This is a genomic window from Streptomyces toyocaensis (assembly GCF_000725125.1).
GTDB lineage: Bacteria > Actinomycetota > Actinomycetes > Streptomycetales > Streptomycetaceae > Streptomyces > Streptomyces toyocaensis.
The window spans coordinates 1-57,040 of sequence record NZ_JFCB01000001.1 but is presented as its reverse complement, the minus strand read 5'-3'; the positions used below and the strand labels follow the sequence as shown (position 1 = coordinate 57,040).

The following is a 57,040-nucleotide window of genomic DNA, read 5'->3' as shown; positions in this document are numbered from 1 at the left end:
CGGTCGGCGGTCACCGCGGTCGTCACGGCCGTGGAGGGGACCGGTGAGGCCACGGACGTCACCTCGCCGTACGAGAGCGACACCATCTCCGGGGACGGGCGCAGCGCGCTGGTCCAGTTCGACATGCGCGGCGACTCCGACACCGCCGGGGAGCGGGTCGAGCCGGTGCTGAAGGCCGTGGCGGACGTCCAGAAGGAGCACGAGTCGCTGCGGATCGAGGAGATCGGCGGCGCCAGCATGATGAAGACGTTCGACGACGCGTTCGGCGACGACTTCAAGAAGGCCGAGTACTCGGCGGTGCCGGTGGCGCTCGGCATCCTGCTGATCGCGTTCGGCGCGCTGGTGGCGGCGCTGCTGCCGGTGGCTCTGGCGATCACCGCGATCATGGCGACGATGGGTCTGATGGGCCTGGTCAGTCATCTCCAGCCGATGAGCGAGACCGCGAACTCGGTGATGCTGCTGGTCGGCCTGGCCGTCGGTGTCGACTACTGCCTGTTCTATCTGCGCCGGGAGCGTGAGGAGCGGGCGGCCGGGCGGGACGCGCGGACGGCACTGCGGATCGCCGCCGCGACCAGTGGCCGGGCGATCGTCGTCTCCGGTGTGACCGTGTGCGTCGCCATGGCGGGCATGCTGTTCACCGGGCTCGCGGAGTTCGAGGCGATGGGTCTGGCCTCGCTGATGGTGGTGGCCGTCGCCATGGTCGGTTCGGTCACCGTCCTGCCGGCGCTCCTCTCGCTGCTGGGCGAGCGGGTCGAGAAGGGCCGCCTGCCGTTCCTGCGCCGGCGGCGCACGAGCGGCGGCACGGACAGCCGGTTCTGGACGGCCGTGCTGAAGCGGGTGCTCGCCAAGCCGGTGCTCGCCGGCGTGGTGGCGGCCGGCGCGCTGCTCGCCGTGGCCGCTCCCGCACTCGGGATGAAGACGCAGAACCTCACGCTGGACCAGGAGTTCGGCGACTCGCTGCCGATCGTGCAGACGTACGACCGGGTCAACGAGGCGTTCCCGGGCGGCACCGAGCCGGCCGAGGTGGTCGTCAGGGCGGACGACATCAACGCGCCCGAGGTGAAGGCCGCGCTCGCCGACTTCCGGGAGCAGGCGGTCAGTTCGGGTGCCTCGCGCGGCCCGGTCGAGATCAAGCTGCACGACCGGCAGAACGTCGCCTTCGTCTACGTTCCGCTGGTCGGCGGTTCCGACCAGGACAAGGCGGGCGAGAGTCTGGACACGCTCCGCGACGAGGTGCGGCCCGCCACGCTCGGCGACGTGGACGGGCTGGAGGCGCCGATCACCGGGCAGATCGCCGGCTCGAAGGACTTCAACGACCAGCTGGTCGGAGCCGTCGTCCCGGTGTTCGCCTTCGTGGTGGTCTTCGCCTTCCTGCTGATGCTGCTGTCGTTCCGCTCGCTGACGGTCGCCATCACCTCCATCGTGCTGAACCTGCTCTCGGTGGGTGCCGCGTACGGCATCCTCGTGGCGGTCTTCCAGCACGGCTGGGGGGCGTCCCTGGTGGGCGCGGAGGGGGTCGGCGCGATCATCACCTGGCTGCCGCTGTTCCTGTTCGTGATCCTGTTCGGCCTGTCGATGGACTACCACGTCTTCGTGGTCTCCCGGATCCGCGAGGCCCGGATGCGGGGCCGTACGACGCGGGAAGCGATCCAGCACGGTGTGGTCACCACGGCCGGTGTCGTCACCAGCGCCGCGGTCATCATGGTCGCCGTGTTCGCGATCTTCGGGACGCTGTCGATGCAGTCGATGAAGCAGATGGGCGTCGGCCTCGCGGCGGCGGTCCTCATCGACGCGACGATCATCCGGGGTGTGCTGCTCCCGGCGGTGATGACGCTGCTCGGTGAGCGCAACTGGTACCTGCCGAAGTGGCTGCACCGGATGCCCGACCTGACCCACGACGAGTCGCCGGAGGCCGTGGCGCCGCCGATGGCGCGGGACGACAAGGGCGAGCGCGTGCCGGTCTGATCCGGCGAACGCGCGGCGGCAAGGGGCCCGGCGGTCTTCCGCCGGGCCCCCGGCCTGCGGCTACCGCAGCTCCGCCTCGATCAGGTCGGCCGCCCGGCGCGTGCCGCCCTCCTCCGCCATCTCGGCCTGGATGCCCTTGAGCCGCCGGGCGACCTCGGGATCCTCGACGAGGGACGACGCCGCCGCCCTCAGCACCTCGGCGGTCGCCTCGCCTGCGGGCACGTGCCGGGCCACCCCGAGCCCCTGGAGCATGTCGGCGTTGCCGAACTGGTCCACCGCCTGCGGTACCGCGATCATCGGCGTGGCCGTGGCCAGTCCCTCCTGGCTGCCTCCGGCGCCGGCGTGGGTGACGAACAGGTCGGCCTGCCTGAGGACCGCGAGCTGCGGCACCCAGGAGCGCACCTCGACGTTCTCCGGTACGTCCCCCAGCTCGGCGGGGTTTACGTGCCCGCCGATCTGGAGGACCAGGTGCCAGCCGGGCAGACCGCCGAACGCCCTGACGCACTCCCGGTAGAACTCCGGCTGCTTGGTGAAGGACGAGCCGAGCGACACCAGGACGACCTTCTCCGCCCCGGCCGGCCGCTGCCAGTCGCCCTCCGCGCCCCGGTCGCCCTGGCAGGCCCCGACGAAGGAGTACACCCGCTCGTCGACCCGGTCGGCGTGCGGCTGGAGCACCCTGGGGATCAGGACGAGGGAACGGTCCGGGCGGCCCGCGAAGTCGTCCGGGTGCTGCGTGATCCCGTTCTCCTCCAGCCAGGCGCGGAAGCGGGCGTAGTAGGCCCGCCCCCGCTCGGTCCTCCTCGGTTCCTCCCACATCGGCTCGGCGATCTCCTTCTCGTACCCCTCCCAGGCGACGAGGTTCGGCGAGAGGGAGATGACGGGCACTCCCCAGCGGTGGCCGAGCACGCGTGCCGGGTAGGAGGTGATGTCGTGCAGGACGAGGTCGGGCGTGTCCCCCTCGTAGGCCTCGACGAGCTGCGGGAGTGCCTGGACGGCGTCGTTGAGGAACGGCTCCACGTTGTCCAGCAGCGTGGTGCCCCAGGCCTCCGGGTCGTCGTCGGGACCTGGCAGCGTGCTGTGCCACAGCTTGGGTTCGGCGCCCGTCCCGGCGACCTTGCCGGCGAAGAGCGGAGGGATCGCGTACGTGACCCGGTGGCCGCGTGCCACGAGCTCGCGGATCACCTCGAGGCTCGGGTTCACGTGCCCGTGGGCGGCGATGGAGAACATGGCGATGTGAGCGGGACCAGTCATGCCAGGACCCTAGACGAGACGATACGTCTCGTGCAACCGGAATACTGCGCATACGCACACCTGCACGAATGCGAGACTGGCCGATGGACGGCCGGATCACGGCGGCCGGACGCCGGTGGGAGCTGGAGGGGACGGATGGACGAGGCACGGGCGCGGGACGTGCTCACGGCGGCGGGAGTGCTGCCCGGCGCGGCACGGGACGCGCGGTTGCTCGCCCTCGGCGAGAACGCGGTGTTCGCCGCCGGTGACCTGGTCGTCAAGGTCGGCCGCGACGCCGAGCTGCTGGACCGGGCCCGCCGGGAGCTGGCCGTCGCCGGGTGGCTGGCGGCTCGGGGGGTGCCCGCGGTGCGGGCGGCCGAACCCGGGGCACTGCTGGTGGAGGGGCACCCGGTGACCGTGTGGCACCGACTGCCGGAGCCCGTGCGGCCCGCAGGACCTGCGGATCTGGCCGCACTGCTGCGGCTGGTCCACGCGCTGCCCGCTCCCCCCTTCGCGCTGCCGCCCCGCGAGCTGCTGGGCGGTGTGGAACGCTGGCTGCGGCTCGCGGGCGACGCGATCGACCCCGCCGACGCGGCGTACCTGCGCGAGCGGCGTGACGGTTTCGCGTCGGCCGCCGCGGCGCTGACGCCCCTGCTGCCGCCGGGGCCCATCCATGGCGACGCACTGCCCCGCAATGTGCACATCGGGCCGGACGGTCCGGTCCTGGTGGACCTGGAGACGTTCTCGGCGGATCTGCGTGAGCACGACCTGGTGGTGATGGCCCTCACCCACGACCGCTACGGGCTGCCGGACGAGGCGTACGCGTCCTTCACCGGCACCTACGGCTGGGACGTGCGCGCCTGGGAGGGCTGCTCGGTGCTGCGCGGTGCGCGGGAGACCGCCAGCTGCGCCTGGGTCGCCCAGCACGCGCCGGGCAACCCCAAGGCGCTGGCCGAGTTCGAACGCCGGGTGGCGTCGCTGCGGGACGGGGACGAGACCGTGCGCTGGTACCCCTTCTGACCCGGGGCCGCGGGGCGCGTCAGACCGGCTCGCCCGCCGGCTCCCGCAGCGGCCAGGTGCTGTCGACGACCGCCGTGGCGTCGCCCTTGCGGCGCAGGAAACTCTGGAAGTCCGCCGCCCATCGCGCGTACCACTCGATCTGCCGGCGGTGCAGTTCCGCCGGGCCGAGGGCCGCCACCTTGGGGTGGCGGACGGCTATCGCGCAGGCCAGCCGGGCGGCGGCCAGGGCGTCGGCGGTCGCGTCGTGCGCCGAGTCGAGGACGACGCCGTACTCCGCGCAGACCGCTTCGAGGTTGCGTTTGCCGCGCCGGTAGCGGTCGACGGAACGGTCGATGGTGTACGGGTCGATGACGGGGGCGGGGTCGATGCCGCCCAGGCGGTCGCGCAGGGACGGCAGTCCGTACCGCCGCAGTTCGGCGGAGAGCAGGCTCAGGTCGAAGGCGGCGTTGTAGGCGACGACCGGGACGCCGGTCTTCCAGTAGGAGGTGAGGACGCCGGCGATGGCGTCGGCCACCTGGTCGGCGGGGCGGCCCTCGGCGGCCGCCCGCTCGTTGCTCACGCCGTGCACCGCCACCGCGTCCGCGGGGATGGGCACGCCCGGGTCGGCCAGCCACTCGCGGCGGCCCATCGGCTCCCCCGCCCTGACCTCGATCACGGCCCCCGTGACGATCCGTGCCTCGCGCGGGTCCGTCCCCGTCGTCTCCAGGTCGAAGCCGATCAGCAGCTCCCGGTGCCAGCCCATGGGCTGCCCCCCTTCTGTGTGGTGCTCTCCCCCAGTGGTCTTCACCCTCCCACGCACCACTGACAATCAGAGGGCTCCGTTCCGCTTGCCGGCCGGGACGGCTCCCCACGAACGGCCCCGGCACGGGGCGTTCAGGACACCGGACGCGAATCCGCCCACATCTGCTCGAACTCCTCGCGGTAGGTGGGGAACAGCCCGCCTTCCTCGACCTCACCCGGCTTGACCACCTTGGTCCCGTTGCGCAGGACCAGCACCGGCGCCTCCATTCCCCGGGCCCGCCGCAGATGGTTCTGGACCACGGCGACGCCGTCGGCCCCGTCTCCGTCCACGAGGTAGGCCGTGCAGCGGGGGGTCTCGTCGTAGACCTGGATCCCGAAGGCGTCCGGGTCGCGCAGCCGTGAGCGGACGCGGCGCATGTGCAGGATGTTCATCTCGACGGCGCGGCCGAGCTCGCCGCGCTTGATGCCCAGTTCGCGCTCACGGCGCTTGACCGCACTGGAGGCCGGGTTCAGGAACAGCAGCCGCACCCGGCAGCCGGACTCGGCCAGCCGCACCAGACGGCGCCCGGAGAAGTTCTGCACCAGCAGGTTGAGCCCGATCCCGATGGCGTCGAGGCGGCGGGCCCCGCCGAAGATGTCCTCGGCGGGGAACCGGCGCAGCAGCCGCACCCGGTCGGGATGGACGGCGACGACGTCGGCGTACCGGTCGCCGACCAGGTCCTCGACCGCGTCGACGGGCAGCCGGCGCGCGGACGGCACGTCGCCTCCCGCGCCGAGCATCTCGAGGAGCCGCGCGGAGGCCCGCTCGGCCTGGGCGAGGACCGCTTCGGACAACGCCCGGTTGCGGGAGACCACGTTGCGGGTGACCTCCAGCTCGTCCAGGGCGAGTTCGACGTCCCGGCGGTCGTCGAAGTACGGCTCGAAGCAGGGCCAGTGCTGGACCATGAGCTCGCGCAGCTGCGGCAGGGTGAGGAAGGACAGCACGTTGTCGTCGGCCGGGTCGAGCAGGTAGCCCTTGCGGCGGCTGACCTCGCGCACCGCGACCGCGCGCTGCACCCACTCCTGTCCGGCGGGTCCGGCGGCGGCGACCACCCAGTCGTCGCCGTGCACGGGCTCGTAGACGGGGCGCAGGACGGCGGCCACCACCGCGCGCAGCCGCTGTTCCACCAGGTTCAGCCAGATGTAGGCACGGCCGGCCCGCTGGGCGCGGGTGCGCACCTCGCGCCAGGCGTCGGCGCCCCAGTCCAGCTCCGGCCCGATCGAGCCCGCGTCCGTCGGCCGCGCCAGGGACACCGCACCGGGCGGGACGTCCGTGGAGCCGCTCCCTTCGTGACCCTGGTCACCAGGGGGCAGTTCCAGCCCTCCCGAGCCCACCCGCGCACCGCCTTCCGCTCCCCCGAGCACTCCCCGTCCCGACGATCAAGGAGAGTACTCCGCAAGCGGCACGCGGTGCAGCCCGATGGACAGGGTCGTTCCTCAACTTCCTCCGTTCATGCGTCCGTTCCGCCCGCCCGGGCCCCGGGAGTGAGCTGATTCATAGCCGGACCCGCGGATGCGCGGGGCGTGGACCGAGAGGGCATGGGTAGAGAGGTGTGCCCCGCCCTTTCGGGGAGACACGGAAACACTCGGAGCCAAGGCGCCCCCACCGGCGCCGTACACCTGAAAGAGTCGTGTCCATGCAGGTCTGGCCTGGCGAGGCGTATCCGCTCGGTGCCACGTACGACGGCGCCGGAACGAACTTCGCGGTCTTCACGGAAGCCGCGGACCGAGTAGAGCTGTGTCTGCTGCACGACGACGGCTCCGAGACGGCGATCGAGCTGCGCGAGAGCGACGCGTTCGTGCGGCACGCGTACCTGCCCGGGGTGATGCCCGGGCAGCGGTACGGCTTCCGCGTGCACGGGCCGTACGCTCCCGAGCGGGGACTTCGCTGCAATTCGGCGAAGCTGCTGCTCGACCCGTACGCGCGTGCGATCAGCGGTTCGGTCGAGTGGGGCGAGGAGGTGTACGGCTACCACTTCGACGACCCCGACCGGCGCAACGATCTCGACTCGGCGCCCCACACGATGTCGTCGGTCGTGGTCAACCCGTACTTCGACTGGGGGGACGACCGGAGCCCTCGCACGGAGTACCACCACACGGTGATCTACGAGGCTCACGTCAAGGGCCTCACCATGCGCCATCCGGGACTGCCGGAGGAGCTGCGCGGCACCTACGCGGGCCTCGCGCACCCGGCGGTGATCGAGCACCTCACCGAGCTCGGGGTGACGGCGCTGGAGCTGATGCCGGTGCACCAGTTCGTCAACGACCACCGCCTGGTGGACATGGGCCTGAACAACTACTGGGGCTACAACACCATCGGGTTCTTCGCCCCGCACAACGCCTACGCGTCCTGGGGCGACCGGGGCCAGCAGGTGCTGGAGTTCAAGTCGGCGGTGAAGGCGCTGCACGAGGCGGGCATCGAGGTGATCCTCGACGTGGTCTACAACCACACCGCCGAGGGCAACCACCTGGGGCCGACCCTGTCCTTCAAGGGCCTGGACAACCCCTCGTACTACCGGCTGACCGACGACCCCCAGTACTACATGGACACGACGGGCACCGGGAACTCCCTGCTCATGCGGTCCCCGCACGTCCTGCAGATGATCATGGACTCGCTGCGGTACTGGGTCACCGAGATGCATGTCGACGGATTCCGCTTCGACCTCGCGGCGACCCTCGCGCGGCAGTTCCACGAGGTGGACCGGCTGTCGTCGTTCTTCGACCTGGTGCAGCAGGACCCGATCGTCTCCCAGGTCAAGCTGATCGCCGAACCCTGGGACGTCGGGGAGGGCGGCTACCAGGTGGGCAACTTCCCGCCGCTGTGGACCGAGTGGAACGGCAAGTACCGCGACACCGTGCGGGACCTGTGGCGGGGCGAGCCGCGCGCGCTCGCGGAGTTCGCCTCCCGGCTGACGGGCTCCTCCGACCTGTACCAGGACGACGGCCGGCGTCCGCTGGCCTCGATCAACTTCGTGACCTGCCACGACGGCTTCACGCTGCACGACCTGGTGGCGTACAACGACAAGCACAACGACGCCAACGGCGAGGACAACCGGGACGGCGAGAGCCACAACCGGTCCTGGAACTGCGGCGCCGAGGGCGAGACCGACGAGCCGGACGTCCTGCGGCTGCGGGACCGGCAGATGCGCAACTTCATCGCCACGCTGATGCTCTCCCAGGGCGTGCCGATGATCAGCCACGGCGACGAGGTGGCCCGCACCCAGGGCGGCAACAACAACGCCTACTGCCAGGACAACGAGCTGGCCTGGCTCGACTGGCCCGCGCCCGGGGAGGAGGGGGGCGGCGAGGAGGACCCGCGCCGCCGGCTGCTGGACTTCACCCGCGCGATGGTGTGGCTGCGCAAGGACCACCCGGTCTTCCGCCGGCGCCGTTTCTTCCACGGCCGGCCGGTGGAGGGCACCCACGACGACCTGTCCGACATCGCCTGGTTCACGCCCGAGGGCGCGGAGATGACCCAGCGCGACTGGGACTCCGCGCCGGCGTCGGCGCTGACGGTGTTCCTCAACGGCAACGCGATCTCCGAGCCCGGGCAGCGCGGGGAGCGCATCACCGACGACTCGTTCCTGCTGATGTTCAACGCCTCGCCCGAGCCGCTGGACTTCGTGGTGCCGGTCGATCACGGCCGGCAGTGGCAGGTGATCGTCGACACCGCCCGCCCGGACGGCGTCCCCCCGGGCACCGGCCCGGAGGTGTCGGCCGGCACCCGGCTGACCCTGACCGACCGGAGCCTGACGGTGCTGCGACGGCCGGTGTAGCGGCACGCCCCGCCGGTCGCCCGTTCGGGCGTCGGGTGACTCGGCGGGGTGCGCGATGACACGAAAGGCCGCCACGGGGGTACGTAGCTTCCCATGACCCCTGAGCGACCTGACCCGGCGGTGCCCACGGCCACCTACAGGCTGCAGCTGCAGCCCGGCTTCCCCTTCCCGGCGGCCGCGGAGGCCGTGCCGTACGTGGCCTCGCTCGGTGTGTCCCATCTGCATCTGTCGCCCGTCCTGGAGGCCGTGCCCGGCTCCCTGCACGGCTACGACGTGGTGGACCACGCCCGCGTGCGCGAGGAACTCGGCGGGGAGGAGGGGCTGCGGGAGCTGGCACGCACCGCCCGGGAGCACGGACTCGGGCTGATCGTGGACATCGTCCCGAACCACATGGCGATGTCCCCGCGCCACAACCGGGCCCTGTGGGAGGTGCTGCGCGACGGCCCCGACTCGCCCCGCGCACGCTGGTTCGACATCGACTGGGAGGCGCAGGGCGGGCAGGTGCTGTTGCCGGTGCTCGGAGGGCCGCTCGGCGCCGAGGCCGGCCACCTGAAGACGGACGGCGACGTGCTGCGCTACTACGACCACGTGTTCCCGTTGCGCGAGGGCACCGCGGGGCTGCCGCTGCCGCAACTGCTGGACGCGCAGTGGTACCGGCCCGTGTGGTGGCGCCTGGCCCGGACCGAGCTCAACTACCGGCGGTTCTTCAGCATCTCCGAGCTGATCGGGGTGCGGGTGGAGGACCCGGAGGTGTTCGAGGCGACCCACGCCAAGACGCTGGAGCTGCTCCGGGAGGGTGTGATCGACGGGCTGCGCGTGGACCACCCCGACGGGCTCGCCGACCCCGACGGCTATCTGCGGCGGCTGCACGAGGCCACGGGCGGCCGGTGGACGGTGGTGGAGAAGATCCTCGCCGACGGGGAGCGGCTGCCCGCCTCCTGGCCCGTCGCGGGCACCACCGGCTACGACGCCCTGCGCCACGTCGACGGGCTGTTCACCGATCCGGCGGGGTTCGGGGAGCTGCTCGGCCGGTACCGGCGCTTCGCGGCCCCGCAGACGGACCGGGGCGGCGACTGGGACGCCACGGTACGGCGGGCCGCGTACAAGGTGCTCACGCACGAGCTGGCCACCGAGATGGACCGGCTGACCCGGCTGACGAGCCGGCTGTGCGCGACCGCGCCGGAGTCCGCGCTGCGCGACCGCGCGCCCTGGGCGCTGCGCACGGCGCTGACGGAGCTGCTGGTCCGGATGGGGGTCTACCGCCCCTACGCCTCCGTGGACGCCGCCGCGGTGGTCACCGAGGAGGCCGCCGCCGAGGCCAGGCTCGCGTTCGCCGTCCCCGAGGAGGCGGGGGCGGTGGACGTCGTACGCGACCTGGTACTCGGGCGGTACGGGGACGGGCCGGCGCACGTGGAGTTCCGCACGCGGTTCGCGCAGACGGCGTCGGCGCTGCGGGCCAAGTCCGTCGAGGACACGGCGTTCTACCGGTACGTGCCGCTCCTGTCGGCGACGGAGGTGGGCGGCGACCCCGGCAGCCCGGCGGTGTCCCCGGAGCGGTTCCACGCCTACTGCGCGCGCGTGCAGCGCGACTGGCCGGCCACCGGAACGGTCCTCTCCACGCACGACGCCAAGCGCAGCGCCGACGTGCGGGCGGCGCTGCACGTGCTCACCGAGTGCCCCGTGCGCTGGGCGGACGTCGTCGCGGAGGTGACGCGCGACGGTGAGGGCGTGCCCGACGCGCAGCTGGCGTGGGCGGCCTGGCAGACGGTGTTCGGGCTGGGGCCGGCCGAGGAGGAGCGGGTGCGGGACGCCCTGCTGAAGCACGTGCGCGAGGCGGGTCTGCACACGAGCTGGACGGAGCAGGAGCCCTCGTACGAGGAGGCGGTGGCACGGTTCGTGGCGGCGGGGCCGTGCGGGGCACCGGGCGAGCGGGTGGCCGCGTTCCGCGCGTCGCTGGAGCCGCACATCCGGGCGAACGTGCTCGGCGCGGCCGTGGTGCACCTGACGATGCCGGGGGTGCCCGATCTCTACCAGGGCACGGAGCATGAGTACCGGGCGCTGGTCGACCCGGACAACCGGCGGACCGTGCGGTTCGCGGACGACGGCGGCGACAAGGAAGCGGTGACGCGGGCGGCGCTGCGGCTGCGGGCACGGCGGCCGGACGTCTTCGGCGACACGGCGTCGTACGACCCGCTGCCGGCGGAGGGCCCCGCCGCGGCGCACTGCACGGCGTTCGTCCGCTCCGGCGAGGTGCTGACCGCCGTGACCCGCCTGTCGCTGCGCCTGGCGGAGGAGGGCGGCTGGCGCGACACACGGCTGCCGCTGCCGGCGGGGCGGTGGGTGGATGTGCTGGAGCCGGGGCCGGGGCGGGAGTTCGAGGGGCGTGCGGGCCTGGCGGAGTTGTTCGGGCGACTGCCGGTGGCTCTGCTGGAGCGGATTGCGGACTGACTTCTCGTCGCCGCGCTCGTGGTGAGTGGGTGGGGCGGGGCCAGGGCGGAGGGGTGTCCGTCCTCGGACCGGCGCGTGGGGTTCGCCGGCGGGGCTGAGGACGCGGACGCGCCGGTCGCTGCGGGCGGGCACCCCCGCCCCGTCCCCTCCTCGCCGTCGGCGGGCTCACGCGAGGGGGGCCGTCCCGGGGGTCGGGTGGGGTGCGGTGCAGTCCGGGGAGGGGGGCGGAACGTGGCTGGGCGGGGTCTGGAGCACGGCTTTCAGTACGTCGACGAAGGTCTCGGCGGCGCCGGTCGGTGGTACGCGGGTGAAGACGGTCAGGGCGCGTATCCAGGGCGGGTCCGGGGAGAGGGTCACGCAGTCCTCGCCGACGGCGCCCCGCACGATGTGCGAGGGCGCGGTGGTCACGCCGACGCCGGCCACCGCCATGCGTACGGCGGTCGAGGTGTGCTCGGTGAAGACGGCGGTGCGGGGCGCGAACCCGGCCTGACCGCAGACCCAGTCGAGGAAGCGTTCGCCGTGCACGACCGGCTCCATGGCGCAGCGGACCCAGGGGCGGTCGGCGAGTTCGGGCAGCGTCACCGTGGTGCGGCCGGCGAAACGGTCGTCGAAGGGGACGACGAGAACGATCTCCTCCTCGCCGACGGGCACCACGGTGCCCGGCCAGCCGCTGGGCGCCGGGCCCACGGCGAGGTCGGCGGTGCCGCGCTGCACCTCCTCCTCCAGGGCCTCGGTCGTGGCGTACTCGTGCAGACGGAGCACGACACCGGGATGGGCGGCGTGCCACCGCGCGAAGACGTCCGGCAGGATGCCGACGGCCACCGAGTGGACGGCGGCGACGTGCAGTTCGCCGCCCTCCGCCCCGGCGGCGGCACGCGCCGCGCGGCGGGCCTGGGCGGCGCTGCGGACGGCGACCTCGGCGTGCGGCAGGAATGCGCGCCCCATGGGCGTGAGCCGCGCCCCGCGCGGCATGCGTTCCAGGAGCGGACCGCCGGTCGCCCGTTCGAGCGCCTTGATCTGGTGGGACAGCGCGGGCTGGGAGACGTGCAGCACCTCCGCCGCACGGGTGAACGACGCCTCCTGGACGACGGTCAGGAAGTACTCCATCTGCCGCAGACTCATTCCGGCCCCCCGCCATAAAGGTCCTGCATCGATGCCACAAGAACATTGCCTTGGACTCATGGCAAGGGCCGGACGGACGCTGAGGGGCATGAACGCAACGGACGTCATCGTCATCGGCGGCGGTACGGGCGGCTACAGCACCGCCCTGCGCGCCGCGGCTCTCGGCCTGGAAGTCGCGCTGGTGGAGCGGGACAAGGTCGGCGGCACGTGTCTGCATCGCGGCTGCATCCCCAGCAAGGCGATGCTGCACGCGGCCGAACTCGTCGACGGCATCGCCGAGGCACGCGAACGCTGGGGGGTGAAGGCGACCCTGGACGCCGTCGACTGGTCCGCGCTCGTCGCCACGCGGGACGACATCGTGGCGCGCAACCACCGCGGCGTGGAGGCCCATCTCGCCCATGCGGGCGTGCGGGTGCTGCGAGGGCATGCGCGACTGACGGGACCGCGGTCCGTACGGGTCGAGGGAACGGCTGAAGGTGCCCACCGCCTCACCGCGCGTCGTGGCATCGTGCTCGCGACCGGCTCACGACCGCGTACGCTCCCGGGGCTCGAGCCGGACGGACGGCGCGTGGTGACGAGCGACGACGCGTTGTTCGCGCCCGGCCTGCCGGGGTCGGTCCTGGTGCTGGGCGGGGGCGCGATCGGCGTGGAGTACGCCTCCTTCCACCGTTCCATGGGAGCCGAGGTCACCCTGGTCGAGGCCGCCGACCGGATCGTGCCGTCGGAGGACAGCGAGGTGAGCCGGCATCTGACACGGGGGCTGCGGAAGCGGGGCATCGACGTGCTGCCGGACGCCCGGCTGCTGGACACCGAGGTGTCCGGCGACGGCATGCGTGCGCGGGTGCGCACCGCGCGGGGCGAGGTCCGTACGGTCACGGCCGATCGCCTCCTGGTGGCCGTCGGACGGGTTCCGGTGACCGACGGGCTGGACCTGGCCGCCGCGGGACTGACGACGGACGGGCGCGGGTTCGTCGCGCCGGCCGACTGGAACCGGCTGGAGACGGCCGTGCCCGGGGTGCATGTGGTGGGCGATCTGCTGCCGCCTCCGTCTCCCGGCCTCGCCCACGCCTCGTTCGCCGAGGGCCTGTTGGTGGCGGAGACCCTGGCGGGCGTGCCGTCCGCGCCCGTGGACTACACGGCGGTGCCCCGGGTCACGTACTCGTCGCCGGCGACCGCCGCCGTGGGGCTGAGCGAGGCGGAGGCCCGCGCGCAGGGATACGAGGTCGGGGTCAACAGCATGCCGCTGACCGCGGTCGCCAAGGGCATGGTGCACGGGCAGGGCGGCACGGTGAAGGTCGTCACCGAGGCCGGGGGGCGGGTGCTGGGCGTGCACCTGGTGGGGCCGCATGTGTCGGAGATGATCTCCGAGGGCCAGCTGATCGTCGGCTGGGACGCCGAGCCGTCCGACGTGGCCCGGCACATCCACCCGCATCCGACGCTCTCCGAGGCGGTCGGTGAGGTGTTCCTGACGCTGGCGGGTCGCGGGCTGCACCAGCAGTGACGCGGGCGCGGTGACCGGGGGCGGGCGTGCCCCCGGGCGTCCCCTGAGGGCTCCCCCGTCGCGCTCTTGACACCGTCTCCCCGCCGTGGGGTACTGCGCAGTGCGGATTCGGGCGGTGACGGGGGGTGAGTCCGCTGCTGGAGTCTCGCTATCCGACGGTGGCCGAACTGGTTCTTTCCGCCCGGGCGCTGGCCCTGCAGTGGCAGGGGGTGTGCGCTCTGCGGCAGGTGGGCGTCTCCCGCGCGGGGCGGCCGCTGCACCTGCTGTCCGTGGGCCGCGCCCGGCGCGCCGTTCTGGTGGTGGCCGGCGCCCACGCCAACGAACCGGCCGGCGGGGGCACGCTGCTCGCGCTGGCCCGGCGGGTCCTGCACGAGCGGGATCTGCGCGACGGTACGTCCTGGCACTTCCTGCTGTGCGCGGACCCCGACGGGGCGAGTCTCCACGTGACGCCGGCGCCGCGCAGTCTGTACGACTACCACCTGGGCTTCTTCCGCCCCGCGGGGCCGGAGCAGCCGGAGTGGGCCCCGTCGGTGCTGCCGCCCGGCCGGCTGCCCCCCGAGACCCTCGCGCTGACCGGGGTGATCGACGAGCTGCGGCCCTATCTGCAGGTGTCCCTGCACGGCACCGACCTGGGGGGCAGCTGGGTGCAGTTGACCCGGGACGTCCCCGGGCTGGCCGAGCCGTTCGCCAAGTCCGCGGCGCAGCTGCACATCCCGGTGGAGACGGGCGCCTCGGACGCGGCGGGCTGGCCCGCGTCCGGCCCCGGGGTGCACGTGATGCCGGCGCCGGAGGCCGCGCCGGCCTACCCGAGCCTGACCGACGACGCCCGGCGCAGCACCTGGTACCACGCGCACCGGTACGGCGGTCTGACCGCGGTGATCGAGGTGCCGATGTGGGCGAGCGACCTGGTGGACGACCCCGCGCCCCATCCGGCCCCGGACGCGGCCATGCACCGCCTGGCGGACCGGCTGCTGCGGGACGCGGACGAGGTGCGGCGCGTGCTGGAGGACGCGGGGACGGGTCAGGGGGACGCCGGCGGCCCGCTGCTGCGGGCGGCCACCTGGGGACTGGAGCTGGTGCCGGGGCTGGCGGCCGACCTGGTCCGCACACCGCCCGCCGACGGCACGCGGGCGTACGTGGGGAGCGTGGACGCCTTCGCGCGGCGCGTGCCGCTCAGGGTGGCGGCGATGCTGCGGCGGGCGCTGAGCGGGACCGACGCGCGGGCGGCGGCCCGTCTCGAACGTCTGGTCGCGGACTGGAGCGACGCCTTCGCCGCGCGTTTCAGGGCCCGCTGGGTCCCCGTGCGGCACCAGGTCGAGCACCAGTCCCGCACGGTACTCGCGGCGGCCCACCACGCTCGGGAGCACTGCTGCTGACACCGGGACCGCGGCCGCGGGGCGGTGCCCGTCACGTCACGGGGCGGCCGACGCGAAGACCGAGCCGGTGCGGGCGGTGAGCATGCAGGTGTTCGGGAACGTCTCGGTGTACTCGACCGGCCGGCCGCGCCACGTGCCGTGGGCGTGCGCGGTCACCGGCGCGTGGACCATCGGGCAGACGACGTCCTTCGCCGGGATGTCGGCGATGCGCCCGTCCGCCGCCTCCAGCTCAGCGCAGGCGTCGGCGGCGTGCCGGTGGGGACCACGGGGCGGGTCGCACCAGAGCACCGTGCCGCCCTCCGCGGCGGGCGACGCCTCTCCGCGGCCGACCGTGAGCATCAGCCGGCTGTCCCCGGCGGGGCGCCAGGAGTCCGGCCGTGCGGGCGCCGCACAGGCGAGCAGAACGAGGGCGGCGACCAGTCCCGCCCGTACCGTCTTCAGTGAGGTGTGCGTCATTCCCGTTGCATCGGCACGGACGTCCCCGGTCCCGACCCCCGCTCACCCGAACGGGAGGGTGCGGACGCCGTGTGCGGCCGGCGAGGAGGACACGCGCCCGGTACGCGGCCCGGAGCGCGGCCGCGTACCGGCGTCCCCCGGGTACGTCAGTGGCCCGCGAGCCGGTAGGTGATCCGTCCGAAGCCGATCTGGTCGCCCTCGCGGACGACGGCCGCGCCGACGACCCGACGGCCGTTCACGGTCGTGCCGTTGGTCGAGCCGAGGTCCCGCAGCACCCATGTGCCGCCCTGGTTGCGCAGTTCGGCGTGCACGCGGGAGACCGTCTCGTGGCTGATCCGCAGTCCGCTGGCGGGATCGCGCCCTATCCGCAGCGGATGGCCGGCCGCCGGGTGGGGCAGCAGCAGTTTGGGCAGCTTCTCGGCCTGCCAGGCCCGGCGCAGCCGCACGGTGAACCCGGAGACCGCCTCGACGGTGCCGAACACCACGCGCGAGAAGCGGTTCTCTCTCGGGAGGTCGGCGGTGAGTGCGGCGAGTTCGTCGGATCGCCGCGCGTTGAGGGCGAGTTCCATGCGCCGGACGAACGTGTCGTGGGACAGGCGGCCCATGGCGACACCGTCCCGCAGCACGCTCAGCGCCTTGTCGCGCTCCGCGTCGGAGAGCCGCGCGGGGGACGTGTGGAACTCGAAGGACGACGTCACACCGTCGATTGTCGGTCAGCGGCGGGCGGGCTGTCCAGGAACCGGGAAATCGGCCGCCCTGCGCGCGCATTCCGGCGACACCCGCCGCAAAAGGGAGGATCCACCGGCGCATTGATCTCCGATGCAGCACGATGGACGGGCTACATCACGGTGAGCAGACGAAGGGGAACCGTCCGTGCAGTTCGAGGTGTGGGCACCGCAGGCCGGAAGAGTGACGCTCGAGTGCGACGGCGCCACGCGCGCGTTGGAGCCCGATCCGCAGCGCGGGGGGTGGTGGCGGGGGGAGGCCGAGGCGCACGACGGCTCCCGGTACGGCTTCGCGCTCGACGACGGTCCGGTGCTGCCCGATCCGCGCTCGCGCCGCCAGCCGGACGGGCCGGACGGCCTGAGTGCCGTCGTCGACCACGACCGGTTCGCGTGGCGCACGGAGTGGGCGGGGCGCCCGCTGCCCGGTGCGGTGCTGTACGAGCTGCACGTGGGCACGTACACCCGCGAAGGCACCTTCGACGCCGCCGCCGAGCGGCTCGGCCACCTCGCGGACCTGGGCGTGACGCATGTGGAGCTGATGCCGGTGTGCCCGTTCCCGGGCCGGCACGGCTGGGGGTACGAGGGGGTGTCGCTGTGGGCGGTGCACGAGCCGTACGGCGGGCCCGAAGGGCTGAAACGGTTCGTCGACCGGGCGCACGCGCTGGGACTGGGCGTCGTCCTGGACGTCGTGCACAACCACCTGGGACCGTCCGGCAACTACCTGCCGCGGTTCGGGCCGTACTTCACCGACACCCATCACACTCCCTGGGGCTCGGCGGTCAATCTGGACGCGCCCGGCTCCGACGAGGTGCGCGCCTACCTCGTGGACAGCGCGCTGGCATGGCTGCGGGACTACCGGATCGACGGGCTGCGGCTGGACGCGGTGCACGCGCTGGTGGACACGCGCGCGTGCCACTTCCTGGAGGAGCTGTCCCGGGCGGTGGACGCCCTGGCCGCCGACACGGGCCGGCCGCTGTTCCTGGTGGCCGAGTCGGATCTCAACGACCCCCGGGTCGTCACGGCGCGCGAGGACGGCGGCCTCGGGATCCACGCGCAGTGGAACGACGACTTCCACCATGCCCTGCACACCGCCCTGACCGGTGAGGCGCAGGGCTACTACGCCGACTTCGCGCGCGCCCCGTTCGCGGCCCTCGCCAAGACGCTCACCGGCGGCTTCTTCCACGACGGCACGTACTCGAGTTTCCGGGGCCGGCACCACGGCCGCCCGCTGGACCGCAGCCGGGTGGCCGCGCACCGGCTCCTCGGGTACGGCCAGACCCACGACCAGGTGGGCAACCGCGCCCAGGGGGACCGGCTGTCCGCGCTTCTCTCCCCGGGGCTGCTGGCGTGCGCGGCGGCCCTCACGCTGACCGCGCCCTTCACTCCGATGCTGTTCATGGGCGAGGAGTGGGCGGCGGGCACGCCCTGGCAGTTCTTCACCGACCACACCGACCCGGCGCTCGCCAAGGCGGTGAGCGACGGCAGACGGCGGGAGTTCGCGGCCCACGGCTGGGCCGAGGAGGACGTGCCCGACCCGCAGGACCCGGCCACCCGCGACCGCTCCTGCCTCGACTGGTCGGAGCCGGAACGCGACCCGCACGCACGCGTGCTGGCCTGGTACCGGCTGCTGCTCGCCGTGCGGCACGCACAGCCGGACCTCACCGATCCCGACCTCGGCGACACCAAGGTGGCCTACGACGAGGAGCACCGCTGGCTGGCCTTCCGGCGCGGCGACGTCAGGGTCGCCGTGAACCTGGCGGACCGGGCGGCCGCCGTCCCCCTAGGCGTCCCCGGGGCGCGCGTCCTCGCGGCGTGGGAGCCCGTTCGGGCGCCGGGGGCGGACGGGGTGCTGCACCTGCCCGCGGAGTCGGCGGTGGTGCTGCTGCAGGAATGACGGGCCGGGTCAGCCCGCCTCGTCGCCGTCCCCGAGGTCCGTCACCCGCTCCAGCATGATCGGCTCCCAGGCCCGTCGCAGCCGGGTGCGCGGGAGCGTCTGCGGGCCGCGGCCGTCCAGGGCGTCGGCGAGGTCGACGACGGCGTCGCAGCGGGCCAGCCAGAGGCCGCGCAGGCACGGGCGGGCGCCGTACCCGGCGAGCGTGGCGGCGCGGACGGCGGCCGGGGCGCCGACGGCGACCGCGAGGCCGGCGATGTCCTCGGCGGGATCGCCGACCACCGCCGCGTCCCAGCCGAGGACGCCGCGCACCCGGCCGTCGGCGCCGACCACGAGGTGGCCGCCGGTGAGGGCGTGGTGGACGAGGACCGCCGTGCCGGGCTGCGCGGCGAGCTGGACCGCGGCGGGCGGGGTGAGCCGGCTCAGGCGTCCGGGGTCGAACTCGTCGGCCGCGGCGAGCCGTTCGGCGGCCCGGCCCGCGGCCCGGCGCAGCGCTTCGAGCGACCGCGGGGACACGCGCGGCACGCCGAGCGTCTCCGCCTGCCGCACCGGCACCTCGCGCAGCCCCGTGAGCAGTCCCGCCAGGTCGGTCTCGCCGACGGCGGACACGGTGTGCTCCTCCCCCGTCCCGCCGGGCAGCCGGGTGTCGAGGGTGCAGAGCAGACCGGGTGCCCACTCGCCCTGCGCCACCGCGGTCGGCAGCGCCACCGGCACGTGCGGCCGGACGAGGTCGCGCAGCCGCACCTCGCGGCGCCGGCGGGCGGTCGCCTCGCGGTCCGGGGCGAGACGCAGCACATGGTGGCCGCCGACCCACCACGCGGCGGGCCCGGTTCCTTCGGTGACGGGCCGGACGTCGGGTCCGGCCGCGCCGCCCGTGCCACTGCCCTGCAGCAGCGAGCGGGCCAGTCGGCGGACGGTGTCCGCGGTGGGTGCGGGTGCCTGGGTCATGGTCGCGCCGTTTGCCGTTCGGGGGGCGGGCAGGGGACGGAAGAGCCGTTCAGTCCACTATGACCATGTCCCGCGCGGTGTTGTTCAGCCGCCGCCCGCCGTCCTCGGTCACGGTCACGATGTCCTCGATGCGCACGCCGAACCGGCCGGGCAGGTACACGCCGGGTTCGACGGAGAAGCACATGCCGGGGACGAGGGGCCGCTCCTCGCCCTCGATCATGTACGGCGGCTCGTGCGTGGTGACGCCGATACCGTGCCCGGTGCGGTGGATGAAGTACTCCCCGTACCCGGCGTCGGCGATGACCGCACGGGCGGCCCGGTCGACGTCCTGGCAGGCCGCCCCGGGCCGCACCGCGCGGAAGCCCGCCTCCTGCGCCTCGCGCACCAGGTCGTGCACCCGGCGTTCCTCGTCGGTGGGTTCGCCGACGTGGACGGTGCGGGAGGTGTCGGAGCCGTAGCCGTCCTTGAGGCCGCCGAAGTCCAGGACGACCATGTCGCCGCGCTCGATGACGCGGTCACCGATCTCGTGGTGCGGGTTGGCCCCGTTGGGGCCGGAGGCGACGATCGTGAAGTCGACCTGGGAATGGCCGAACCGGCGCAGCAGGGAGGCGAGGTCGGCGGCGACGTCGCTCTCGCGGCGCCCGGCGAAGGCCACGCCCCTGATCTCCTCGAACGCGGCGTCGGCGGCGGCTCCCGCGGCGGCGAGGAGGTCCAGTTCGGCCGCGTCCTTGACGGCGCGCAGCATGGGCAGGGCCTCGGTGAGGGAGGCGTACGAGGTGCCGGGCAGCGCCTTCTGCAGGCCCAGCAGGTGCATGGCCCAGGTGTTGTCGCTGATGCCGAACCGGCCGTCCGCGTCCAGCAGGGCTGCGGTGGCGGCGTAGGGGTCCTTGCCGTCGGTCCAGTCGCGCAGGGTGAGCGCCGGGGCGCCGGGGGCGCGCTCGGCGTCCGGGGCCTCCAGGGTGGGGACGACGAGCACGGGGTCCCGGCCGGCCGCCAGGATCAGCAGGGTGAGCCGCTCGGTGACCGCCGTGGGGGTGTAGCCGGTGAGCCACACCAGGTCGGGGCCGGGCGCCACGAGCAGCCCGGCGAGCCCGGCCTCGGCGGCCTGCCGTGCCGCACGCTCCATGCGGGCCTCGTAGTCGTCGGCGGTGAAGGACGCGGGCGCGGTGCCGGTCATCCGGGGGCCTCCCAGGGGCGGTCGTCGGGGTTACGGGCAGCATCCTGCCCGGCGGGCGGGGGCGGCGCGAGCCGGTTCGCGGTGTTGGTCCCGCGCCTCCCGCCACCTGAGGGCAGAACCTTGCCCCAGCGTGATCACTAATGCTTGGATCACACACAACCGTTAACAGGCACTGCCGAGGAGGCGTACGACCGTGCTCGTACTCGCGCACATCAGCGATCTGCATCTGGACGGAACCGCCCGGGCGGCCGAGCGCGCCCGGCGGGTGCGCGACCGGCTGTGGAACACGCCGGAGCCACCGGACGCGCTGCTGGTGACCGGTGACATCGCGGACCACGGCACCGAGGCCGAGTACGAGGAGGCCGCCCGCCTGCTGGGCCTGCGCGACGGCGACGCCCCGTTCCCGGTGCTCACCTGCCCGGGCAACCACGACCGCCGGGCGCCGTACCGCACGGCACTGCTGGGCCTGCCGGCCGCCGACGGACCGGTCAACAGCGCGCACGTGCTGGACGGCGGCGCGGTGCTGATGTGCGACTCGACCCTCCCCGGCCGCGACGACGGGGAGCTGGACGAGGAGACCTGTGCCTGGATCGAGTCCACGCTCGACGGGCTCGACGACGGCGCCCGGGCCCTGCTCGCCTTCCACCACCCGCCGGTGCCGGTGCACCACCCCCTCCCCGACTCCTACCCGCTGCGCGCTCCCGAACGGCTGGCCGCCCTGCTGGCGCGCCGGCCCGAGGTCGCCGGGCTGATCACCGGTCACGCCCACACCCCGGCCGCCGGCACGTTCGCGGGCCGTCCGGTGCTGGTGGGGCCCGGCGTGACGTGGACGCTGCGGCTCCCCTGGGAGGGCGAGCAGGCCGCGGACCGGGACGCGCCGCCCGGGCTCGCCTTCCACGTCCTGGACGACGAGGGCCGGCTCACCAGCCACTTCCGGGTGGTCACGTGACGATGCCGGGGACGGCCGTCAGCTGGCGGCGGCCGCCGCGGTGGCGCACCGTCAGTCTCACCTCGTCGCCCGGGCGGGCCCGCGCGACGGCACGTGCCAGGTCGGCGGCCGAGCGGACGCGCGTGCCGCCGAACGCGACGAGCACGTCGCCCCGCACCAGGCCGGCCGAGAAGCCGGGTCCGGGTACGTGGACGCCCACGACCCGGGCCCCCGGCCTCAGGTCGTCGGCCACCTCCACCCCGAGCCGGGCGACGACGGGCGCGGCCGGAGCCCCCGGCGCGGAGGCGGCCACGGAGCGCGGCGACACGGACGCGCCGGGGACGGGTGCCGTGCCCGCCGTTCCCGCCGGACCCTCCGCCCCGGCGAGCCTGCCCGTGCCGACGACCGTGGCACCCGTCGCCCCCAGACCGACCCCGGTCAGTACCAGGACGACACCGGCCAGCACCCCGCGTACCGCGGTCACCAGCCGCCGCCCCCACCGCCGTCCGGCGTGCTGTCCCGACGGCCGGGCGGGCTCCGCACGCCCCTTCGGTCCGCCCCCGGCCCCGGGCATCGGCCTGGGCCGCAACGCGGGTTGCTCCATGGTTCACCTCCGGCGGGAGTCAGGCCGTCAGATCAGGACCGGCGGGGCCGGCGTGCGGTACGGGAGGAAGCCGTGGACCCGGCCGGACAGGTACTCGTCCCGGTATCGCGGGACGTTGCGGTGCCAGTTGAGGATGCCCGCCATCCAGTTCTGCAGGTCCTTCACATAGCCGCGCATGGCCGCCCTGGCCTCCTCCGACAGCTGGAAGTCCTCGTACACCACAGGTAGTTCGTGCTCCACCACGTGCTGGAACTGCCGCATCCGCTGGTTCATCAGGTCCTGCACCACGGGCAGCGCGGTCGGGTAGTCGACGCCGAAGAAGTTCTGCACGACGAGGACGGCGTTGTGGATCTCGCCCTCGAACTCGATCTCCTTCTGGTAGGAGAAGATGTCGTTGAGGAGGCACGCGTAGTCGATCGCCGCGTTCTCCAGGGAGCGCACGGGACCACTGCGGTAGACCTCGGCCGGGACCGCCGGCCCGTGGCCGGCGCGGCAGAGCCCCAGGGTGAGGTCGGAGCCGAAGGTGGCGCGCCGCATCTCCAGGTAGTCGACCGGGTCCGGAACGCGGTGGTGGATCTGGTTGGCCAGCTCCCAGACCCAGGCCTCGGTCATGGTCTCGACCGCCGCCTTCAGGGGCCGGCGCTCCTCGGGGGTCATGCCGGCCGTCGTGCGGGCCCACAGGTCGGTCAGGGAACGCTCCATGGCGTTGGCGGGCGGCGGGACCGGTCCGCCGTCGAGGGACATGCAGGCCGCGAGGCGGGCCGTGGTCAGCCGGGCGGCGGCCAGGTCACGGCGGTGGCCGTACACGAGCGGGTAGTAGTCGTCGCCGTAGGTGCCGAAGGCCAGCCAGCCGGAGGCGAGGTCGAGTTGCTCCTGGGTGGCGTCCGGGTCGAGGCCCGCCGCGCACAGCGGCAGGTCGCAGCTCTCCAGCTTGTCCTCGTCCCAGACGCCCTCGCTGAGCACGCCCATCCGCCGTGACCACTCCAGCAGATGCCGGCGCGCACCGTCGAGGGCGGGGCTGAGCCGCAGCGGGAACGGCATGTCGATGTCGGGGATGACCGACGGGCCGACCTTCGGGAAGGGCAGGTGCGTGTGGGCGCGCCACCGCCGCGCGCCGGTGGCCGCGAGCAGCCCGCCGATGTCGGCGGCGGACGTCCCGGGGCCGGACGGCGACTGCCAGGGGGCGCCGGAACGCGCGCCCTCGTTCATGTAGCGGCTGGAGCGCAGATGCCATTCGTGGCCGCCGGACTGCCAGTCCTGCAGCCCTTTCGCGTACGCCGCCACGGCCGCGACCTGGTCCGGTGTGAGGCCGCTCTCCAGCGCGACGGCGGGCACCTCGGTGAACGCGGTGTGCTCGAACTGGTGCAGCCGTGAGGTGAGGACGTCGTTGACGAGGTCGGCGGCCTCCTGGGTGGTGCAGCCGAAGAAGGTCTCCAGCACGAGGACGCCGTTGCTGAGCTCGCCCTCGTCCTCCACCTCCCGCTGGTAGGAGAACAGGTCGTTGCGCAGGTGCACGGCGTCGGAGAACGTCTCCATCAGCACCCGCAGCGGCCGGGTCCCGGCGACGGCGGCGGGCACCTCGGCGGTCGCGTACTCCACGAGCCCGGCCGACCAGGGGGCACCGCCCACCTTGCGCCGCATCTCGATGTACTCGACGGGGTTGGCGATCCGGCCCTCGTTGATGTTGGACAGCTCCCACAGCGACTCGTTGAGGAGGTGTTCGGTGGAGACGGCGAACCGGCGGCGCCAGCCGGCCGACATCGCGGGCACGGTGCGCGCCCACAGGTCGGCGAGGCCCGCCTCGACAGGGTTCTCCGGCTCGGGGACCGGCGCCCCCGGGTCGAGCGACATGAACAGCGGCAGCCGGTCCAGATGGGCCTTGCCGGCGGGCCGGTCCTGGGACCGTTTGAACTTCTCCAGGAAGTGGTCGTCGAAGAAGAAGACCCACACGTACCAGTCGGTGATGAGGGAGAGGGCGGGGCCGTCGCAGTCGGGGTGGGTGTAGGCGCAGAGCAGGCCGTAGTCGTGCGCGTCGAGGTCGGCCTGCTCCCAGACCCCGCTTCCCTCCAGCATGCCCATCTCGCGCGCCCACGCCGTCGAGTGGGCGCGCGCCTCCTCCAGGTGCGGGTTGAGCCGCGCGGGGTGCGGCATGTAGAAGTGCGGGAGTTCGAACGGCTGCGTCATGGCCGGGGGCTACCCATGGGCAGGTGACGGCATCCACCGGCCTCGACGTGATCACACCATCGCGTGAACCCTCTTCACCGAGGGGATCCCCGGGTTCATGTCCGTACCTGGATCAGCGCGTGGGTGCCGCCGGTGCGCCAGCGCTGCCCCTCCGCGGCCGTCAGCGCCGCCTCGGTCTCCGCCTCAAGTCCGGTGATCACGTCGGACTTGAGGGTGCGCAGGGCGGCGACGGGTCCGGGGAAGTACGCGGTGACGTCCGCGAACGGTGTGGTCGGGGGCCAGTACCGGTCCCCGACGAGGCGGCGGTAGTTGAGGTCGCCCTTGACGACGGTGAGCGCGGCGGAGGCGAAGTCTGCGCGCAGGTCGTCCGGCATCGCCTCGTAGGGCAGCGGCGCGCAGGAGAAGGGGTGGGCGCGGAGGGTGAGACGACCGTCGGAGAAGGCGGCCCACAGGTCCCGCCCGTACGTGGCCGCCGCCCCCTCGGCATGGGTGAGCCGGCGCACGGCGTCGACCACGTCGGCGGTGGTGGCGTCGGAGACGTAGTACGGGTACGGCTTGACGTGCAGCACGGCGCGGCCGATACGGCCGCGGGCGAGCAGGTGCGCGAGAAGCAGCAGATCGGGGACGAGTTCGCGGCCCGCGTTGTCGGCGACCAGGCACAGCGTTCCCGTGCCCGACAGCAGCGGCCACAGCCGCTCGCTGTCGTCGGCCACCAGGGCGGGGACGGGGGCCGTCCGCTCGGCCCCCTCCGCGGACAGCCGGAAGCCGAGGTCGGCGCGGTTGCCCCACAGGGAGCCGTGCAGCAGGGCCCGGGCCTGTTCCCCTTCAGGGCGGCCGGCCAGGTCGTCGAGCGCGGCCAGTTCCTCGTCCGTGGCGGGCGAGTCGAGTTCGGCGCGTTTGGACGGACGGAACGGGTCGATGCCCTGCCAGGGGCCGGGGGCGAAGTAGCCCACGGCGTCCAGCAGCCGGCGGTAGAACCAGCTCTCGGACCACAGCCAGGGCACGTCGTACCAGGAGCGGCCCGCGTAGGTGGTCATCCCCCAGGCCTCCCAGCGTTCCCGGTCGTGCGCGTCCGCGGGGAGGGGTTGGATCGCGCCGTCGGTGCAGCCGGTCAGCAGGGCGTCGAGCGCGCCGCGCTGCCGGGGCTCGTAGGGGAAGGCCTCGCGCACCTGCCGGATGATCGCCGGGTGCCGCTCGGCCAGCACACGGTGGGGGAACGTGCCGGGCTCGTCGGCGACGATCACCGGCGCGGTGGGGATGTCGGGCATGCGGCTCACCGTAACGCGCGTCCGTCGTCGCCCGCCGTGCGTCACACCGGGGCGATCTCCCGTTCGAGCCGTGCGGCCAGGCTGAGGTAGCGGGCGCGCCGGGTCACGGGGACCAGGCCGCGGATGAGGATCTGCCACATCTCCGCCGTGCGGCGGGGCTGGCGGGCGACTGATTCCCGGGACCGGCCGACGACCCGGGTGCCGACGAAGAAGCAGACGAGGGAGTGGGCCACCACGTCGGTGTCGACGTCCGGGTGGACGTCGGCCTCCTTGACGGCGCCCAGGAGCCGCGCCGTGACGATGTCCAGCCACTCGGTGAAGGGATGGCTGAGCGGCGGGCGCGGCCGGGTACCGCCGGTGGCGAGCCGCAGTCCGGCCCGCAGCACGGGATCGTCGGCCGACATCCTGGCTATGCAGAAGGTCAGGCGCATCAGCGCCTCCAGGGAGGTGTGTCCCCGGATCTCGGTGTCCCGGGCCAGACGGCGGCAGGTCATGGACTGCAGTTCGAGGATCGCGTGCGCGAGATCCTCCTTCGCCGCGAAGTGGAAGTACAGGGCCCCCTTGGTGACCTGGGCGTGTTCGACGATGTCACTGAGACTGGTCGATTCGTACCCCTGCCGGTCGAACAGGTCGGCGGCGGCCGTGATGATCGTCGCACGGGTCTGCTCGGCGCGTACCTGCCTCGCCATCGCCTAACTCCTGAGCCGGAAAGGAACGGGTCATGCCGTTTGTTTTGACGCTTCGTACACGATAACTCACCCTGCGGTGGCCCCCATTACGCGGGAGGCCATTCAAATAAGGGCATAAAAGGCAAGATCATCACACCCGTCGAAAGAAAACAGCGCGCGCGGTCTCTAAGTGTGTCAGGCGTCGGCACAAATGAGAACGGCGGGCCGACCGGTGCCCCATCCGCACCGGCCGACCCGCCTGCTTGGGGGAGTCGCTCAGAAGATCAGCGGCCCGCACCAGGTCATCCGGGAGCCGGCCGCGCTCGAACGATAGGCAGCGCGCGGCCCGCCGGGATACGGGGGAAACCCTCGATCCGGCCCAGAACCGACCCTCGGCGACGGGCGGTTGACCAGGAACGGGACGCTATGCCCGGCTCGGCGGGGAGGTGAACACGACGGGCGGTTCCTCCGTACTGCACGGAAGGACCCGCGCGTTTCCGCCCCGCTGGAAGAGGTGTTCCGGATGTCCCGGACGACCGCACACCGCACCGCACTCGCGGCGGCCCTCCTGACCCCGCTGCTGCTGCCTCTGTGGGCGGCGGGCCCGGCGCGCGCCCACGGGGCGCCGGCGGATCCGGTCAGCCGGGTCGTGGCCTGCTCGCCGGAGGGAGGCGAACACGCGGCGTCGGCGGCGTGCCGCGCCGCGGTCGCGGCGAACGGCGCGCCGTTCGCGGCGTGGGACAACCTGCGGGTGGCGGACGTCGGCGGCAGGGACCGGCAGCGGATCCCGGACGGGAAGCTGTGCGGCGGGGGCCTGCCCGCCTACCGGGGCCTCGACCTCGCCCGCGCCGACTGGCCGGCGACCCGGGTGACCCCCGGTGGGGCGCTGCCGGTGACGTACGTCTCGACGATCCCGCACGCCGGTACCTTCCGTCTGTATCTGACGGAGCCCGGCTACGACCCGGCGCGGCCGCTCACCTGGTCCGACCTGCCGGAGAAGCCGTTCGCCGAGGTGACGGACCCCGCACTGACGGACGGTGCGTACCGGTTCCGGGTGACCCTGCCGTCGGACCGGTCGGGCCGTCATGTGCTGTACACGGTCTGGCAGAACAGCGGCACGCCTGACACCTACTACTCATGCTCGGACCTGGTGTTCCCGCGGAAGAAGCAGGCGACCGCCGCGCACACCCCAGCCGGGAGCACCCCGGCGGCCCCCTCGCCCGGCCCCACCGGCACCCCCGGCGTCCGGTCCACCGCCGCCGCCTCCTCCGGATCGTCCGCCCCGCTGCTCGCGGGTGGTGCCGTCGGCGTCCTGGTGCTCACCGGGGGCGCCACTCTGGTCCTGCGGCTGCGCCGGCGCTGAACCGGGGCCCACGGCCGCGGCGGTGACCGCCGCGTGCCGCCCGCCCGGTCCGTGCGCCGCGCGCGGGCGGGCCTGCTCACGCTTCATCACAATGCGGCAGCATCACCTCACTTCACGTGGCCCTTCACTTGACGACCAGTGGTCGCACAGGGTTGGCTCCGGGCCAGCGAGAGTCACCCGATCGGCGCACCGCTCCCCGCGGCCGCCGTCCGTGCTCTCCCCTGCTCTTTTGCTCGGCCGCACAGCGAGGTCCGCACTCCTCATGAACACTCGTCCCCCGTCCCGCCGCCTCCCGAGACTCCGCCCGGCGGCCCTGGCAGCCGCCGTCGGTCTGCTGGTGACCGGCTGCTCCGCGTTCGGCGCGGCCGGCGACTCCGCGGACTCGGACGACGCGAGCGGGTCCGGCACCGGGCGGACGAAGGTCACGATGGTCACCCACGGCAGCGAGGACGACGCCTTCTGGGACCGGGTGAAGAAGGGGGCCGAGGCCGCGGCGGCCAAGGACGGCATCGAGCTGACGTATGTGAGCGACCCGGATCCCGCGGGCCAGGCCGCTCTGGTCCGCGAGGCGGTCCGCGACGGCGTCGACGGCATCGCGCTGACGCTGGCCAAGCCGGGTGCCATGACGGGCCCGGTCAACGAGGCACGGGCGGCCGACATCCCCGTGGTGGGGCTCAACGCGGGTATCGACGCCTGGAAGCCGGCGGGGCTTTCGGCGTTCTTCGGACAGGACGAGAGTGTGGCGGGCCGGGCCGTCGGCGAGAAGCTCAACGAGCTGAAGGCCAAGCACGCCCTGTGCGTCGTCCACGAGCGCGGCAACGTCGGCCTGGAGGCCCGCTGCGCGGGCATGAGGAAGGCGTTCGACGGGACGACGGAGAACCTCTACGTGGACGGCACCGACATGCGCGCCGTCTCCGGAATCCTCACCGCCCGGCTGCGTCAGGACTCCGCCATCGACGAGATCGTCACGAACGGGGCGGACTTCGCGCTGACCGCCGTCGAGGCCGTCGAGGAGGCGGACAGCGACGCCGGCGTGGCCACCTTCGACCTCAACGAGGACCTGGTCGAGGCCGTGCGCGGTGGCAACGTCCGGTTCGCCGTCGACCAGCAGCCCTACCTCCAGGGCTATCTCGCCGTGGACGCGATGTGGCTGTACCGGTCCAACGGCAACATCAGCGGCGGCGGGGTCGCGCCCGTGCTCACCGGACCGGCGTTCGTCACGAAGGCCAACGCGGACTCGGTCGCCGGGTTCGCCGCCGGCGGAACCCGCTGACGGGCCGGCCCGTGCGTACTCTCCCCACCATCCGAACGCCCTAGGACCACGATGTCTCCACGGACAGGTGCCCGGCGCCGTCTCGGCTCCATTCGGCTCTCGCTGTTCCTCCTCGCACTCGTGCCCAGCGTCACCCTCGCCGGCATGTGGGGCCTGACCACGATCCGTATGTTCTCGGAGGGCCTGCAGCTGCGGTCCCAGACGGAGCTGAGCCGGTCGACCGGCGCGATGGGCACGCACGCCACGCTCGCGCTGCAGAAGGAACGGGCGCTGACCGCCGCGTGGCTGGCCGAGCCGCGAAGGCCCCGTACCGCCCTCGACGCGCAGCGCGAGAAGACCGACGAGGCGGTGGCGAAGCTGGTCGGGCAGGCCGACGCGATCGGCAAGGCACCCGCGCGCGTCTCCGACCGGCTGTACTCGGTGCTCGGCTCGGTGGGCAGCCTGGAGTACTACCGGGACCAGGTGGACGACCCCAGCGACATCAGCGCCGAGGAGGCACTGGCCCAGTACACCTCGATCATCGACGACCAGATCCACGCCTTCCAGGAGCTCTCCCAGGTCGACGACGGAGACCTGACCTCGCAGGCCCAGCCGCTCGTCGCGCTGGAACACGCGGCGGAGCTGGTGTCCCGGGAGAACGCGCACCTGACGCTCGCCTGGCCGTCCGGCCAACTCGACGACGAGGAATGGACCGCCTTCGCGGAGCTGGTCCACACCCGCCGCTGGCTGGTCGAGGACCAGATCGAGCCGTCCCTCGAAGGCGAGACCAAGACGCAGACCGAGCGGATCCTGAGCAGCCCGGAGTGGCGCGCCCTGGAGGCGGTCGAGGACCAGGTCCTCGCCACCCACGCCACGGCCGACGACCACACCGTCGCCCTGCCGGACCTGAGGGACCGCTGGGAGGAGGCCGTGAACCGGGTCTCCCCGCAGTACTCCACGATGATCCGGCAGCAGACGGACGCGCTCCTCATCCGCAGTGCGGACGAGGCCCGCGGCCTGCTGGTGAAGGCCGCCTCCCTGAGCGCCGCCGGTCTCCTCGCGCTGCTGCTGTGCGTCGGGCTGTCCTGGCGCATCACCCGCTCGCTGTCCCGCCGGCTGCGCGGACTGCGGATGGCCACCCTGGGTCTGGCGGAGGAGCGGCTGCCCGACGTGGTGGCCCGGCTCGAGCGCGGCGAGAAGGTGGACGCCGAGTCGGCGACGACGGAGCTGGACTACGGACACGACGAGCTGGGGCAGGTGGCACAGGCGTTCAACACCGCGCAGCGCACCGCCGTGCACACCGCGGTCGAACTCGCCGACACCCGGCGCGGATTCCAGAAGATCATCCTGGGCATCGCGCGGCAGAGCCAGAACCTGGTCAACCTCCAGCTCAGCAAGCTGGACGCGCTGGAACGCCGGCACACCGACCCCGAGGTCCTCAAGGGCCTGTACGAACTGGACTCCACGGCCAGCCAGTTGCGCCGCTACGAGGAGAACCTGGTCGTCGTCAGCGGTGAGCGTCCCGGCCGTTCCTGGAGCGAGCCGGTCGCCCTGATCGACATCGTGCGCAGCGCCGTCGGGGAGGTCGCCGAGTACCAGCGGGTGGAGGTCCTCACCGAGGAGGAGGTGTCCGTCGCCCCGCCCGCGGTGGCCGACGTGATCCATCTGCTGGCCGAGCTGATCGACAACGCGACGGTGTACTCGCCGGCGCCCAGCCCCGTCGGGGTGCGGGCGGCGATGGTCGCCAAGGGGCTGGCCGTCGAGATCGAGGACCGGGGCCTCGGCATGTCGGAGGACGACTACGCCTCACTCAACGCCCAGCTGGCCAAGCCGCCGCAGTTCGACGTGGTGGCGCTCGCCGACGACCTCCGGCTCGGCATGTTCGTGATCTCGCAGCTCGCACACCGGCACGGCATCGCCGTCACCCTGCGCCCCTCGCCGTACGGCGGGACGACGGCCATCGTGCTGATCCCGCACGAGATCGTCGTGCGGGACGAACCGGCCGGTGACGGCGGCCGGGACGGGGCGGGTACCGCGACCGCGCGGGACGCGGCGAGTTCCACGACAGGACAGGACGCGGCGGACGGCCGGCGCGACGGGGCCGCCGCCGGTGCGCGCGCGGACGCCGACGGGCAGGCGGGAGCGGGCGCGCAGGCCCCGGCGCCCCGGCCGGCCACCGCCGTACGGACCGGCTCCGCGCCCGCCGCCGCGACGGCCGCCCCCCGCCGGGACGGTCTCACCCCGCTCCCCCGCCGGGTGCCGCAGACCAGTCTGGCCGCCGAACTGCGCGAGGAGACCCCGCCGGACACCGGGGACGAGCCCTGCGAGGACTTCACCGCGGAGCGCGCCGCCTCCTCGCTCGCCGGCTTCCAGCGCGGCACGCGCCAGGCACGGGACGACGGCACCGACGACGCCGACGGGGCCGTACCGGCGCACGTGCCCGCCGATCCCGGCGAGCTCCCGACTCCGCCCGCCGACCGCTGACCGCCGACCGCTCACGAAGGAACATCGTCATGACACCCCCCATCCCCGCCACCCACACCCAGCTGGACCAGCTGCTGACCGGACTCGTGGAACGGGTCGCCGACGTGAACCAGGCCGTGGTGCTCTCCGAGGACGGGCTGGTGGTCAGCAAGTCCACCGGCTTCCTGCGCGACGACGCGGAGCGCCTGGCGGCGACCGCGTCCGGTCTGATGAGCCTCAGCAAGGGCGTCAGCATGGACTTCCGCGGCGGTCCGGTGCGCCAGGCGCTCATCGAGATGGCGCACAGCTACCTGATCCTCACGTCGGCCGGTCCCGGCGCCCACCTGGTGGTGCTGACCGGTCCCGGCGCGGACGTCGGCGTGGTGGCATACCAGATGAACATGCTGGTGAAGAAGATCGGCGAGCACCTCAGCGCGGCGCCGCGGGAGGCCGCAGGGCCCGCTGCCGACCCCGGCGTGTGAGGTGGGCGGAAGCGACCCGGCGGGCCGGCTGGTACGGCCGTTCACCCTGACCGGTGGCCGGACCCGGCCCAGCCGCGCCGACTTCACCCTGATCACGACCGTGACGGCCGCGGACCCGCAGCCCGAGACGGCCGCCCGGCCACAGCCCGAGCACCTGCGCATCCTCCGGCTGTGTGCCGAGCCGGTCGCGGTCGCCGAGATCGCCGCGCGTCTCGACCTCCCGGTGAGCGTGGTCGTCATCCTGCTCTGCGACCTGCTGGAGGCGGGCCGGATCACCGTCCACCCGCCGCACCCCGTCACCCGTACCACCCCGGATCTGGACCTGCTGCAGAAAGTGAGGGAGGGCCTTGGCCGGCTCTGACACCACCGCTCAGGCACCCGCCGACCGTCCGGCTCCCGACACGGTCAAGATCCTGATCGCCGGTGGCTTCGGCGTGGGCAAGACCACCATGGTCGGCTCGGTCAGCGAGATCGCCCCGCTGCGCACCGAGGAACCGCTGACCATGGCGGGACTCGACGTCGACGACCTGGACGGCGTCGAGGAGAAACGTGCCACCACGGTCGCCATGGACTTCGGCCGGATCACCGTCTCGGACGACCTCGTGCTGTATCTCTTCGGCACGCCGGGGCAGCAGCGGTTCTGGTTCATGTGGAACGACCTGGCCCTCGGCGCGCTGGGTGCGGTGGTCCTGGTGGACGTGCGCAGACCCAGGTCCAGCTTCGCCGCGATCGACTTCTTCGAACGCCGGGGCATACCGTTCGTGATCGCCGTCAACGGCTTCCACGGCGAGCACCCCTACCCGGTGGAGGACATCCGGGAGTCGCTGACGCTGCCGGAGGGCGTGCCGGTGCTGCTGTGCGACGCGCGGGAGCGGGAGTCGAGCCGGGACGTGCTGATCGCGCTGATCGACCGGCTGATCGCGGAGGCGGCCTAGGACCGGCGCCCGTGGGCGCCGGACGGGCGGCCGCGCCCACGGGCGCCGGTCGGTCCGGGCGGCGGTCAGTCCAGGCCGGCCGACTTCAGCCAGGCCCTGGCCACGTCCAGCGGGTCCTTCTTCTCGAGCTGGATCCGGGCGTCGAGGTCGAGGAGCGTCTCGGTGTCCAGTTTCGCGGAGACGGCGTTGAGCGCGTCGACGCCCTCCTTCGGGAGCCCGTCCTTGCGCACCAACGGGGTGACGTTGGCGAACCCGAAGAGGTTCTCCGGGTCCTTCAGGACGACGAACTTCTCCTTCACGATGGTCGGGTCGGTGGTGAATATGTCGGCGGCCTGCACCTCGTTGCCGCTCAGCGCCGCCTGCGTCAGCGGGCCGCCCGCGTCGAGCGCCTTGAAGGACTTGAACGTCAGTCCGTACACCGACTCCAGGCCCTTGAGCCCCTGCCGGCGGGTCTGGAACTCGGGCGAACCGCCGATCACCAGGTCCGGTGCGGCGTCCCTGAGGTCGGCGAGGGTCGACTCGTTGGTGAGGCCGTGCTTCTTCGCGGTCCCGGCGTTGACGGCGACCGAGTCCTTGTCCTCGGCCGGCGACGACTCCAGCAGCGTCAGCTTCTTGTCCAGCTTCGCCTTGACGGCCTCGTTCACCGCCTCCGTCGACTCCTGCGCGGCCTCGGGGTCGAGGTAGGCGAGGAGGGAGCCGTTGTACTCGGGCAGGACCGTGATGGAGCCGTTCTTCATCAGGCCGTACGTCGTCTCACGGCTGCCGATGTTGTGCTTGTAGGTCACCTTGAGGCCCTTGGCGCGCAGCGCCTCACCGTAGATGTCGGCGAGCAGGGTGCTCTCGGCGAAGTTGTTCGAGCCGACGACGACGGTGCCCGTCTCGGCCTTCTCCCCTTCGAGGGGATTGTCGGAGGTGTCGTCGGAGGAACAGCCCGCGAGCAGCGCCGCCGCGGCGGTGAGCGCGACGGCCGCCGCGCCGGTGTGCCTCGTCCTCGATCTGCTGCCCTTGGCGGTGTGAGTCATTCGTCGATCCAATCCAGCCGTTTGACGGTCGGTCAAGAACGTGGTGGTCACGGTTTGCTGCCGGAGCCGGGCCGCGGTCAGCGCCTGCGCACGCCGGGCGACACCGTCAGCCGTCCCGCGGCCCAGAACAGCGCGAGGGTGGCGAGTGCCAGGGCCGCCACCAGCGTGGCGCCGCCGACCACCTTCTCGTAGTCGCGCTGGTAGAGCCCGTCGATGATGTACCGGCCGAGGCCGCCGAGGCTGACGTACGCGGCGATGGTGGCCGTCGACACGATCTGGATGGCGGCGGACCGCAGGCCGCTGAGGATCAGCGGCAGCGCCACCGGGAGTTCGACGTGGAAGAGGATCCGCGACTCGTGCATGCCCATGCCCCTGGCCGCGTCCACCGGGGCGGGGTCGACGGAGCGGACCGCCTCGTAGGTGGTCACCAGGACCGGCGGGACCGCCAGGACGACCAGCGGGATCATGACGGGCAGCAGGCCGAAGCCGATCAGCAGGACGGCGAGCACCAGCAGGCCGAAACTGGGCAGCGCGCGGGCGGCGTTGGCGATGAGGGCGAGGGCGTTCCCGCCGCGTCCGGTGTGTCCGGTCAGCAGGCCCACGGGCAGGCCGATCGCGGAGGCGACGGCCAGCGCCAGCACCGAGTACTGGACGTGCTCCCAGAAGCGCTGGGGGATGCCGTCGTAACCCTGCCAGTGGGCTCCGTCGCTGAAGAAGGCGTTGACGAAGTGGAGGACGTTCACCGGACCGCACCCTCCGGGGTGAGCTCTTCCCGCCGCGTGGCGGGTTTGCGGCGGCTGCCGCCACGCGGCATCCACGGCGTGAGCCAGACCCGCAGCAGGACCAGCAGGGCGTCGCACAGGACCGCCAGGGCGGCCATCGTGAGCACGGAGTTGACGGCGAGCTCCGGCCGGTCGTACTTCTGCGCGGCCGCGAGCAGATTGCCGAGGGCGCCCTGGTTGCCGATCAGGGCGCCGACGCTGACCAGGGAGATACTGGACGCGGTGGCGACCCGGAGCCCGGCGATGATGGCGGGGGCGGCGATCGGCAACTGCACCTGGAGATAACGCCGTACGGGGCCGAAGCCCATGGCGGTGGCGGCGGCCAGGGTCTCGTCCGGCACCGAGCGCACGCCGTCGACGATCGCCGGGACCAGCACCACGAGGCTGTACAGGGCCAGCGGGATCATCACGGTGAGTTCGGTCTGGCCGGTGTAGTCGATGAGGACGACGAAGAACGCCAGCGAGGGGATGGCGTACAGCACGGTCGTCACACCGAGCACGGGCGGGTACAGCCAGCGGAAGCGTCCGCACACCTGCGCGAGCGGCAGGGCGAGGAGCAGCCCGGCCGCCACCGGCAGCAGGGCCTCCCGTATGTGCAGTCCGATCAGGCCGGCCCAGCTGTGCTGGAGGTCGCTGGGGATGTCGAAGAAGCCGCTCATCCGGCGACCTTCTCGTCCTCGGCGCGGCCGGCCGAGTGGGCGGCGCGGATCGCCTCGCCGATGGTCCGCTGGGAGACGACCCCGGTCACCCGCCCGTCGGCGTCCACGGCGACCGCCCAGCCGGTGGGCGAGAGCACGGCGCAGTCGAGGGCGACCCGCAGGGAGTCGGCGCCGGGCACGAACGGCCGTCCGTACGGCAGCAGTCGGCCGGTGTCGACGGTCCCGTCCGTCAGCCGGTCGCGCTCGGCCCAGCCGAGCGGACGGCCGTCGGGGCCGGTCACCAGGAGGTACGGGCTCCCGACGGCGGCGATCCGCTCGGCGGGCGCGTCGGCCGGGACCACGGCGTCGGTGCTCAGCTCCAGTGGGGCTGCGGGGAAGAAGGACAGCCGGCGGATGCCGCGGTCGGCACCGAGGAAGTCCTCGACGAAACCGTCGGCGGGGGTGGACAGCAGCTCGGCGGGCGGCGCGTACTGGGCGAGCCTGCCGCCCTCGCGCAGGACGGCGACCATGGTGCCGAGTGTGACCGCCTCGTCGATGTCGTGGGTGACGAAGACGATGGTCTTGCCCAACTCGCCCTGAATCCGCAGTAGTTCCTCTTGAAGCCCCTTGCGCACCACCGGGTCGACCGCGGAGAACGGCTCGTCCATCAGCAGCACCGGCGGGTCCGCGGCGAGCGCCCGGGCCACCCCGACGCGCTGCTGCTGGCCGCCCGAGAGCTGGTAGGGGTAGCGCTTGGCCAGGGAGGTGTCCAGGCCCACCCGCTCCATCAGCTCCACCGCCCGCTCGCGGGCCCGCTGCTTGCCCCAGCCGAGCATGCGCGGGACGGTGGCGATGTTGTCGACGATCGTGCGGTGCTGGAAGAGCCCGGCGTTCTGGATGACGTAACCCATGGACCGCCGCAGGGTGGTGACGGGTTGCCGCTGGATGTCCTCGCCGTCGAGGAGGATCGTCCCCTCGGTGGGTTCGACCATCCGGTTGATCATGCGCAGGGTGGTCGTCTTACCGCAGCCGGAGGGTCCGACGAGGACGGTGATCGAACGGTCGGGGATCTCCAGCGACAGCCGGTCGACCGCCACCGTGCCGTCCGGGTACCGCTTCGTGACTGAATCGATCCGTATCAAGACGCCGAATGCCCTTCGCGTGGCGGAAGTTGCTGACCGGGGTCGCACGCTGTGTCGCCGGTGAGTGTAGACGGCGCCACCGACAAAGCCCCGGAACCGCGCGCACCGTCCGGGACGGCCCGGGTCCCAAGGCCGCCACCTGCCCGGTTTCGGGCGCGGGAAACCACCGGGGGTTGTCTTACGGAGCGGTGACGTGCCGGGCGCGGAGCCCGCCCCGGGCGGGGCGCGGGCCTGGCGTGGGCGTATGCGCGTACTGGTCACCGGCGGTGCCGGGTCCATCGGGCCCCATGTCGTCGAGGCGCTGCGGGCCCGCGGGCACGAACCCGTCGTGTTCGACGTCCGCCACCTCACGGCGGACTCCTCCCGTCTGCGGGCCGAACTGGGCTGGAAGCCCGAGATCGGTTTCGACGAGGGGATGCGGGAGTTCGCGGCGGCGGGACCGCGGGGTGACTGACCCCGCCCCGCACCGGGACGCCCGCCGGGTCAGCCCTCCGCCGCCGGGAGCGTCACCTCGAAGCGGCAGCCGCCGGTGACGTTGCGGACCGTGGTGCTGCCGCGGTGGGCCTCGACGATGCCGCGGACGATGGCGAGGCCGAGGCCCGCGCCCGCCGGTGGGGTGCGGGCGTGGGTGCCGCGCCAGCCGGTGTCGAAGACGCGGGGCAGGTCCTCCTCGGGGATGCCGCCGCAGCCGTCGGTCACGGACAGCACCACGCCCTCGTCCGAGCGCCGCGCGGCGACGGCCACCGTGCCGTCGGCCGGGGTCCTGCGGATCGCGTTGACCAGCAGGTTGCCCAGCACCCGGCTCATCTCCCGCCCGTCGACCTGCACCGGGACCGCCTCGACCCGGTCGCCGACGAGCCGTACGCCGTGCTCACGGGCGAGCGGGTCCGCGCCGGCGAGGGCGTCGCCGATCAGGTCGTAGAGGGAGATACGGGAGAGCGAGAGGGTCAGCGCGCCCGCGTGGATGCGGGAGAGCTCGAAGAGGTCGCCGACCATGTCGTTGAGGTGCTCCACCTCGGTGCGGATCTGACGGAGGTAGCGGTCGGGGTCGGCGGCGACCCCGTCCTCCAGCGCCTCGGCCATCGCGCGCAGTCCGGCGAGCGGGGTGCGCAGGTCGTGGGAGATCCACGCGACGAGTTCCCGCCGCGAGGACTCCAGCGCCCGCTCGCGGTCCCGTGACTGGGCGAGCTTGACGCTGGTCGCCGCCAGCTCGCGGCTGAGCGCGGCGAGTTCGGCGGTGGCCGGGCCGTCGGGGGCCGCGAAGTCGCCGCCGTCACCGAAGGAGCGGGCGGCGAGCGTCAGGTCCCGGCTGCGCGCGACGACCCAGCGGCCCAGCAACAGCGCGGTGACCGTGGACACCACGGCGGCCATGGCGACGACCGTCGTGACCACGCTCAGGTCGTGCGCGGAGAGGAACATGGCCTGGGCGACGGCCAGTGTGCCGGCGAGCATCGCCGTCACCGCGACCCCGGCGACGACCGCGAGGTGCGCGGTCAGCGACCGGCGCCGGATCAGCAGCAGCACGCACGCGCCGAGCAGACCGGCCGCGGCGGCGCCGACGAAGGCGAACAGGGCGATGAGCAACGTGTCCGGCATGCTCACCCCTCGCCAAAGGCCGGGTCGAACCGGTAGCCGACGCCCCACACGGTCTGGATGAGCCGGGGCCGCGCGGGATCGTCCTCCACCTTGCCGCGCAGCCGCCGCACGTGGACGGTCACGGTGGACAGGTCGCCGAAGTCCCAGCCCCACACCTCCCGCATCAGCTCCTCACGCGCGTACGCCCGCCCGGGGTTACGCATGAAGAAGGCGAGAAGGTCGAACTCACGCATGGTGAGGGAGAGTTCACCGCCGTGCTTGGTGGCACGGCGGGCAGCCGGGTCGACGGCGAGGCCGGCGGCGCGCAGCAGGGCGGACGCGGCCGGGGCGGGGCGGCTGCGGCGCAGCACGGACTCGACGCGCAGGACGAGTTCGCGCGGGCTGAACGGCTTGGTGACGTAGTCGTCGGCGCCCACCTCCAGGCCGAGGATGCGGTCGTCCTCGTCCCCCCGCGCGGTGAGCATGATCACCGGAACGGGTCCGTGACCGCGCATCCGGCGGCACACCTCCAGGCCGTCCATGCCGGGCAGCATGAGGTCGAGGACGACGAGGTCGGGCCGGTGCGCCGCCGCCCGGGCGAGCGCGTCGGGGCCGTCGCCGGCCCGGTCGACGACGTATCCCGCGCGGTCGAGGTAGCCCGTGACGATCTCGGCGACGGTGGGGTCGTCGTCGACGACGAGGACCCGGGCTCCGGACCCGGCGTCGGGTGGTGGCTGCTCCATGCGGCCAGCCTCGCACCCCGCGCGTGCGGGCGGTGCGGGCCGGTCGCCGACGTCCGTGTTTCGTAAGGAGCCGATGCCCGTTGTGTCCGTTTCACGTTCGTAGGGTGGGAGCCGTGACCTCCTCCCCCGCCCCAGAACCCGACCCGGCGTCCGTGGACGTTCCTGGTCCTGACCCCGGTCGCCGCTCCCCGGCTGGCACTGCTCGTGCTCTCCGCGCTCCTGGGTGCCGATCGCCGGTCTGTCCGGGATGAGCAGGGCGGAGACGGAACGCATCTGGCTGCCGTTCGCGTTCTGGCTGCTGCCCGCCGCTGCCCTTCCGCCTGGCCCGCGCGCCTGGCCGGCCAGGCAGGCCGCCCTGAGGCCCTGCTCCTCAACCACCTCCTGCTGACGGGATGGTGAGGGGCGGGCAGGGGTGATCAGCCCTCAGCGGGTCGCAGCCTGAGCGAGATGCTGTTGATGCAGTACCGCTGATCGGTGGGTGTCGGGTAGCCCTCGCCCTTGAACACGTGACCGAGGTGCGAGCCGCAGCGGGCGCAGCGGACCTCGGTGCGCACCATGCCGTGCGACCGGTCCTCGACCAGCTCCACGGCGTCGGTGTCCCTCGGGTCGTAGAAGGAGGGCCAGCCGCAGTGCGACTCGAACTTGGTGTCCGAGGCGAACAGCTCGGCGCCGCAGGCGCGACAGGAGTAGACGCCCTCGGTCCTGGTGTCGGTGTACTCACCGGTGAAGGCGGGCTCCGTGGCCGCCTCGCGCAGCACGGCGTACTCGGACGGCGAGAGTTCCGCGCGCCACTGCTCGTCCGGCTTCTCGACGTCGTACGTCATGAGCTTCCAGCCCCTTACTTCGACAGACGGTCCAGGATCCGCGGGCCGAGGTCGGTGACGTCGCCCGCTCCCATGGTGAGAACGAGATCACCGGGCTTCGCCATTCCCGCGACCACGTCGGGGACCTCCGCCTTGTCGTGGGCGGCGGTCACGTCCGCGCCGGCCGCCCGCGCCGCCTCGATGATCAGCTCGCTGGTGACGCCCGGGATCGGGTCCTCGCGGGCCGGGTAGACGTCCAGCACCACCGAGGCGTCGGCCAGGGTCAGCGACTGGCCCATCTCCTTGCCCAGTTCCCGGGTGCGGGAGAAGAGGTGCGGCTGGAAGACGACGAGGATGCGGGCGTCCCCGGCGGCGGCGCGCATGGCCTCCAGGTCGGCGGTCATCTCGGTCGGGTGGTGCGCGTAGGAGTCGATGACCTGCACGCCGGCGGCCTCGCCCTTGAGCTGGAGGCGCCGCTTCACCCCGGTGTACGCGGCCAGCGCGGGGGCCAGCTCGGCGGCCGGGATGCCGAGCGCCACGCCCGCGGCGAGCGCGGCGACGGCGTTGTGCGCGTAGTGACGGCCGGGGACCGAGACGGTGAAGGTGAGCGGGGCGCCGTCGAACGCGACGGTCACCTCGCTCTTCAGGCCCTGCGGGACGACCGACAGCACCCGCACGTCGGCGTCGGCCGCCTCGCCGTACGTCACCGTCCGCACGGAGCCGTCCAGCCGCCGGGCCAGCTCGCGGGCGCCCTCGTGGTCGGCGGAGATCACCAGCGTGCCGCCGGGCACGATCCGGCCGACGAACGTCTCGAAGGACTCGTGGATCTCCTCCATCGAGGCGTAGTTGGCGTGGTGGTCCAGCTCCACGTTGAGGATGATCGCGACCTCGGGGGCGTACGTGTGGAAGCTGCGGTCCGACTCGTCCGCCTCGGCGACGAAGATCTCGCCCGCGCCGTGCAGCGCGTTGGAGCCGGGGACGTCCAGGTCGCCGCCGATCGCGTACGACGGCTCCCGGCCCAGCGCGGTGAGGGAGACGGCGAGCATGGAGGTGGTGGTGGTCTTGCCGTGGGTGCCGGCCACCGCGATCGGGCGCAGGCCGTCCATCAGGGCGGCGAGGGCGTCGGAGCGGTGCACGACCGGGATGCCCAGCTCGGCCGCCCGGACCAGTTCGGGGTTGTCCTCGCGGATCGCGGAGGAGACGACCACACAGCTGGCGTCGTCGGCGAGGTGCGCGACGGCGTGGCCGATGTGCACGGTGGCGCCGAGGGCGCGCAGGGCGTCGGCGGTGGCGGAGTCCTTGGCGTCACTGCCGGCCACCTTCGCGCCGCGCTGGGCGAGGATCTTGGCGATGCCCGACATCCCGGCGCCGCCGATGCCGATGAAGTGCGGTCGGTCCATGGCGGTAGGAAGGCCGGGTGCCATGCGTGTTCTCCCAGTGGTGCGACGAGCGGGACGGCGGTCTTCGCGCCCTCGCGGGAGAACCGGGAGAGCGCCGCCCCAGCCTATGCCTTGCTGTGGGAGAAGAGTTTCAGCACCGGCACCCCGACCTTGTGCCGGGCCCGGGAGGCCCAGTCCCGGTGGAAGAACTCCTCCACGTAGTGCGGGTCGGTCAGGACGATCACCTCGTCCGCGCCGACCTCCTCCACGACGGCCTTCAGGGCGTCCAGCGGATGGTCCTCGACGAGCCGGCCGTCCGCCGTGTCGCCGGTGGCCCGCAGTGCCTGCAGGGACACCTCGAGGGCCCGCTCCCCCATGCTCTGGGCCTCCTCGCCCTCGGGTGTCTCGCCCTCCCGGACGGCCTCGTCGATCTCGCCGAGCGCGACGTCGTCGATGGCTCTCAGCAGCCGGTCGGCCTGTTCGCCGCGCGGCTGGAGCAGCACGTGGAAGGAGACCGGCTCGTCGCCGTGCAAGGTGGTGACGAACTCCACGTCGGCGGAGGTCAGAGCTTTCTCGATCATCAGTACGCTTGTGAACACCAGGCGCCCCTTCTCCTCGGAGGACCCGCGGGCCCTCTCTGCTCCGTGGGCCGGTCCAGCCCCCGCGCACACCATCCTGCCCCGTGTTCGCGCAGGTACTGCCGGAACCAGTCTTGCCCTTTCCCGCTCGGGGCGTGCGGTCCGTTCCGCCGATCGCCGGACCGGCGGCCGTCGCCGAACAGGATCTCCCCTTCCTTCCGGGCTTCCGCTCCCGGCCGCTCCCGGTCCGGACGGTCAGGCCCGCCGGTAGCGCGTGAACAGGAAGCCGTCCTCCTCCAACACCGAGTTCAGCGTGTAACGCCGCGGAAGTGTCACCGAGGGTCCACCCGCGATGCGCTGAGCGTCACCCGCGGTGAGCATCGGGGAGACGGTCAGACAGAGTTCGTCCAGCACCCCGGCCGCCACCGTCTGGCCCAGCAGCCGCGGCCCGCCCTCGGTGAGCAGCCGGGTGTGTCCGAGGTCCGCCAGCGCCCGCACCGCCCGCGCGGGGTCCACCGCCACCCCCTCCCCGGCGGTCACCACCCGGGCGCCCGCCTTCTCGGCGGCGGCGACACGGTCGGGGGCGGCGCCCGCGCCGGTCAGGACGAGCGTGGGCAGCAACGGGGAGGTGAACAGCGGCAGGGAGAAGTCCAGGTCGAGGCTCGCCGTCACCACGGCGATCACGGGCGCCGGCCCCTGTCCGGCCGCCTCCCGGGCGGCGGCGAACTCCGCACGCGCGCGTGCCGGACGGTAGCCCTCCTGCCGTACGGTCTCGGCGCCGACGACCACGACGTCGGCGAGCGCCCGCAGCACACCGAAGATCCGCATGTCGGCCGGGCAGGAGATGGGCTGGGAGCGGCCGTCGTGCTGGGCGGCGCCGTCGAGGGTGGACACCATGTTGCCCCGCAGCCACGGCTCCCGGCCGCCGGGCCCCGGCCCGGGGTAGGCGTACGCGGCGGCCAGCTCGGCCAGGCTCCACTGGCGCCCCTCCTCACCTCCGGGGGCCGCTGTCTCGTCGGTCACGTCGGTCACGGGGAACAGGCGTCGCATGTCGAGCAGTGTTCCACGCCCCGTAGCATGGGGGACCGTGTCCTCCTCCGCCGCCTCCCGTCCCGGTCCGACAGCCGACGTGGCTCCGCTGTCCCTGTGCGCCCGCGAGCCGCGTGTCCCCGCGGACCGGCTCGTCGCCGAGATGGTGCCGCCGCCGCGGTTCGACGCGGTGCGCTTCGGCACCTACATCCCCGACCCGGACCAGCCGAGCCAGACCGAGGCCGTGCGCGTCCTCGAGGGCTTCGCGGCGGGGCTGAACGGGTCGCCGGCCGGTGCCCCGGGCCGGCGCAGGCTGTTCGGCTTCGGCAAGGCTCCGCAGAAGTCCCCGGCCGGGCCGCGCGGCGTCTACCTCGACGGCGGCTACGGCGTCGGCAAGACCCACCTGCTGGCCTCCCTGTGGCACGCCACCCCGGCCGAGCCCTCCCTCAAGGCGTTCGGCACGTTCGTGGAGCTGACCAACCTGGTCGGCGCCCTCGGCTTCCAGCAGACCGTGCGGACCCTCTCCGGGCACCGTCTGCTGTGCATCGACGAGTTCGAGCTGGACGACCCGGGCGACACCGTGCTCGTCTCCACCCTGCTCGGCAAGCTGGTCGATGCGGGTGTCGCGCTCGCCGCCACCTCGAACACCCTGCCGGGCAAGCTCGGCGAGGGCCGGTTCGCCGCCGCCGACTTCCTGCGCGAGATCCAGGGCCTGTCGGCCCACTTCCGCGCGTTGCGCATCGACGGCGAGGACTACCGGCACCGGGGCCTGCCCGAGGCGCCGCCGCCGTACTCCGACGAGGTGGTGACCCGGACCGCGCACGCCACCGAGGGCGCCTCGCTCGACTCCTTCCCGGATCTGCTGGACCACCTGGCACGGGTCCACCCCAGCCGCTACGGCGCCCTCACCGACGGACTGCGCGCGGTGTGCCTCACGGACGTGCGTCCGGTGCCGGACCAGTCGACCGCGCTCCGGCTCGTGGTGCTCGCGGACCGGCTCTACGACCGCGAGGTGCCCGTGCTGGCCTCGGGCCTGCCGTTCGACCGGCTGTTCAGCGAGGACATGCTGAAGGGCGGCTACCGGAAGAAGTACTTCCGGGCGATATCCCGCCTCACCGCCCTGGCCCGCGACGCGGGGCGCCTCACCGACGCCCGGTAGGACCCGGGGGCGGACGACCTGCCCCGCCGCCGTGGCCCCGGCCCGCAGGACGGGCATATCGTGACAACAGCGGATGAAAGCGCACAAGGCAGACCTCTGGACGGGAGGTCGTCATGGTCCAGGAACTGCTCACCGCGGCCGTCACGGCCGGCATCGCGGGAACCACGTACTTCGTCGCGGCGGCACGTGTCGTGAAGCAGTACGAACGCGGCGTGGTCTTCCGCCTCGGCCGCGTGCGGGGCGACACGAGGCACCCCGGTTTCACGTTGATCGTCCCCTTCGTGGACCGGCTGCGCAAGGTCAACCTGCAGATCGTCACCATGCCGGTCCCGGCCCAGGAGGGCATCACCCGGGACAACGTGACCGTACGTGTCGACGCGGTCGTCTACTTCAAGGTCGTCGACGCGGCGGCGGCGATCATCAACGTGGAGGACTACCGCTTCGCCGTCTCACAGATGGCGCAGACCTCGCTGCGTTCGATCATCGGCAAGAGCGACCTCGACGACCTGCTGTCGAACCGCGAGAAGCTCAACCAGGGCCTGGAGCTGATGATCGACAGCCCCGCGGTCGGCTGGGGCGTGCAGATCGACCGCGTCGAGATCAAGGACGTCTCCCTGCCCGACACGATGAAGCGGTCCATGGCCCGCCAGGCCGAGGCCGACCGCGAGCGCCGGGCCCGCGTCATCAACGCCGACGCCGAGCTGCAGGCGTCGAAGAAGCTCGCCGAGGCGGCCCAGCAGATGGCCGAGACGCCCTCCGCGCTGCAACTGCGCCTGCTGCAGACCATCGTCGCGGTCGCCGCCGAGAAGAACTCCACCCTCGTCCTGCCCTTCCCGGTGGAGCTGCTGCGCTTCCTGGAGCGGGCCCAGCAGACGCCCGGGAACCGCGCGGTGGACACCGGCGAGGCGCCCCCCGGAGAACCGCCGGGCCCGTGACACGTGCTACGCGCGTGGTTCCCGGGACCGGCGGCAGGTGATAGACACGGCTGGTCACAGTTCCTGTCCGCCAGCAGGAAGGTTTCCCCATGTCAGAAACCGGGTCCACCACCGGCTCCCCGGCGACACGTCGTCAGATGCTCGCCCGTTCCGGGGCGGTGGGTATCGGCATCGTCTTCACCGGCGCCCTCTCCGAACTGTTCACCGGCACCGCCGCCGCACGCGACCTCGGCCACCGCGGCTACGGCCCTCTCGTCCCCGATCCCGCCGGGCTGCTCGACCTGCCGAAGGGTTTCCGCTACACGGTGCTCTCCCGCGAGGGCGACCCGTTGCGCTCCGGCGAGGGCCCGGTGCCCTCCAACCACGACGGCATGGCGGCGTTCGCCGGCCGTCACGGCCGCGTCCACCTGGTCCGCAACCACGAGAACCGCGCCAGTGGCAGAGCCCCCGTCCCGGTGCTCGAAGGGCTGACCTACGACCCGGAGGGCAAGGGCGGCTGCACGGCGCTGACCCTGGACCACCACGGCGAAGTACTGTCGGAGCGGGTCGCGATCGCCGGTACGGCCGTCAACTGCGCCGGCGGGCCGACCCCGTGGAACACCTGGCTGACCTGCGAGGAGACCGAGGACAAGGCCGGCACCAACGGCTACACCAAGGACCACGGCTACATCTTCGAGGTCGACGGCGCCGACCCGCGCCGCACGGGTGCCGTGCCGCTGACCGCGATGGGCCGCTTCCAGCACGAGGCGGTCGCCGTGGACCCGAGGCGCGGCGTGGTCTACGAGACCGAGGACGCCTTCCAGCGGCCCTTCGGCCTCTTCTACCGCTTCCTGCCGCACAAGCCCCTGGGCGGCACCGGTTCGCTGCGCGCCGGCGGCCGGCTCCAGGCGATGCGGGTGCCGGGGGTTCCCGACCTGTCCTCGATCCAGGAGATCGGTGCCCGGTTCGACGGCATCGAGTGGGTCGACGTACCGGACCCGGGGGCCGTCGGGACCCCCATCCGCCACCAGGACTTCGGCCCGAAGGGCATCACCCACGCGCAGAAGCTGGAGGGCTGCTACTGGGGCGGGCGTTCGGTCTACTTCGTCTCGTCCTTCGCCCGCAGCGCCGACGGTTCGGCCGGGGACCACTACGGCCAGATCTGGCGGTACGACCCGGACCGGCGGCGGCTGACCCTGGTGATCGTCTTCGGCCCGGACACGGACGTCCAGCTGCCCGGCGAGTCGCCGGACAACATCTGCCTCGCGCCCGGCGGCGGTCTGATGGTGTGCGAGGACGGCGGCGGGGCCCAGCACGTCTACGGCGTCACCCGGCGCGGCGAGGTCTACGCGATGGCCCGCAACCGCCAGAACACGGGGACCCCCGAGGATCCGGAGTGGGGCGAGTTCGCCGGCGTCACCTTCTCCCCGGACGGCAGCACGATGTACGTCAACTGCTACGACCCCGGCACGACGTTCGCCGTGACGGGCCCCTGGCGCGGGTAGCCGGGGGACGACGACGACCGGGACGCGGTGGGCGGCACGCCGCCCACCGCGTCCCGGCGCCGTGTTCAGCCCGCCAGGAGCGCGTCCATCTGGCCGACGGCCTGGCTCATCCCCTCCACCATGCCCATCTCTGCCAGCTGCTCCATCTGCTCCCGGGTGTCGAACACACTGCGCAGTTCCATGCGCGTGCCGCCGTCGTGCTCGGTGAGCGTCATCCGTACCGAGGTGGTCGGCATCTCGGGGTTCGGCCTGCCGTCCTGGTCGGAGAAGCCGTCGGTGAACTCCAGGGCCGTCGGAGGCGTCACCGAGGAGACGCGCCACCAGCCGCCGAACTTCTCGCCCTCCGGGCCGGTCATGTAGTACCTGGCCCCGCCCCCGGGCGTCAGGTCGTGCTCCTCGAAGGTCGCCGGGTAGCTCGGCGGCCCCCACCAGCGCTCCAGCCGGCGCGGGTCCGCCCACAGCCGCCACACCCGCTCCACGGGGGCGGTGAAGTCGGCCACGAGCGTGAGGGTGAGGCGGTCGACGTCCTTGTCGACGCTGGTGACAGTCATCTGTCCGGTCCTTTCGTCGTGTTCTGCGCGGGTGCCGGGGCGTCGGCGTCACCGGTCGCGTCGGCGTCCTCGGTCAGCAGACCGGACATCCGGTCCACCCGGGCACGCCAGGCCGACTCCAGGTCGTCCAGGGCCTGCCTCGCGCGGCCCACCGCGTCGGGGTCGGTGCGCACGAGCTGCTCCCGTCCGCGTCGCTCCTTGGTGACCAGGCCGGCCCGTTCCAGCACGGTGACGTGTTTCTGCACCGCGGCGAAGCTCATCGGGTACGCCGCGGCCAGACGTGACACGGACAGCTCACCCCGGACGCAGCGACGGAGTATGTCGCGCCGCGTCGCGTCGGCCAGGGCGTGGAACAGCCGGCCCACGGCGTCGCCGGTCTCGTCCGCGATTCCATCTACAACCATTTGGTTGTACGTTAGCTTCCCCTCGTCCGTCCCGCAACAGGACGACCCGGTCCACTGAACCGGACATATGTGGGTACCCGGCCCGGCATGACGGAGAAGCAGCAGGCCGGCGACTCGTACTGGCTCCAGAGCACACCCGGCGGACGGCATCTCGCGCTGACCGACGACGTCGAGGTCGACGTGGCGGTGATCGGCGGGGGCATCGCGGGGCTGTGCACGGCCCGGGAGCTGAGCCGGGCCGGCAGGAGCGTCGCGGTGCTGGAGGCCGGGCGGATCGCGGCCGGCGTCACCGGCCACACCACGGCCAAGGTCACCGCCCTGCACACACTGGTCTACGACAAGCTGCGCCGCACCCGCGGCAGCGAGGGGGCCCGGCTGTACGCCCGTTCGCAGTCCGAGGCGATCGAGCACACGGCCGGGGTCGTGGCCGAGCTGGGCGTCGACTGCGAGTGGGAGCGCCGCAGCGCGTACACCTTCGTCCGGGACGAGAGCCAGGTCGAGGAACTGCGCGCGGAGGCGCGGGCCGCGCGGGAGGCGGGCCTGCCGGCGTCGTTCGTGACGGCGACCGGGCTGCCGTTCCCCGTGGCGGGCGCCGTCGAGGTGGCGGACCAGGTCCAGTTCCACCCGCGCAAGTACCTGCTGGCCCTGGCCGACGACATCCTGGCGCACGGCGGGCGCATCCACGAGGACACCACCGTCCTCGGTCTGGAGGAGGGCACGCCGTGCCGGCTGTCGACGTCGACCGGCGCCATGGTGACGGCCCGCGACGTCGTGGTCGCCACCCACTACCCCGTCTTCGACCGGGCGCTGCTGTTCACCCGCCTCTCACCGCGACGGGAGCTGGTCGTCGCCGGCCCGATCCCGGCCGCCCAGGACCCGGGCGGCATGTACATCACCACCGAGGAGAACACCCGCTCGGTCCGCACGGCCCCGTACGGCGAGGACGGCACCCGGCGGTTCCTCATCGTCACCGGTGAGCACTTCACGCCGGGCACGGGCGACACCCGGGCGCGCTTCGACCGCCTGGCCGCCTGGGCCCGGGGGCACTTCCCCGACGTGGAGCTCACCCACCGGTGGGCCACCCAGGACAACGATCCGACCGACACCGTGCCCCTCGTCGGCCCGCTGCACCCGGGCGCAAGGCACACCTACGTCGCCACCGGCTTCGGCGGCTGGGGCATGAGCGGCGGCATGATGGCGGGACTGCTGCTCACCGCGCAGATCATGGGCGAGGAGCGCGAGTGGAGCGGCCTGTACGACCCGCGCCGCCTGGCCTCCACGGTGCGCGAGGCGCCGTCCTTCCTCAAGCACCAGGCCCAGGTCGCCAAGCACTTCGTCGGCGACCGGATGCGTCCCTCGCCGCCGGTGGAGGCACTGCCGCCGGGCGAGGGAGCCGTGGTGCGCGTCGAGGGCGGACGGCTCGCGGTCTACCGCGACGAGGACGGCACTCTGCACGCGCTCTCGGCCCGCTGCACCCACATGGGCTGCCTGGTCGACTTCAACGCCGCCGAGCGGGCCTGGGAGTGCCCGTGTCACGGCTCCCGGTTCGACACGGAGGGCAAGGTCATCCAGGGCCCGGCGACACGGCCGCTGGACCGGCGCGACATCTAGACGCACGGGGCCCCGCCGACCGGGTGAGACTCGTCGGCGTCCCCCCACGGCCCACACCGGTCACCGCAAAGCACCTCATACCGTCATGTGGTGATCACACTTACACGCCGGGCAGCCGCCGCATGCGTGCTGACCACCGCGCTCGCCGCCCTCACCGCCTGCGCCGCCCGCCCGGACCCCCGGCCGCCCCACCCCGCGCCCTCGGCCTCCCCCGCCGTCCCGTCGCCGCCCACCCTGGCCCCGGGCCCCGCGGGCCTGACCCCGGTCTTCCACCACGGCCCGCGCACCGGCGGCAGGACGGTCGCCCTCACCTTCGACGCCGACATGACCGCCGACCAGGGCCCGAGGGCCGCGGCGGGCGAACGCTTCGACCACCCGCAGCTCATCGCCGCCCTGCGGGCGCTGAAGGTGCCGGCCACGGTGTTCATGACGGGCCGGTGGGCCGAGGAGTACCCGGACCAGGCACGCTCCATCGGCCGCGACCCCCTCTTCGAGGTCGCCAACCACTCCTACAGCCACTACGCCTTCACCGGCGACTGCTACGGCCTGCCGACCGTCTCCGCCGACCGGATGCGGGCGGACGTGGAACGGGCGTACGCGGTGTTCCGGAAAGTGGGGGTGACGGACCCGATGCCGTACTTCCGCTTCCCCGGCGGCTGTTACGACCGTCCGGCACTCAAGGCGCTGGTCCCGGCCGGCGTCACGGCCGTGCAGTGGGACGTGGTGGGCGGCGACGCGTTCGCCACGGACGCGGACGCGGTGGCCCGGCAGGTGCTGGACGGCGTCCGCCCCGGGTCGGTGGTCGTCCTGCACTGCACCCGCAGCGCCGCCCCGGCGACGGAACGGGCCCTGCGGACGATCGTCCCCGAGCTGCGCCGCCAGGGCTACCGCTTCGTGAAGGTCTCCGACCTGATCGGAGCGGGACGGGGCGGCGACCGTTCCACCGGGAAGTGACGCGGACGGGCCTGCTCACCGTCAGTGATACCGGAGCGACGACGAGCCGGTGGCGCACCGCACCACAGGGGCGCCGGCCGGACGGAGAGGACGGAGGCCATGGTCCGGCCGGTGGCCGCCGTCAACCCCGCCGAGACCCTCGCCCGCACCGCGGAGGGCGACCCGGTGGCCTTTCCCCAGCGGGCCCTGCGCGACCTGCTCGCCCTGTGGGAGGACCCGGAGTCCGGAGTACCCCTGCGCGCCCTGGTGGCGGGCGCCGCCCAGGACCCCGCCGTCACCGGGCTGGTGAAGGAGATGCTGGAGCGGGAGATTATCGGCAAGATCGCGGCCCGGATCGGCGGAGCGGATGCCCGCAGGCGGGCCGGTGTGTTCTGCGCCCACATCGCCGGCCTCGTCGTCACCCGCTACATCCTGCGCCCGGACCTTTCACCTCCATGCCGCCCGATCAATCAATCCGGACCTACACTCCGTCGCTCCGCCTCGCGTCGAGCGAGTCCCGGAAGCGCCCGGCCCGGAGGGGCGGACCGCGCGGCGGCGGGGTGCTCGGCGGGTCCGCCCGCTGAACCGCCGGGCCGGGACCGCCGGTGACGCGCCGGGCCTACGCTGGAGGCATGAGCGACACCGTCAACGACTACTGCCTGATCGACGTGAGCAGGCCCCCCGAGGCGGACGGCCCGCCCTACGCGGCGTGCGTGGTGTGCCGGGAGCCGACGGAGTACCCCGAGTCGTACAAGGGCATCACCATGTGCCCGGTGTGCGAATGGCGGGAGGCCGAACGCACGTCCTGCGCGGGCTGACGAAGGCGCCTCGCGGCTTGGCACACTTGGCTCCGTGAGCACTGACCGATCTCCTGCCCCCGACAGCCCCTTCCGCCCCGACCCGGGTCCCCGTGACGAGGCGCGCCAGTTCGTGCTGCCCCTGGTGGTCCGCATCGAACGGGCGGCGCCCCCGGCCCGCACGGACGCCCTGGAGACGGCGGCCCGCGCGGTGCTGGTCATGCTGACCGACGAGCGCTCCGTGGGCGAGGGCGAATGGGCGCGGGCGGTGCGCGACTGGCAGGACGCCCGCATCCGCAAGGTGGTGCGCCGGGCGCGCGGCGCGGAGTGGCGCCGTGCGGAGGCGCTCCCCGGCATCACGGTCACCGGCAAGTCCGCCGAGGTCCGCGTCTTCCCGCCGGTCCCCCTGGACGGCTGGCCCAGGGACCTGGCCCGCCTCCAGGTCTCCGGCACCGACCTCGACGACCCCGACCCCGTGCCCCCGGCGGACCCGGGCCTCCCCACCCTGTGGCTCAACCCCGGCCTCGGCATGTCGGCCGGCAAGGCGATGGCCCAGGCGGGCCACGGCGCGCAACTGGCCTGGTGGGAGCTCTCCCCCGAGGAGCGCAGGAGCTGGCACGACACGGGATTCCCCCTCGCCGTCCGCACCGCCGCCCCGGCCGGCTGGCCCGCCCTGACCACCGGCGGCCTCCCCACGGTCCGCGACGCGGGCTACACGGAGATCGCCCCGGGCTCCTGCACGGTGGTGGCGGACCATCCCGCACTGCGCCACCGACGCAACCCCTGACGCAGCGGACGGTGGGGCCGGGTTTCCCGTCCCCCTCGCCGCGGTACCCCGGCCGGACCAAGCGCATCGCGACGCCGATCGCCGTGGTGGGCACCGGCTCGGTGCCGCAGGACGAGGGAGCACGCATGACGCTGTCCGCGGGCAGCCGGGTCGGCCTGGCCGGAGCGGCGGTGGTCGGGGTCGCCTTCGGCATGGCCCGGTACGCCTACGGTCTGACGCTTCCCGGCATCCGACGGGATCTGGAACTCTCCGAACCGGTACTCGGTCTCGTCGCCGGCGCCACGTTCGCCGGCTACCTGGCCGGCCTGCTCCTCGCGAGGCCGCTCGCCGCCCGTCGCGGCTCGCGGGCGCCGACGACCGTGGGCGGGGTCTGCGGCGCGGGAGGCGCGGTGATCGTGACCGTCGCGCAGTCCCCCTGGCTGCTCGCCGCCGGCGCCGTCCTGGCCGGCAGTGCGGGTGGCTGGGTGTGGGCGCCCTACTCCGACATCGTGACAGGGACGGTGGCGCCGCGGGAGCAGCCGAGAGCGCTGGCGATCATCACGACCGGCACCAGCGGCGGCCTGGTGGTGCTGGGTGGCCTGGCCGCCCTCGCCGCACTGTGGTCATGGCGCCTGGTGTGGTGCGGCATCGGCCTTGCCGCCGTGGCCGCCGCCGTGGTGAACATCCGTCTGGTGCCGCGGACCAGTCCGGCCCCACACCCGGACGGACGGCGCGGGGGCGCCTCACTCGCGAGGACACTGAGGGTCCCGGCCGCCTACTCCGTCGTCTACTTCGCGGTCGTCGTCATCTACTTCACCTACGCCGCCGATGTCCTCGCCCGCGGCCTCCCGGCGGCAGCCGTCCCGGCGCTCTACGCGGCCATCGGCGTCATCGGCGTGGTGGGCGTGGCGACCGGGGCCGTCGCACAGCGACTGGGCAGCCCGAGGGTCGCGGCCCTGTGCCTCGTGACGGTGGCTGCGGCGCTGGCGCTCCTGGGCTGGGACGGCGACTCCCCGGCCGCTACGGCGGCATCCGCCTGCCTCTTCGGCGTGGGGTACATGACAGGTTCGGCGGTCCTGGCGGTCTGGACCGCCGAGCTGGTGCCCGACCGCGCGGGCGCCGCGTTCACGGGCTGCCTGGTCGTCGGCGCCGTCAGCTCAGTCGCCGCACCTGCCCTCGCCGGTGCGTTGATCCCTGACCTGGGGCTGGGCGCGCTGTTCGTCCTCACCGCCGCGGTCTCACTGCTCGGCGGGGTGGCGCTGATGCTGCCAGGGCCGTCGGGAGGAGGAGGACCGCCGCGGAGACCGGGCCCCCATGGATGACGCGTTACCGCGTACGTCCGTGACACACCGGTGACGCCGGAGACACTCGGTGACGGCCCCCTGCGCGGGTGGGCGCCCGGCCTCTGCGGTACGGCGGCGCCACCGGGCGGCCCTCCGGCCGCCTCGCACACGTCTTGCGGCGTCTGAGGCAGGCGGTGTACCAATGGGGGCGCGGAACTTGAGAGTTGTTCATGTTCTGCGCCGCGGGGGGCCGGTCGAGCCTGAGGAGCAGCAGATGTCCGCGGAACGTCGTCCCGTGCACCGCCGTCGTACCGTCCTGCGAGCGGGAGCCCTCACCGGTCTGGGGCTGGCGGGCGCGCAGTTGGCGGCCCCTGACCGGGCCACAGCAGCCGCCCGCGGCACCGGTTTCCTCGTCGGCAGGGGCCTCGCCGACGCCACCGGTGAGGTCGCCGAGGTCGGCATGATGGGGTACGGCCGGTTCGACCAGCAGGCCGCCGGGCTGCACACCCGGTTGCGTGCGCGGGCGTTCGTCGTGGCCGACGAGGCGAGCGGGCGGCGGGTCATGCTGATCGTCGCGGACTCACCGATGATCTTCGAGAGCGTGCACCGGGCGGTGCTGCGCCGGCTCGGTGAGGCGTACGGCGACCTCTACACCGAGCAGAACGTGCTCATCACCGCCACCCACACGCACGCCGGCCCCGGTGGCTACTCGCACCATCTGCTGTACAACACGACCACGTTCGGCTTCCACCACAAGACCTTCGAGGCGGTGGCGGACGGCCTGTTCGAGGCCGCCCAGCGGGCCCACGACGACCTGGCGCCGTCCGAACTCGTCCTCAGCCACGGCACGTTGACCGGGGCCAGCGTCAACCGCTCCCGGACCGCATTCGACCGCAACCCGCAGGCCGACCGCGACCACTTCCCGGACGCCGTCGACACGCACACCACGCTGCTGCGGGTGGAACGGGGCGGGCGGGCCGTGGGAGCCGTCAACTGGTTCCCGGTGCACAGCACCAGCATGTCCGGGGACAACCGGCTCGTCAGCGCGGACAACAAGGGGTACGCGGCCTACCACTGGGAGCGCGAGGTCCACGACGTCGACTACCTGTCCGACGGCTCCCCTGCGTTCGTCTCGGCGTTCGCCCAGACCAACAGCGGCGACATGTCCCCCAATCTGGACCTGCGACCGCCCACGACCCCCGAGGACTTCGCGCACACCCGCGCGAACGGGCTCCGGCAGTACGAGGCCGCCGCGGCCCAGGCGCGCCGGCCCGGCGTCCGGCTGTCCGGTCCGGTCGACTCCCGGCTGGTGTACGTCGACCTCTCCGACGTCACCGTCCGCCCCGAGTTCACCGGTGACGGGCGCACCCACCGGACGTCCAGGCCCTGCGTCGGCGCCTCGATGGCGGCGGGCAGCATGGAGGACGGGCCGGCCTTCCCGGGCTTCGAGGAGGGGGAGAACCCGTTCTGGGACGCGATCTCCGACTCCGTGGTCTACACGGTCTCACCGGAGCTGAGGCAGGCGCAGGCGCCCAAGGACGTGTTCGTGCCCATCGGGGAGATGAACCGCGTCTATCCCTGGGTGCAGGAGCGGGTGCCCGTGATGCTCGTCCGCATCGGCAGGCTCCACCTGATCGGCATACCGGGCGAGGTGACCGTCTGCGCGGGCCTGCGGCTGCGGCGCACGGTCGCCGGGATCGTGGGCGCGGACCTCGACGACGTACTGGTCGCCGGGTACGCGAACGCGTACTTCCACTACGTGACGACCCCGGAGGAGTACGACGCGCAGCAGTACGAGGGCGGCAGCACGCTCTTCGGCCGCTGGCAGCTGCCGGCGCTCCAGCAGACGGCGGCGGCCCTGGCAGCCTCGCTGCGCGACGGAACGGACCTCCCCCTCGGCCCGGAGCCGCCGGACCTGTCCGGCAAGGCGCTCTCCCTGCAGCCGGGGGTGGTGCTGGACGCGCCGCCGGCGTTCCGGAGGTTCGGGGACGTGCTGGTACCGCCGCGGGAGAACCACCGTCCCGGTGAACGGGCCGAGGCCGTGTTCGCGGGCGCCCACCCCGGCAACGACCTGCACCGCGGCGACACCTACCTGGAGATCCAGCGCCGCGACCCCGACGGAACCTGGCGCACCGTCGCCGACGACGGCGACTGGCCGACCCGCTTCCACTGGGAACGCGACGGCATCGCCGCCTCCAAGGTCACGATCACCTGGGACATTCCCCAGGACACCCCCTCGGGCGCCTACCGCATCGTCTACCACGGCGACGCGAGAAGCCTCGTCGGCACCATCACCCCGTTCACCGGCACGTCCCCGGCCTTCACGGTGCGCTGACCCGGCGCGGGGTCCGAACCTCAAATGTTGCTCTGAAGGTGGCCGGAGGGCGGTTCGGGGACGGGTGGTGGGGCGATACCCCAGGCACGTCCGGCAAGGACGTTCGGGGGCCGGGCGCGAGAGCCGGGTGGCGGAGGGGGCGGGCATGACCGTGCGACTGGGGAGCGGGATCGGGTGGCGTCCGGAGATCGCGGACGCGGTGGAGCGCATGCCGGGGATCGACTGGGTCGAGGTGGTCGCCGAGAACGTCTGCCCCGGGCATCTGCCCGAATCGCTGGTGCGGTTGCGCGAGCGCGGGGTGACCGTCGTGCCGCACGGGGTGTCCCTCGGGCTCGGCGGGGCGGAGCGGCCCGACGAGGGCCGGCTCGCGGCCCTCGCCGAGCGGGCCGTCGCCCTCCGCTCGCCGCTCGTCACCGAGCACATCGCGTTCGTGCGGGCCGGCGGGGCGCTGACCGCCTCGCCGCGGATCGAGGCGGGGCACCTGCTGCCCGTGCCGCGCACCCGTGACGCCCTGGACGTGCTGTGCGAGAACGTCCGGATCGCCCAGGAGGCGCTGCCCGTACCGCTCGCCGTGGAGAACATCGCCGCGCTGATCTCGTGGCCCGGCGAGGAGATGACCGAGGGACAGTTCCTGTACGAGCTGGCCGACCGCACCGGGGTGCGACTGCTCATCGACGTCGCCAATCTGCACACCAACCACGTCAACCGGGGCGAGGACCCGGCCAAGGCGCTCACCGAACTGCCCCTGGAGGCCATCGCGTACGTGCATGTGGCGGGCGGGTTCGAACGGGACGGCGTGTGGCACGACAGCCACGCCCACCCCGTGCCGGGGCCCGTGCTGGACGTCCTGACCGATCTCGCGTCCCGTGTCCGTCCTCCCGGCGTCCTGCTGGAACGGGACGAGAACTTCCCCGGGGCCGACGAGTTGGAGCGGGAGCTGGCCGCGGTCCGGCGGGCGGTCGAGGAGGGGGCGCGACGCCGGGACGCACGGGCGGCCCCGGTCGTGGGGGGCCGCCCGGAGTGGCGGCGGGGCGCCGTCGAGGCCGCGCGGCAGCGGATCGCGCTCGCACAGACCGCCGTGCTGTCCGCGCTCGTCGCCCAGGCGCCCGTGCCCGAGGGGTTCGACCGGGTGCGGATGGGCGTGCAGGCGCGGGCGCTCGCCGCCAAGCGGGCCGACGTCGTCGCCAAGGTCGCGCCCGAACTGCCGGTGCTCCTCGGGGACGGATACCGGCCCGCCTTCCTGGCGTACGCGCAGAAGCGGCCGATGACCGGCGGCCACCGGCGCGACGCGCTGGACTTCGTCGCTGAGCTGCTGGCGGCCGGGCGGCCGGAGGACGGGCGCTTGCGGCGCGAGCTGCGGGAATGGTGGCTGGAGCGGTCGGGGCCGAGGCCGCGGTCGGGCCGGCCGGCGGTGCGGCTGGCGCGCGCCACACGGCGGGTGCTGCTGCGGCGCTGACCCGGGCCCGAGGCACGCGTCGTCCGGGCGGGACGCCGGACATCGACAACACTGTGCCCGGATGGTGAACAGGGCATGGTGTTCCGTGGCCGCGTCGCTTACAAACACCTCATGTTCTGGGTCCCGCTCCTCCTCCTGGCCTGGGCGGTCGCCGGTGCGACGTGCCTGCGCCTGTGCCTGGCCGCCGCGCGCGGTGCCGCCGCGGCCGCCGGTTCCGGCAGCGGGGAGGGACACGATCTGACGCTGTACGAGGCCGCGTTCCTGTCCGGCGGCCCCGGGCGGGTCGCCGACGTCGCCCTCGTCGCGATGGCGCGTCAGCGGCGGCTGCTGCTGGCGCACACCGGCTGGGCGACGGTGGTCGATCCGCACGGACGGGACGACCTGGAGCGGACGGTCATCAGGGCCGTCGGGCCCGAGGGGCAGTCGCCCATAGCGCCGGTGCGGGCGGCCGCGGCGACCGCCGACGCCGTGCGCGGGATCGCCGAGCGGCTGGTCGGCGCCGGGCTGGCGGTGCCGGACGGCGCCGCCACGACCGTCGCGGACGCGGTGCGGCAGGTGCGGCTCGCGGTGCCGGCCGTGGCCGGGCTGGGGGCGGCGGCCCTGCTCATGCCCGTCCCGTCACAGACGCCGCGCCATCTGGTCGCCCTCTGGTTCGCCCTGCCGCTGATCCTCACGCTGGGCTGCCTGGCGATCGCGCGGTTCGAGATCCATCCGTCCGCGCGGTGGGCCTCCCCCGCCGGTCAGCGGCTGCTGGGCACCCTGCCCGTCGGCGCCGGGGACGCCGGGGACGACCGTACGTATCTGACCTCGGTCGCGGTCCGCGGCATCCGGGCGGTGGGCGAGCCGGAGCTGCGCGCGGCCCTCGCGCACCGGGACCCGTACCGGGAGCCCTGAAGGCCGACACACCCCGGCGGGGGGTGCTTGCCTCACGCCACCACCGAACGAAACATCCCTTTTGTCGCCGTCGTGCACCGAAGGGATCGTCGATGAGAACTGCCGCCGCCGTCCATGTGGCCGCCGGGTCCATGCTCCTCACCGCCCTGGCCGCCGCCCCGGCCGGCGCCGGCGCCGGT

Annotated in this window: 51 protein-coding genes (1 of these 51 cut by a window edge); 27 read left to right on the top strand and 24 right to left on the bottom strand. The window is 73.3% G+C overall.

Annotated features, from left to right (window positions below):
* A protein-coding gene (locus tag BU52_RS00255) for an MMPL family transporter (RefSeq protein ID WP_037925913.1) crosses the window boundary here: on the top strand, positions 1-1,965 show its 3' portion. The gene continues 285 nt to the left of window position 1, outside the view; only the last 1,965 of its 2,250 coding nucleotides appear in the window; the start codon falls outside the window, past its left edge; the stop codon is at positions 1,963-1,965.
* Between the two features lie 60 nt (positions 1,966-2,025).
* Here the strand turns inward: BU52_RS00255 and mgt are convergent, their stop codons facing one another.
* On the bottom strand, positions 2,026-3,216 hold the full coding sequence (gene mgt, locus BU52_RS00250; RefSeq protein ID WP_037925911.1) for a macrolide-inactivating glycosyltransferase: 1,191 nt from the start codon (positions 3,214-3,216) through the stop codon (positions 2,026-2,028).
* Positions 3,217-3,351: 135 nt separating this feature from the next.
* Here mgt and BU52_RS00245 point away from each other — a divergent pair, with 135 nt between their 5' ends.
* Entirely contained in the window at positions 3,352-4,215 is an 864-nt protein-coding gene (locus tag BU52_RS00245) for a phosphotransferase enzyme family protein (RefSeq protein WP_037925908.1), read from the top strand.
* A 19-nt stretch (positions 4,216-4,234) separates the two neighbouring features.
* Here the strand turns inward: BU52_RS00245 and BU52_RS00240 are convergent, their stop codons facing one another.
* Together BU52_RS00240 and BU52_RS00235 are read right to left on the bottom strand one after the other, a co-directional pair.
* A complete protein-coding gene (locus BU52_RS00240) occupies positions 4,235-4,957 on the bottom strand; it encodes a 3'-5' exonuclease (protein WP_037925905.1) in 723 nt (240 codons plus the stop codon).
* A gap of 131 nt (positions 4,958-5,088) precedes the next feature.
* Entirely contained in the window at positions 5,089-6,330 is a 1,242-nt protein-coding gene (locus tag BU52_RS00235; RefSeq protein WP_078903048.1) for an SAV2148 family HEPN domain-containing protein, read from the bottom strand.
* A gap of 302 nt (positions 6,331-6,632) precedes the next feature.
* Here BU52_RS00235 and glgX point away from each other — a divergent pair, with 302 nt between their 5' ends.
* Together glgX and treY are read left to right on the top strand one after the other, a co-directional pair.
* The gene (gene glgX, locus BU52_RS00230) at positions 6,633-8,771 is read left to right on the top strand and encodes a glycogen debranching protein GlgX (protein WP_037925898.1); all 2,139 of its coding nucleotides are present in this window, start codon (positions 6,633-6,635) and stop codon (positions 8,769-8,771) included.
* A gap of 93 nt (positions 8,772-8,864) precedes the next feature.
* Positions 8,865-11,219 carry a malto-oligosyltrehalose synthase gene (treY, locus tag BU52_RS00225; protein WP_037925895.1) on the top strand — a complete coding sequence of 785 codons (2,355 nt, stop codon included), beginning with the start codon at positions 8,865-8,867 and terminating at the stop codon, positions 11,217-11,219.
* Between the two features lie 165 nt (positions 11,220-11,384).
* Here treY and BU52_RS00220 read toward each other — a convergent pair whose 3' ends face one another.
* The gene (locus BU52_RS00220; protein WP_078903047.1) at positions 11,385-12,341 is read right to left on the bottom strand and encodes a LysR family transcriptional regulator; all 957 of its coding nucleotides are present in this window, start codon (positions 12,339-12,341) and stop codon (positions 11,385-11,387) included.
* Positions 12,342-12,429: 88 nt separating this feature from the next.
* On the opposite strand from BU52_RS00220, the gene lpdA reads away from it, so the two are divergent.
* Positions 12,430-13,842 (top strand): dihydrolipoyl dehydrogenase, encoded by a 1,413-nt coding sequence (gene lpdA / locus BU52_RS00215; protein WP_107061042.1) that lies wholly within the window; start codon positions 12,430-12,432, stop codon positions 13,840-13,842.
* A gap of 125 nt (positions 13,843-13,967) precedes the next feature.
* Positions 13,968-15,218 (top strand): M14 family zinc carboxypeptidase, encoded by a 1,251-nt coding sequence (locus BU52_RS00210; RefSeq protein WP_037925891.1) that lies wholly within the window; start codon positions 13,968-13,970, stop codon positions 15,216-15,218.
* A gap of 36 nt (positions 15,219-15,254) precedes the next feature.
* Here BU52_RS00210 and BU52_RS00205 read toward each other — a convergent pair whose 3' ends face one another.
* Positions 15,255-15,674 carry an SSI family serine proteinase inhibitor gene (locus tag BU52_RS00205; protein ID WP_037925888.1) on the bottom strand — a complete coding sequence of 140 codons (420 nt, stop codon included), beginning with the start codon at positions 15,672-15,674 and terminating at the stop codon, positions 15,255-15,257.
* A gap of 146 nt (positions 15,675-15,820) precedes the next feature.
* Positions 15,821-16,372 carry a DUF1707 and FHA domain-containing protein gene (locus BU52_RS00200; RefSeq protein WP_037925885.1) on the bottom strand — a complete coding sequence of 184 codons (552 nt, stop codon included), beginning with the start codon at positions 16,370-16,372 and terminating at the stop codon, positions 15,821-15,823.
* Positions 16,373-16,547: 175 nt separating this feature from the next.
* On the opposite strand from BU52_RS00200, the gene treZ reads away from it, so the two are divergent.
* Entirely contained in the window at positions 16,548-18,293 is a 1,746-nt protein-coding gene (gene treZ / locus BU52_RS00195) for a malto-oligosyltrehalose trehalohydrolase (RefSeq protein WP_037925882.1), read from the top strand.
* Positions 18,294-18,302: 9 nt separating this feature from the next.
* Here treZ and BU52_RS00190 read toward each other — a convergent pair whose 3' ends face one another.
* Positions 18,303-19,238, bottom strand: coding sequence for a phosphotransferase family protein (locus BU52_RS00190; RefSeq protein WP_037925879.1), 936 nt, complete (start codon positions 19,236-19,238; stop codon positions 18,303-18,305).
* Between the two features lie 49 nt (positions 19,239-19,287).
* On the bottom strand, positions 19,288-20,415 hold the full coding sequence (locus BU52_RS00185; protein WP_037925876.1) for an aminopeptidase P family protein: 1,128 nt from the start codon (positions 20,413-20,415) through the stop codon (positions 19,288-19,290).
* Positions 20,416-20,608: 193 nt separating this feature from the next.
* Between BU52_RS00185 and BU52_RS00180 the strand changes: the two genes are divergently transcribed.
* Positions 20,609-21,364 (top strand): metallophosphoesterase, encoded by a 756-nt coding sequence (locus tag BU52_RS00180; protein WP_037925872.1) that lies wholly within the window; start codon positions 20,609-20,611, stop codon positions 21,362-21,364.
* Here the strand turns inward: BU52_RS00180 and BU52_RS00175 are convergent.
* The 4 genes from BU52_RS00175 to BU52_RS00160 form a co-directional block, all read right to left on the bottom strand.
* Positions 21,357-21,827, bottom strand: a complete 471-nt coding sequence (locus tag BU52_RS00175; protein ID WP_327147709.1) for a PDZ domain-containing protein — start codon at positions 21,825-21,827, stop codon at positions 21,357-21,359. The genes BU52_RS00180 and BU52_RS00175 overlap by 8 nt on opposite strands.
* A 147-nt stretch (positions 21,828-21,974) precedes the next feature.
* A complete protein-coding gene (gene cyc2, locus BU52_RS00170; RefSeq protein ID WP_037925868.1) occupies positions 21,975-24,131 on the bottom strand; it encodes a germacradienol/geosmin synthase Cyc2 in 2,157 nt (718 codons plus the stop codon).
* 95 nt (positions 24,132-24,226) lie between these two features.
* Positions 24,227-25,399, bottom strand: coding sequence for a damage-control phosphatase ARMT1 family protein (locus BU52_RS00165; protein ID WP_037925865.1), 1,173 nt, complete (start codon positions 25,397-25,399; stop codon positions 24,227-24,229).
* A 41-nt stretch (positions 25,400-25,440) separates the two neighbouring features.
* The gene (locus BU52_RS00160; protein ID WP_037925862.1) at positions 25,441-26,088 is read right to left on the bottom strand and encodes a ScbR family autoregulator-binding transcription factor; all 648 of its coding nucleotides are present in this window, start codon (positions 26,086-26,088) and stop codon (positions 25,441-25,443) included.
* A gap of 502 nt (positions 26,089-26,590) precedes the next feature.
* Here BU52_RS00160 and BU52_RS00155 point away from each other — a divergent pair.
* The 6 genes from BU52_RS00155 to BU52_RS00130 all read left to right on the top strand — a co-directional run bounded on the left by BU52_RS00155 (position 26,591) and on the right by BU52_RS00130 (position 32,562).
* The gene (locus BU52_RS00155; RefSeq protein WP_037927660.1) at positions 26,591-27,430 is read left to right on the top strand and encodes a lytic polysaccharide monooxygenase auxiliary activity family 9 protein; all 840 of its coding nucleotides are present in this window, start codon (positions 26,591-26,593) and stop codon (positions 27,428-27,430) included.
* Between the two features lie 262 nt (positions 27,431-27,692).
* A complete protein-coding gene (locus BU52_RS00150) occupies positions 27,693-28,703 on the top strand; it encodes a substrate-binding domain-containing protein (RefSeq protein WP_037925859.1) in 1,011 nt (336 codons plus the stop codon).
* A 51-nt stretch (positions 28,704-28,754) separates the two neighbouring features.
* Positions 28,755-31,166 (top strand): sensor histidine kinase, encoded by a 2,412-nt coding sequence (locus tag BU52_RS00145; RefSeq protein ID WP_037925856.1) that lies wholly within the window; start codon positions 28,755-28,757, stop codon positions 31,164-31,166.
* Positions 31,167-31,195: 29 nt separating this feature from the next.
* A complete protein-coding gene (locus BU52_RS00140) occupies positions 31,196-31,627 on the top strand; it encodes a roadblock/LC7 domain-containing protein (RefSeq protein WP_037925853.1) in 432 nt (143 codons plus the stop codon).
* A gap of 1 nt (position 31,628) precedes the next feature.
* On the top strand, positions 31,629-31,988 hold the full coding sequence (locus BU52_RS00135; protein ID WP_037925850.1) for a DUF742 domain-containing protein: 360 nt from the start codon (positions 31,629-31,631) through the stop codon (positions 31,986-31,988).
* Positions 31,975-32,562, top strand: coding sequence for a GTP-binding protein (locus BU52_RS00130; protein ID WP_037925848.1), 588 nt, complete (start codon positions 31,975-31,977; stop codon positions 32,560-32,562). The genes BU52_RS00135 and BU52_RS00130 overlap by 14 nt, the downstream gene beginning before the upstream one ends.
* A 65-nt stretch (positions 32,563-32,627) precedes the next feature.
* On the opposite strand, the gene BU52_RS00125 is transcribed toward BU52_RS00130, so the two are convergent.
* From BU52_RS00125 to BU52_RS00110, 4 genes are all read right to left on the bottom strand, one after another.
* Positions 32,628-33,584 (bottom strand): ABC transporter substrate-binding protein, encoded by a 957-nt coding sequence (locus BU52_RS00125; protein ID WP_037925845.1) that lies wholly within the window; start codon positions 33,582-33,584, stop codon positions 32,628-32,630.
* 77 nt (positions 33,585-33,661) lie between these two features.
* Entirely contained in the window at positions 33,662-34,327 is a 666-nt protein-coding gene (locus tag BU52_RS00120) for an ABC transporter permease (protein WP_037925843.1), read from the bottom strand.
* Positions 34,324-35,025 carry an ABC transporter permease gene (locus BU52_RS00115; RefSeq protein ID WP_037925840.1) on the bottom strand — a complete coding sequence of 234 codons (702 nt, stop codon included), beginning with the start codon at positions 35,023-35,025 and terminating at the stop codon, positions 34,324-34,326. Before BU52_RS00115 ends, BU52_RS00120 begins: the two co-directional genes overlap by 4 nt.
* Complete coding sequence (locus BU52_RS00110) at positions 35,022-36,146, bottom strand: ABC transporter ATP-binding protein (RefSeq protein ID WP_037925837.1); 1,125 nt, start codon at positions 36,144-36,146, stop codon at positions 35,022-35,024. Before BU52_RS00110 ends, BU52_RS00115 begins: the two co-directional genes overlap by 4 nt.
* Before the next feature lie 244 nt (positions 36,147-36,390).
* On the opposite strand from BU52_RS00110, the gene BU52_RS36750 reads away from it, so the two are divergent.
* A complete protein-coding gene (locus BU52_RS36750; protein ID WP_407702019.1) occupies positions 36,391-36,600 on the top strand; it encodes an NAD-dependent epimerase/dehydratase family protein in 210 nt (69 codons plus the stop codon).
* Between the two features lie 29 nt (positions 36,601-36,629).
* On the opposite strand, the gene BU52_RS00100 is transcribed toward BU52_RS36750, so the two are convergent.
* The 6 genes from BU52_RS00100 to BU52_RS00075 form a co-directional block, all read right to left on the bottom strand.
* Positions 36,630-37,742, bottom strand: a complete 1,113-nt coding sequence (locus BU52_RS00100; protein ID WP_037925831.1) for a sensor histidine kinase — start codon at positions 37,740-37,742, stop codon at positions 36,630-36,632.
* A gap of 2 nt (positions 37,743-37,744) precedes the next feature.
* A complete protein-coding gene (locus BU52_RS00095) occupies positions 37,745-38,464 on the bottom strand; it encodes a response regulator transcription factor (RefSeq protein WP_037925828.1) in 720 nt (239 codons plus the stop codon).
* 416 nt (positions 38,465-38,880) lie between these two features.
* Positions 38,881-39,288, bottom strand: a complete 408-nt coding sequence (msrB, locus tag BU52_RS00090; RefSeq protein WP_037925825.1) for a peptide-methionine (R)-S-oxide reductase MsrB — start codon at positions 39,286-39,288, stop codon at positions 38,881-38,883.
* 14 nt (positions 39,289-39,302) lie between these two features.
* Positions 39,303-40,691: a UDP-N-acetylmuramate--L-alanine ligase gene (gene murC / locus BU52_RS00085; RefSeq protein WP_037925822.1), complete on the bottom strand. Its 1,389-nt coding sequence runs from the start codon at positions 40,689-40,691 to the stop codon at positions 39,303-39,305.
* 80 nt (positions 40,692-40,771) lie between these two features.
* Complete coding sequence (locus BU52_RS00080) at positions 40,772-41,245, bottom strand: indole-3-glycerol phosphate synthase (protein WP_200881132.1); 474 nt, start codon at positions 41,243-41,245, stop codon at positions 40,772-40,774.
* 234 nt (positions 41,246-41,479) lie between these two features.
* Entirely contained in the window at positions 41,480-42,274 is a 795-nt protein-coding gene (locus BU52_RS00075; protein WP_037925815.1) for a pyrimidine reductase family protein, read from the bottom strand.
* On the opposite strand from BU52_RS00075, the gene zapE reads away from it, so the two are divergent.
* From zapE to BU52_RS00060, 3 genes are all read left to right on the top strand, one after another.
* Positions 42,273-43,412: a cell division protein ZapE gene (gene zapE / locus BU52_RS00070; RefSeq protein ID WP_051857767.1), complete on the top strand. Its 1,140-nt coding sequence runs from the start codon at positions 42,273-42,275 to the stop codon at positions 43,410-43,412. The genes BU52_RS00075 and zapE overlap by 2 nt on opposite strands.
* Before the next feature lie 113 nt (positions 43,413-43,525).
* Positions 43,526-44,347 (top strand): slipin family protein, encoded by an 822-nt coding sequence (locus BU52_RS00065; RefSeq protein WP_037925809.1) that lies wholly within the window; start codon positions 43,526-43,528, stop codon positions 44,345-44,347.
* An 89-nt stretch (positions 44,348-44,436) separates the two neighbouring features.
* Positions 44,437-45,831, top strand: a complete 1,395-nt coding sequence (locus BU52_RS00060) for an alkaline phosphatase PhoX (protein WP_051857765.1) — start codon at positions 44,437-44,439, stop codon at positions 45,829-45,831.
* A gap of 65 nt (positions 45,832-45,896) precedes the next feature.
* On the opposite strand, the gene BU52_RS00055 is transcribed toward BU52_RS00060, so the two are convergent.
* The gene (locus tag BU52_RS00055; RefSeq protein WP_037925803.1) at positions 45,897-46,382 is read right to left on the bottom strand and encodes an SRPBCC family protein; all 486 of its coding nucleotides are present in this window, start codon (positions 46,380-46,382) and stop codon (positions 45,897-45,899) included.
* Complete coding sequence (locus tag BU52_RS00050) at positions 46,379-46,786, bottom strand: ArsR/SmtB family transcription factor (RefSeq protein WP_037925801.1); 408 nt, start codon at positions 46,784-46,786, stop codon at positions 46,379-46,381. Before BU52_RS00050 ends, BU52_RS00055 begins: the two co-directional genes overlap by 4 nt.
* Positions 46,787-46,873: 87 nt before the next feature.
* On the opposite strand from BU52_RS00050, the gene BU52_RS00045 reads away from it, so the two are divergent.
* From BU52_RS00045 to BU52_RS00005, 9 genes are all read left to right on the top strand, one after another.
* A complete protein-coding gene (locus BU52_RS00045; RefSeq protein ID WP_037927657.1) occupies positions 46,874-48,397 on the top strand; it encodes an FAD-dependent oxidoreductase in 1,524 nt (507 codons plus the stop codon).
* Positions 48,398-48,487: 90 nt separating this feature from the next.
* The gene (locus tag BU52_RS00040) at positions 48,488-49,351 is read left to right on the top strand and encodes a polysaccharide deacetylase family protein (protein WP_037925798.1); all 864 of its coding nucleotides are present in this window, start codon (positions 48,488-48,490) and stop codon (positions 49,349-49,351) included.
* 99 nt (positions 49,352-49,450) lie between these two features.
* Entirely contained in the window at positions 49,451-49,939 is a 489-nt protein-coding gene (locus BU52_RS00035; protein WP_051857761.1) for a TetR/AcrR family transcriptional regulator, read from the top strand.
* Between the two features lie 23 nt (positions 49,940-49,962).
* Positions 49,963-50,148: a hypothetical protein gene (locus BU52_RS00030; protein WP_037925795.1), complete on the top strand. Its 186-nt coding sequence runs from the start codon at positions 49,963-49,965 to the stop codon at positions 50,146-50,148.
* A gap of 34 nt (positions 50,149-50,182) precedes the next feature.
* Complete coding sequence (locus BU52_RS00025; protein ID WP_037925792.1) at positions 50,183-50,914, top strand: aminoacyl-tRNA hydrolase; 732 nt, start codon at positions 50,183-50,185, stop codon at positions 50,912-50,914.
* A gap of 125 nt (positions 50,915-51,039) precedes the next feature.
* Entirely contained in the window at positions 51,040-52,215 is a 1,176-nt protein-coding gene (locus BU52_RS00020) for an MFS transporter (protein WP_037927654.1), read from the top strand.
* A gap of 235 nt (positions 52,216-52,450) precedes the next feature.
* Positions 52,451-54,511: a neutral/alkaline ceramidase gene (locus BU52_RS00015; RefSeq protein WP_037925789.1), complete on the top strand. Its 2,061-nt coding sequence runs from the start codon at positions 52,451-52,453 to the stop codon at positions 54,509-54,511.
* A gap of 145 nt (positions 54,512-54,656) precedes the next feature.
* Complete coding sequence (locus BU52_RS00010) at positions 54,657-55,967, top strand: DUF692 domain-containing protein (protein ID WP_037925785.1); 1,311 nt, start codon at positions 54,657-54,659, stop codon at positions 55,965-55,967.
* Between the two features lie 111 nt (positions 55,968-56,078).
* Positions 56,079-56,861, top strand: coding sequence for a TIGR04222 domain-containing membrane protein (locus BU52_RS00005; RefSeq protein ID WP_037927651.1), 783 nt, complete (start codon positions 56,079-56,081; stop codon positions 56,859-56,861).
* Positions 56,862-57,040 lie beyond the last annotated feature (179 nt).

What these genes read in the sequence shown, in the direction of transcription:
- BU52_RS00145 (WP_037925856.1), top strand. Translation starts at nt 28,755, where the DNA reads ATGTCTCCACGGACAGGTGCCCGGCGCCGTCTCGGCTCCATTCGGCTC.
- BU52_RS00060 (WP_051857765.1), top strand. Translation starts at nt 44,437, where the DNA reads ATGTCAGAAACCGGGTCCACCACCGGCTCCCCGGCGACACGTCGTCAG.
- BU52_RS00020 (WP_037927654.1), top strand. Translation starts at nt 51,040, where the DNA reads ATGACGCTGTCCGCGGGCAGCCGGGTCGGCCTGGCCGGAGCGGCGGTG.
- BU52_RS00005 (WP_037927651.1), top strand. Translation starts at nt 56,079, where the DNA reads ATGTTCTGGGTCCCGCTCCTCCTCCTGGCCTGGGCGGTCGCCGGTGCG.
- BU52_RS00140 (WP_037925853.1), top strand. Translation starts at nt 31,196, where the DNA reads ATGACACCCCCCATCCCCGCCACCCACACCCAGCTGGACCAGCTGCTG.
- treY (WP_037925895.1), top strand. Translation starts at nt 8,865, where the DNA reads ATGACCCCTGAGCGACCTGACCCGGCGGTGCCCACGGCCACCTACAGG.
- BU52_RS00035 (WP_051857761.1), top strand. Translation starts at nt 49,451, where the DNA reads ATGGTCCGGCCGGTGGCCGCCGTCAACCCCGCCGAGACCCTCGCCCGC.
- BU52_RS00125 (WP_037925845.1), bottom strand. Translation starts at nt 33,584, where the DNA reads ATGACTCACACCGCCAAGGGCAGCAGATCGAGGACGAGGCACACCGGC.
- murC (WP_037925822.1), bottom strand. Translation starts at nt 40,691, where the DNA reads ATGGCACCCGGCCTTCCTACCGCCATGGACCGACCGCACTTCATCGGC.
- BU52_RS00055 (WP_037925803.1), bottom strand. Translation starts at nt 46,382, where the DNA reads ATGACTGTCACCAGCGTCGACAAGGACGTCGACCGCCTCACCCTCACG.
- cyc2 (WP_037925868.1), bottom strand. Translation starts at nt 24,131, where the DNA reads ATGACGCAGCCGTTCGAACTCCCGCACTTCTACATGCCGCACCCCGCG.
- BU52_RS00190 (WP_037925879.1), bottom strand. Translation starts at nt 19,238, where the DNA reads ATGACCCAGGCACCCGCACCCACCGCGGACACCGTCCGCCGACTGGCC.
- BU52_RS00150 (WP_037925859.1), top strand. Translation starts at nt 27,693, where the DNA reads ATGAACACTCGTCCCCCGTCCCGCCGCCTCCCGAGACTCCGCCCGGCG.
- BU52_RS00115 (WP_037925840.1), bottom strand. Translation starts at nt 35,025, where the DNA reads ATGAGCGGCTTCTTCGACATCCCCAGCGACCTCCAGCACAGCTGGGCC.
- lpdA (WP_107061042.1), top strand. Translation starts at nt 12,430, where the DNA reads ATGAACGCAACGGACGTCATCGTCATCGGCGGCGGTACGGGCGGCTAC.
- BU52_RS00030 (WP_037925795.1), top strand. Translation starts at nt 49,963, where the DNA reads ATGAGCGACACCGTCAACGACTACTGCCTGATCGACGTGAGCAGGCCC.
- BU52_RS00095 (WP_037925828.1), bottom strand. Translation starts at nt 38,464, where the DNA reads ATGGAGCAGCCACCACCCGACGCCGGGTCCGGAGCCCGGGTCCTCGTC.
- zapE (WP_051857767.1), top strand. Translation starts at nt 42,273, where the DNA reads ATGTCGAGCAGTGTTCCACGCCCCGTAGCATGGGGGACCGTGTCCTCC.
- BU52_RS00165 (WP_037925865.1), bottom strand. Translation starts at nt 25,399, where the DNA reads ATGCCCGACATCCCCACCGCGCCGGTGATCGTCGCCGACGAGCCCGGC.
- BU52_RS00075 (WP_037925815.1), bottom strand. Translation starts at nt 42,274, where the DNA reads ATGCGACGCCTGTTCCCCGTGACCGACGTGACCGACGAGACAGCGGCC.
- BU52_RS00245 (WP_037925908.1), top strand. Translation starts at nt 3,352, where the DNA reads ATGGACGAGGCACGGGCGCGGGACGTGCTCACGGCGGCGGGAGTGCTG.
- BU52_RS00240 (WP_037925905.1), bottom strand. Translation starts at nt 4,957, where the DNA reads ATGGGCTGGCACCGGGAGCTGCTGATCGGCTTCGACCTGGAGACGACG.
- BU52_RS00010 (WP_037925785.1), top strand. Translation starts at nt 54,657, where the DNA reads ATGACCGTGCGACTGGGGAGCGGGATCGGGTGGCGTCCGGAGATCGCG.
- BU52_RS00185 (WP_037925876.1), bottom strand. Translation starts at nt 20,415, where the DNA reads ATGACCGGCACCGCGCCCGCGTCCTTCACCGCCGACGACTACGAGGCC.
- BU52_RS00155 (WP_037927660.1), top strand. Translation starts at nt 26,591, where the DNA reads ATGTCCCGGACGACCGCACACCGCACCGCACTCGCGGCGGCCCTCCTG.
- BU52_RS36750 (WP_407702019.1), top strand. Translation starts at nt 36,391, where the DNA reads ATGCGCGTACTGGTCACCGGCGGTGCCGGGTCCATCGGGCCCCATGTC.
- BU52_RS00205 (WP_037925888.1), bottom strand. Translation starts at nt 15,674, where the DNA reads ATGACGCACACCTCACTGAAGACGGTACGGGCGGGACTGGTCGCCGCC.
- BU52_RS00050 (WP_037925801.1), bottom strand. Translation starts at nt 46,786, where the DNA reads ATGGTTGTAGATGGAATCGCGGACGAGACCGGCGACGCCGTGGGCCGG.
- BU52_RS00015 (WP_037925789.1), top strand. Translation starts at nt 52,451, where the DNA reads ATGTCCGCGGAACGTCGTCCCGTGCACCGCCGTCGTACCGTCCTGCGA.
- glgX (WP_037925898.1), top strand. Translation starts at nt 6,633, where the DNA reads ATGCAGGTCTGGCCTGGCGAGGCGTATCCGCTCGGTGCCACGTACGAC.
- msrB (WP_037925825.1), bottom strand. Translation starts at nt 39,288, where the DNA reads ATGACGTACGACGTCGAGAAGCCGGACGAGCAGTGGCGCGCGGAACTC.
- mgt (WP_037925911.1), bottom strand. Translation starts at nt 3,216, where the DNA reads ATGACTGGTCCCGCTCACATCGCCATGTTCTCCATCGCCGCCCACGGG.
- BU52_RS00045 (WP_037927657.1), top strand. Translation starts at nt 46,874, where the DNA reads ATGACGGAGAAGCAGCAGGCCGGCGACTCGTACTGGCTCCAGAGCACA.
- BU52_RS00100 (WP_037925831.1), bottom strand. Translation starts at nt 37,742, where the DNA reads ATGCCGGACACGTTGCTCATCGCCCTGTTCGCCTTCGTCGGCGCCGCC.
- BU52_RS00065 (WP_037925809.1), top strand. Translation starts at nt 43,526, where the DNA reads ATGGTCCAGGAACTGCTCACCGCGGCCGTCACGGCCGGCATCGCGGGA.
- BU52_RS00160 (WP_037925862.1), bottom strand. Translation starts at nt 26,088, where the DNA reads ATGGCGAGGCAGGTACGCGCCGAGCAGACCCGTGCGACGATCATCACG.
- BU52_RS00220 (WP_078903047.1), bottom strand. Translation starts at nt 12,341, where the DNA reads ATGAGTCTGCGGCAGATGGAGTACTTCCTGACCGTCGTCCAGGAGGCG.